Source organism: Desulfobulbus elongatus DSM 2908 (assembly GCF_000621145.1).
In the GTDB taxonomy this organism is placed as follows: Bacteria; Desulfobacterota; Desulfobulbia; order Desulfobulbales; family Desulfobulbaceae; genus Desulfobulbus; species Desulfobulbus elongatus.
In genome coordinates this window covers 57,672-106,584 of record NZ_JHZB01000016.1, presented here as the reverse complement: position 1 = coordinate 106,584, position 48,913 = coordinate 57,672, and the positions used below count along the sequence as shown (strand labels likewise).

General features: G+C 61.7%; 44 protein-coding genes (1 of these 44 running past the window's edge). 29 read left to right on the top strand and 15 right to left on the bottom strand.

The window, feature by feature from the left end; genetic code table 11:
- Window positions 1-886: 886 nt before the first annotated feature.
- The 6 genes from Q362_RS24255 to Q362_RS22245 all read right to left on the bottom strand — a co-directional run bounded on the left by Q362_RS24255 (window position 887) and on the right by Q362_RS22245 (window position 7,794).
- The gene (locus Q362_RS24255; protein WP_211248475.1) at window positions 887-1,807 is read right to left on the bottom strand and encodes a pentapeptide repeat-containing protein; all 921 of its coding nucleotides are present in this window, start codon (window positions 1,805-1,807) and stop codon (window positions 887-889) included.
- A 148-nt stretch (window positions 1,808-1,955) separates the two neighbouring features.
- Window positions 1,956-2,813: a motility protein A gene (locus tag Q362_RS0109660; RefSeq protein ID WP_028318524.1), complete on the bottom strand. Its 858-nt coding sequence runs from the start codon at window positions 2,811-2,813 to the stop codon at window positions 1,956-1,958.
- A gap of 15 nt (window positions 2,814-2,828) precedes the next feature.
- Window positions 2,829-3,920 (bottom strand): OmpA/MotB family protein, encoded by a 1,092-nt coding sequence (locus tag Q362_RS22250; protein ID WP_051554020.1) that lies wholly within the window; start codon window positions 3,918-3,920, stop codon window positions 2,829-2,831.
- A gap of 209 nt (window positions 3,921-4,129) precedes the next feature.
- The gene (locus Q362_RS0109650) at window positions 4,130-4,930 is read right to left on the bottom strand and encodes a 4Fe-4S dicluster domain-containing protein (protein ID WP_028318523.1); all 801 of its coding nucleotides are present in this window, start codon (window positions 4,928-4,930) and stop codon (window positions 4,130-4,132) included.
- A 56-nt stretch (window positions 4,931-4,986) separates the two neighbouring features.
- Window positions 4,987-7,197 carry a molybdopterin-containing oxidoreductase family protein gene (locus tag Q362_RS0109645; RefSeq protein WP_028318522.1) on the bottom strand — a complete coding sequence of 737 codons (2,211 nt, stop codon included), beginning with the start codon at window positions 7,195-7,197 and terminating at the stop codon, window positions 4,987-4,989.
- Window positions 7,198-7,794, bottom strand: coding sequence for a TorD/DmsD family molecular chaperone (locus tag Q362_RS22245; RefSeq protein ID WP_169737399.1), 597 nt, complete (start codon window positions 7,792-7,794; stop codon window positions 7,198-7,200).
- A gap of 342 nt (window positions 7,795-8,136) precedes the next feature.
- On the opposite strand from Q362_RS22245, the gene Q362_RS0109630 reads away from it, so the two are divergent.
- Window positions 8,137-9,225, top strand: a complete 1,089-nt coding sequence (locus Q362_RS0109630) for a hypothetical protein (protein ID WP_028318520.1) — start codon at window positions 8,137-8,139, stop codon at window positions 9,223-9,225.
- A gap of 189 nt (window positions 9,226-9,414) precedes the next feature.
- Window positions 9,415-9,795 carry a thioesterase family protein gene (locus Q362_RS0109625; RefSeq protein ID WP_028318519.1) on the top strand — a complete coding sequence of 127 codons (381 nt, stop codon included), beginning with the start codon at window positions 9,415-9,417 and terminating at the stop codon, window positions 9,793-9,795.
- Between the two features lie 100 nt (window positions 9,796-9,895).
- On the opposite strand, the gene Q362_RS20015 is transcribed toward Q362_RS0109625, so the two are convergent.
- On the bottom strand, window positions 9,896-10,426 hold the full coding sequence (locus tag Q362_RS20015; protein WP_245590192.1) for a TSCPD domain-containing protein: 531 nt from the start codon (window positions 10,424-10,426) through the stop codon (window positions 9,896-9,898).
- A 303-nt stretch (window positions 10,427-10,729) separates the two neighbouring features.
- On the opposite strand from Q362_RS20015, the gene ileS reads away from it, so the two are divergent.
- The 16 genes from ileS to Q362_RS0109540 all read left to right on the top strand — a co-directional run bounded on the left by ileS (window position 10,730) and on the right by Q362_RS0109540 (window position 24,882).
- Window positions 10,730-13,537 carry an isoleucine--tRNA ligase gene (gene ileS / locus Q362_RS0109615; RefSeq protein WP_028318518.1) on the top strand — a complete coding sequence of 936 codons (2,808 nt, stop codon included), beginning with the start codon at window positions 10,730-10,732 and terminating at the stop codon, window positions 13,535-13,537.
- A 10-nt stretch (window positions 13,538-13,547) separates the two neighbouring features.
- The gene (gene lspA / locus Q362_RS0109610) at window positions 13,548-14,015 is read left to right on the top strand and encodes a signal peptidase II (RefSeq protein ID WP_028318517.1); all 468 of its coding nucleotides are present in this window, start codon (window positions 13,548-13,550) and stop codon (window positions 14,013-14,015) included.
- Window positions 14,016-14,053: 38 nt separating this feature from the next.
- Entirely contained in the window at window positions 14,054-15,001 is a 948-nt protein-coding gene (locus tag Q362_RS0109605) for an ACP S-malonyltransferase (RefSeq protein WP_028318516.1), read from the top strand.
- A 149-nt stretch (window positions 15,002-15,150) separates the two neighbouring features.
- A complete protein-coding gene (gene ffh / locus Q362_RS0109600) occupies window positions 15,151-16,500 on the top strand; it encodes a signal recognition particle protein (protein ID WP_028318515.1) in 1,350 nt (449 codons plus the stop codon).
- A gap of 72 nt (window positions 16,501-16,572) precedes the next feature.
- Window positions 16,573-16,830: a 30S ribosomal protein S16 gene (rpsP, locus tag Q362_RS0109595; protein ID WP_028318514.1), complete on the top strand. Its 258-nt coding sequence runs from the start codon at window positions 16,573-16,575 to the stop codon at window positions 16,828-16,830.
- Complete coding sequence (locus Q362_RS0109590) at window positions 16,831-17,061, top strand: KH domain-containing protein (protein ID WP_028318513.1); 231 nt, start codon at window positions 16,831-16,833, stop codon at window positions 17,059-17,061.
- A 5-nt stretch (window positions 17,062-17,066) separates the two neighbouring features.
- Window positions 17,067-17,597, top strand: coding sequence for a ribosome maturation factor RimM (gene rimM, locus Q362_RS0109585; RefSeq protein ID WP_028318512.1), 531 nt, complete (start codon window positions 17,067-17,069; stop codon window positions 17,595-17,597).
- A 17-nt stretch (window positions 17,598-17,614) separates the two neighbouring features.
- Entirely contained in the window at window positions 17,615-18,394 is a 780-nt protein-coding gene (gene trmD, locus Q362_RS0109580) for a tRNA (guanosine(37)-N1)-methyltransferase TrmD (RefSeq protein WP_028318511.1), read from the top strand.
- Window positions 18,384-18,953 carry an RNA methyltransferase gene (locus Q362_RS0109575; RefSeq protein WP_028318510.1) on the top strand — a complete coding sequence of 190 codons (570 nt, stop codon included), beginning with the start codon at window positions 18,384-18,386 and terminating at the stop codon, window positions 18,951-18,953. Before trmD ends, Q362_RS0109575 begins: the two co-directional genes overlap by 11 nt.
- Window positions 18,954-19,076: 123 nt before the next feature.
- Window positions 19,077-19,424: a 50S ribosomal protein L19 gene (gene rplS / locus Q362_RS0109570; protein ID WP_028318509.1), complete on the top strand. Its 348-nt coding sequence runs from the start codon at window positions 19,077-19,079 to the stop codon at window positions 19,422-19,424.
- Between the two features lie 201 nt (window positions 19,425-19,625).
- Complete coding sequence (locus tag Q362_RS0109565; protein ID WP_245590191.1) at window positions 19,626-20,294, top strand: ribonuclease HII; 669 nt, start codon at window positions 19,626-19,628, stop codon at window positions 20,292-20,294.
- 25 nt (window positions 20,295-20,319) lie between these two features.
- Window positions 20,320-20,703, top strand: coding sequence for a YraN family protein (locus tag Q362_RS0109560; RefSeq protein WP_245590190.1), 384 nt, complete (start codon window positions 20,320-20,322; stop codon window positions 20,701-20,703).
- A 9-nt stretch (window positions 20,704-20,712) separates the two neighbouring features.
- Entirely contained in the window at window positions 20,713-21,732 is a 1,020-nt protein-coding gene (gene pdxA / locus Q362_RS0109555) for a 4-hydroxythreonine-4-phosphate dehydrogenase PdxA (protein ID WP_028318506.1), read from the top strand.
- Window positions 21,729-22,337 (top strand): dTMP kinase, encoded by a 609-nt coding sequence (gene tmk, locus Q362_RS0109550; RefSeq protein ID WP_028318505.1) that lies wholly within the window; start codon window positions 21,729-21,731, stop codon window positions 22,335-22,337. Before pdxA ends, tmk begins: the two co-directional genes overlap by 4 nt.
- A gap of 11 nt (window positions 22,338-22,348) precedes the next feature.
- Window positions 22,349-24,073, top strand: a complete 1,725-nt coding sequence (locus Q362_RS0109545; RefSeq protein WP_169737398.1) for a tetratricopeptide repeat protein — start codon at window positions 22,349-22,351, stop codon at window positions 24,071-24,073.
- A complete protein-coding gene (locus Q362_RS0109540) occupies window positions 24,073-24,882 on the top strand; it encodes a hypothetical protein (RefSeq protein ID WP_028318503.1) in 810 nt (269 codons plus the stop codon). The genes Q362_RS0109545 and Q362_RS0109540 overlap by 1 nt, the downstream gene beginning before the upstream one ends.
- 4 nt (window positions 24,883-24,886) lie before the next feature.
- Here Q362_RS0109540 and Q362_RS0109535 read toward each other — a convergent pair whose 3' ends face one another.
- Window positions 24,887-26,221 (bottom strand): AMIN domain-containing protein, encoded by a 1,335-nt coding sequence (locus tag Q362_RS0109535; RefSeq protein WP_169737397.1) that lies wholly within the window; start codon window positions 26,219-26,221, stop codon window positions 24,887-24,889.
- Between the two features lie 253 nt (window positions 26,222-26,474).
- On the opposite strand from Q362_RS0109535, the gene Q362_RS0109530 reads away from it, so the two are divergent.
- From Q362_RS0109530 to Q362_RS0109515, 4 genes are all read left to right on the top strand, one after another.
- The gene (locus tag Q362_RS0109530; RefSeq protein ID WP_028318501.1) at window positions 26,475-29,015 is read left to right on the top strand and encodes a TIGR03960 family B12-binding radical SAM protein; all 2,541 of its coding nucleotides are present in this window, start codon (window positions 26,475-26,477) and stop codon (window positions 29,013-29,015) included.
- A 150-nt stretch (window positions 29,016-29,165) separates the two neighbouring features.
- A complete protein-coding gene (locus Q362_RS0109525) occupies window positions 29,166-30,509 on the top strand; it encodes a TrpB-like pyridoxal phosphate-dependent enzyme (protein ID WP_028318500.1) in 1,344 nt (447 codons plus the stop codon).
- Window positions 30,510-30,516: 7 nt separating this feature from the next.
- Window positions 30,517-31,809, top strand: a complete 1,293-nt coding sequence (locus tag Q362_RS20010; protein ID WP_169737396.1) for a D-alanyl-D-alanine carboxypeptidase/D-alanyl-D-alanine-endopeptidase — start codon at window positions 30,517-30,519, stop codon at window positions 31,807-31,809.
- A gap of 102 nt (window positions 31,810-31,911) precedes the next feature.
- Window positions 31,912-32,853, top strand: coding sequence for a DnaJ C-terminal domain-containing protein (locus Q362_RS0109515; RefSeq protein ID WP_028318499.1), 942 nt, complete (start codon window positions 31,912-31,914; stop codon window positions 32,851-32,853).
- Between the two features lie 73 nt (window positions 32,854-32,926).
- Here the strand turns inward: Q362_RS0109515 and Q362_RS0109510 are convergent, their stop codons facing one another.
- The 5 genes from Q362_RS0109510 to Q362_RS0109490 form a co-directional block, all read right to left on the bottom strand.
- Complete coding sequence (locus Q362_RS0109510; protein ID WP_028318498.1) at window positions 32,927-33,262, bottom strand: hypothetical protein; 336 nt, start codon at window positions 33,260-33,262, stop codon at window positions 32,927-32,929.
- Window positions 33,263-33,278: 16 nt separating this feature from the next.
- Window positions 33,279-34,457, bottom strand: a complete 1,179-nt coding sequence (locus Q362_RS0109505; protein ID WP_028318497.1) for an aminotransferase-like domain-containing protein — start codon at window positions 34,455-34,457, stop codon at window positions 33,279-33,281.
- A gap of 90 nt (window positions 34,458-34,547) precedes the next feature.
- The gene (locus Q362_RS0109500; RefSeq protein WP_028318496.1) at window positions 34,548-34,952 is read right to left on the bottom strand and encodes a hotdog fold thioesterase; all 405 of its coding nucleotides are present in this window, start codon (window positions 34,950-34,952) and stop codon (window positions 34,548-34,550) included.
- Window positions 34,953-35,004: 52 nt separating this feature from the next.
- Window positions 35,005-35,532 (bottom strand): 3-isopropylmalate dehydratase small subunit, encoded by a 528-nt coding sequence (locus tag Q362_RS0109495; RefSeq protein WP_028318495.1) that lies wholly within the window; start codon window positions 35,530-35,532, stop codon window positions 35,005-35,007.
- Window positions 35,533-35,564: 32 nt separating this feature from the next.
- Window positions 35,565-36,851: a 3-isopropylmalate dehydratase large subunit gene (locus Q362_RS0109490; RefSeq protein WP_028318494.1), complete on the bottom strand. Its 1,287-nt coding sequence runs from the start codon at window positions 36,849-36,851 to the stop codon at window positions 35,565-35,567.
- A 265-nt stretch (window positions 36,852-37,116) separates the two neighbouring features.
- On the opposite strand from Q362_RS0109490, the gene Q362_RS0109485 reads away from it, so the two are divergent.
- The 7 genes from Q362_RS0109485 (at window position 37,117) to Q362_RS0109455 (ending at window position 47,164) form a co-directional block, all read left to right on the top strand.
- Window positions 37,117-38,925 carry an extracellular solute-binding protein gene (locus Q362_RS0109485; RefSeq protein WP_028318493.1) on the top strand — a complete coding sequence of 603 codons (1,809 nt, stop codon included), beginning with the start codon at window positions 37,117-37,119 and terminating at the stop codon, window positions 38,923-38,925.
- A gap of 106 nt (window positions 38,926-39,031) precedes the next feature.
- Window positions 39,032-40,003, top strand: a complete 972-nt coding sequence (locus Q362_RS0109480) for a hypothetical protein (protein ID WP_157470009.1) — start codon at window positions 39,032-39,034, stop codon at window positions 40,001-40,003.
- 1,024 nt (window positions 40,004-41,027) lie between these two features.
- Window positions 41,028-42,185 (top strand): ADP-forming succinate--CoA ligase subunit beta, encoded by a 1,158-nt coding sequence (gene sucC, locus Q362_RS0109475; protein ID WP_028318491.1) that lies wholly within the window; start codon window positions 41,028-41,030, stop codon window positions 42,183-42,185.
- A gap of 163 nt (window positions 42,186-42,348) precedes the next feature.
- Window positions 42,349-43,224 carry a succinate--CoA ligase subunit alpha gene (sucD, locus tag Q362_RS0109470; RefSeq protein ID WP_028318490.1) on the top strand — a complete coding sequence of 292 codons (876 nt, stop codon included), beginning with the start codon at window positions 42,349-42,351 and terminating at the stop codon, window positions 43,222-43,224.
- A gap of 95 nt (window positions 43,225-43,319) precedes the next feature.
- Window positions 43,320-44,870: an acyl-CoA carboxylase subunit beta gene (locus Q362_RS0109465; RefSeq protein WP_028318489.1), complete on the top strand. Its 1,551-nt coding sequence runs from the start codon at window positions 43,320-43,322 to the stop codon at window positions 44,868-44,870.
- 61 nt (window positions 44,871-44,931) lie between these two features.
- A complete protein-coding gene (locus tag Q362_RS0109460; protein WP_028318488.1) occupies window positions 44,932-45,126 on the top strand; it encodes a hypothetical protein in 195 nt (64 codons plus the stop codon).
- Window positions 45,127-45,184: 58 nt separating this feature from the next.
- On the top strand, window positions 45,185-47,164 hold the full coding sequence (locus Q362_RS0109455) for a pyruvate carboxylase subunit B (protein WP_028318487.1): 1,980 nt from the start codon (window positions 45,185-45,187) through the stop codon (window positions 47,162-47,164).
- 116 nt (window positions 47,165-47,280) lie between these two features.
- On the opposite strand, the gene Q362_RS0109450 is transcribed toward Q362_RS0109455, so the two are convergent.
- Complete coding sequence (locus tag Q362_RS0109450; protein WP_028318486.1) at window positions 47,281-48,198, bottom strand: HpcH/HpaI aldolase/citrate lyase family protein; 918 nt, start codon at window positions 48,196-48,198, stop codon at window positions 47,281-47,283.
- Window positions 48,199-48,443: 245 nt separating this feature from the next.
- Window positions 48,444-48,913, bottom strand: the final stretch of a protein-coding gene (locus tag Q362_RS0109445; protein WP_028318485.1) for a sensor domain-containing diguanylate cyclase. 1,117 nt of this gene lie beyond the right edge of the window; 470 of the gene's 1,587 nt are visible here — the last part of the coding sequence; its start codon lies beyond the right edge, outside the window — the gene reads right to left on this strand; the stop codon is at window positions 48,444-48,446.

Sequence of the window (48,913 nt, the reverse complement as noted above, 5' to 3'; positions counted from 1 at the left end):
AGGATAAACCGCTTCATAATTTCACCTGCCAAGTGAGTTTTTAGGACAGGCGGATATTGCAATATTTTTACTGAAATTTCAATATGTTGATTTTAACTTTGCGTTGATTTTGTAGATGTTTTTTCACTGAACTAGGGCGGTACCCTGAAGAATCTGTTTTAAATCCTTTGCCCCTATCGCTTCCGCAAATTCCAAAACTTCATTGCTCATTTGAGAACCTTATTTTGCAAATTTGATTGTTCCCATGTTCCAGCATGGGAACCAAGCCGTGTAAAGTGTGGGCACGGCTGTGTTATGCCCACCAGCAACTCGAATTTCTCTCTGATATTCTCCAAACTTGCACGAATTTCCATCTTCTGTCTCCCTGCGGGAGGGGCATTCTTTTCTTTGCGTGCCCAAAGAAAAGAATCAAAAGAAAGGGCAGCCCGACCGCTGAGACGACCCCGTTCGGCGAGGTCCGGAACCGGCGGGGCGAAAACTCGCTGCGCTCGGACAGTTCGCCCCTTCGCTCCGGTTCCGCACCCCGCCGTCCGGCTCAGCGGTAAGGGCACCCACCGTCCCCGAACAATCCTCTTTGCACACAAAAGAACGCTGGGCGGGGCGAGCGGCTTCTGCTGTTTCGCTCGTCGGCCGAATTTTGATCGTTCCCACGCTCCAGCGTGGGAACGAAACCCTGGACGCTCCCGCGTCCAATTTCGTTCAACACCCTGGATGAATAGAAAAAAGGACTGATTATCCGAGATAATTCTGTGCGCATGAAGAGTGCTCATTGTTCTGGCTGAGGCTGTGGCATACGCTTTTTTCGTTCATTTCAGACGCAGGAGCGTCTCAATGCGTTCCCAACCTGTTGACCTAACAGTCTAAAAGACTAATCAGCTAAAAACCCCTACTTCAACCCCTTAGCCCCGTCCTTGAGCACTTCGGTCAAATCTGCCCCTTCCAGCTTGGCACCCGTGAGGTCGGCCTTGATCAGGTTGGCGCCCTTGAGCTTGGCTCCGCGCAAATCGGCTCCGCGCAGGTCGGCGCCGGGCAGGTTGGCATAGGTCAGCACCGCTTCGCGCAGATCGGCCTTCTGCAGGTCGGCGCGGCGCAAGTTGGCCATGCTCAGGTTGGCACCATGCAGATCGGCCCCGTCTAGTTTGGCGTTGATCAAATCCGTCCGCCCGAGATCGGCCCCGGCGAGCTTGCAGCCCGGACAATCCCGGGCCATGTATTCGATGGTGACGCCAGTGTCCTTGCCGGTGTTGTCGGTGTGCGGACGATCTTCGATCAGGGCTGGTGGCTTTGCCTGCCGCGTCGGGGCATCGGGGGCCAGGTCCGGGCTCTGGCCGTTTTGCTCGTCCCGGACCTGCCGCCGCAGGCTCTTTTTTTTCCGCTCGCCGGTAGCGGCAAGCCCCTTGCTGTCGCCGGATTCCTGCTCGGCCGTATAGTGGAGCACCCCGTTGGCGGTGGCCAGCCGCACCTTGTCCCGGTCGCCGACGTGATAAACCGTGAAGCAGCGCAGATCGCCATACCACCATTTGTTCATGCGGAAACAGAGTTCGTCCTTGTCACTGACATCCCAACTGCCCCTGTCTTTTTCGGTGCCGGTGCCCCTGCCGAACACCTTGCCCGAGGGATCGAAGTAGAGCCGCACGTCCTCGTCAAAGGCGTGGAGGTACAGGGTGTTGCCCTGAACCAACTGCAGCACGTCGCGGCCGGCCACCTGCTCAGCACCCTGTTCCCTGACCAGCGAAGCCACCGTGGCGGGCCCGCAGCCCCAAAGCAGGGCGCAGCACAAAAGTCCAGGGAAAAGCAATAATCGCATGGAGGGCCTCTTTGTATCTTTTTTTAACGATAACAAAAAGTTACTTGAAAAGCGCTGGGGCGGTACGGCGATGGGGGCGAGCCGTATACTACACCACCCATCGCTTTTTGCATCTCTGTTTTGCGGGAATGGTTCTTAAAGAAAAGGGTCAGGAGACCGCCGGTCCGGGACGGTCATCGAGGTCGTCGAAATCGGTGCGATCGTCGAGCCGGATGTGAAACCGTTCCTGGATGCGGGAGAGCGGCACCAGATCGGCCTGGCGGTCCGAAGGGGTGAGGAAGGAGAGGAGCTTGGTGCGGAGCACGGTGGGGTTCATCTCGCCCTGGATGGCGAGAATGCCCTCCATGATGATCTTCTGGAGGAGCAGTTCCTGGTTGGTGCGCTCGCGCAGGTTGGCGGCAAAGGGGATGAAGAAGAAATTGGCGAAGATCAGGCCGTAAAGGATGGAGGTCAGGGCCAGGGGCACGGTCTTGAGGATGATGCCGGTGTCGTCGATGCCCGCCAGCATCGGAATGAGTCCGGCCACCGAGCCGACGATGCCGAAGGCCGGGCAGAAGTCGGCGATGGTCCGCAGTACCCGCTCGCTGTCCTCGCGCCGCAGCTTGAAGAAATACATCTCGGTGTTGAGGATGTCGCGGATCTGCTGCGGCTCGTAGTTGTCCACCAGGCAGCCCAGCCCCCGGCGGAGAAAAAGGATCGAGGTCTGGTCCTCGTCCTTTTGCAGGGAAAGGATGCCCTCCATCCGGGATTTGATCGCTAGGTTGATGAGGATGTCGACAATCTCGGCCTCGGATTTCAAGCGACTGCCATAGGAGGACCGGACGACCCGCAGCACGATGCGCAGCCGCTCCAGCTGAAAACTGAGCAGGGCGGCGGTGGCGCTGCCGCCGGCCACGATCATCAGGCTGGCGATGTTGAAGTAGAAGCTCAGATTGCCCTTGAAGAGGAAACCGCCCAGAAAAAGGAGGCCGCAAAGGGTGAGGCCGATGAGGTTGCGTCGTTGCATGGCGGAAGGACCAGGTTATTGAAGATTGGTGGGCGTGGCCGCTTCGACCTGCGGCAATTCCTTGGACAGGACGATCTCCACCCGCCGGTTGGCCTTGCGGTTTTCCTCGCTGGTGTTGGGCTGGATCGGCCTGAACGAGCTGTAGCCGGACACGCTGAACTGGGTGGCCGGCAGCCCGGTTTCCTCGATGAGGAAGCGGGCCACCCGACCGGCCCGTGCCAGCGACAGTTCCCAGTTGGAGGGAAAACGGGAGGTCTTCACCGGCCGGTCGTCGGTATGGCCGATCACGTTGATCATGTAGGGCGTTTTTTTGATGATCCCGGAGAGTTTTTTCAGCGAATCGATGGCGCTGCGGGTCAGTTCCGTCTGGCCGGAGTCGAAGAGCAGGTCACCGGTGAGGATGATGCGCATGGTCTTGTCGGGAATCAGTTCCACCGAGGCGAACCGCTCCAGTTGTTCGCTCTCCAGGGCGTGCTTGGACAGGTCGTAGATCTTGGTGATCACCTCTTCCCGCTGTTGCAGGTCGGTGGGTGGCGTCGGTGCCGTGGGTGCGGCCGTTGCTTCGACAGGGGAGGGAGACGGCTGTGGCTGCTGTCGGCCGACTTCCGGAATCGGGTCCAGCGGCTCGGGGGGCGGAGGGACCTCCGTCGCCTGGTGGCGGATGAGGACGTCCGCACCCGGCAATGCATCCTTCGGCAGCGCGGTTTCCTGCAATTTGTCCCCGGTTTTGAGGGAGATGTCCTGGGAAATGGGGTGGAAGATCAGCGAGGATGCGGTCGAGCCGGCATTGACCGGGATGGTTTCGTCGGCGACCTTGTTCGGCGCGCCGTGGGCGCGGATTTCCTGGTGGGTGTGCAGATGGGCGAAGAGGGTGAGAAAGAGGATGAACATGGTCATCATCAGATCCGACCAGGCGATGGACCAGTGGACCGGCCGGGGCGGGGTCCGCGAGCGGTAGAAGGAATCCTCGATCACGAAGACCGGTTGGGAGGACTGCCGCCATTCCGGCAGGAGGGCCGGCGGCAGGGGTGCGGGCCCAGGGGGCGCCGGCACGGCCGTTTTCTGCGCTTCGTCCGGTACGGGGGCGGTGCGGGGTGTCTCTTCCATACTCGTCTTTCGGCTGCCTTGAACCGGAACAAAAGGGAATTGCACGGTTTTTTTGGACGTGACCGCCGTATTGTAGCAGACTGCCGAAAAAAAGCCAGCGTTTGCCGTGCCTCTTCTTCCCGCCCGGCCAAGCGCTTTTTCAAAAAAAATCCCCTGCCGTCCATAAAGACGGCAGGGGAACGGAGGCCTTGCTGGAAGAAGGGTGAATCCTACTTTTCTTCTTCCTGGAGGGATTTGACCAGCAGCGTGCCGGCCAGGCCCAGGAGTCCGATCTCCTTGACCTGATTTTTGGCGGTGAGCGACATCCGGGTCAGGAGGCCGCGACGCAACGAAACCGTGGGCATCTCCTGCGGCGCCGCCTTCATCAGCAGTTCCATGTCGCCCTTCTTGCTGCCGTAGTACATGCCGTTGGGGCCGATCTGGACCGCCTTGGAGGTCAGGCCCACCGCGCCTTTCTTCACATACTGCGCCACTTCCGACTTGGGATCGTCGAGATCGCCGAAGATGCGGGCTCGGGCCAGGCAGGTCTGCACGCAGGCCGGTTCCAGCCCCTCGGCCACGCGCGGCATGCAGTAGGTGCACTTGTCCACCTTGCCGAGGCTGCCGTCGTCCTTGAGATCTTCGTCGACATAGCGGGCGCCGTAGGGGCAGGCATCGCGGCAGGCGCCGCAGCCGATGCACCGTTCGCGGTCGACCTGCACGGTGCCGTTGAACGGATCCTTCCAGGTGGCGGCCACTTCCATGGTCACGGTCTTGCCAGTCTTCTTGTCCTTGAAGGTGACGCTGACCTTCTCCGCCGGGCAGACCGGCACGCAGGACGGGGTTTTGCAGTGGTTGCACAGGCCGGGATAGTAGGTGGCGGCCATGCCGGTGGAGGTGATGGCCGGGCCCAGGCGATGCACCCAGTTGCGGTTGTATTGAGCGGGCACTTCCCACTCGGCCTTGCAGGCGATGACGCAGGCATGGCAGCCCACGCACCTGTCGACATCGATGATCATGCCATATTGCATAGGGACTCTCCTTCAGAGGTAAATCGTGTCTGACGAATGCGGGATGCGGCCCACGGTCAGCTGACTTTCACGAATTTGACGAAGTTGTTGCGCATGCCGTGGGCGCCGGTTTCCGGATCGACCGCCAGTTTGGTGATCAGGCTCTGGTCGTCGATGCCCTTGTCGTGGCCGATGGTCAGTTCCGGGTTCATCGAACCGAAGCCGTGGTACATGTAGACGCAATCCTGGCGGATGCCCGGCGTGACCTTGACCGTGGTGGTGGTGCGCGACGTGACGCCGTCCTGGTTGACCAGGGACACGGTGTCCCCTTCCTTGAGACCGAGCCTGGCGGCCAGTTTGTCGTTGACCCACACCGGGTTGTCGCTGTTCTCCGCCATCAGCCAGGCGTTGTTCTGGCTGCGGTTGAAGGTGTGGACCGGCGACCGGCCGTAGAGCAGGCGGTAATAGCCCTCGGGGGGACGCTCCACCGGGATGTAGGTGGGAATGCCGGGATAACCGTGGTCTTCCATCTCCTCGTTGTGAAAATGCACGGTCAGATCCATCTCGCCGTACGGATTCTTGCCGGGTTGGATGTGGATGCCGTCCTCGGCCTTGATCTTGTCGATGGACAACTGGACACCGGCCAGCACCTTGTTGACGCCTTCCTCCTGGGTCTGAATCGGGATCTTGTCGCCGTAGCCCATGCGCTTGGCGATCTCGTTGGTGATGTAGACGCTGTCCTTGCGTTCGAAACCGGGCGCCACCAGGGGCATGCGCGGGGCGATGTACTGGCGGTGCTCCTCGGCGAGATCCCACTGGGTGCCGGTCTTGACCAGGTCGTAGCGTTCCAGGTACGAGCAGTCGGGCAGGAGGATGTCGGCATACATGGTGATGTCGGTGGGCATGACATCGACGCACATGACGAAGTCCATCTGCTCCAGCATCTTGATCGTCTTTTCCTGGTTGGGGATGGTCTGGATCGGGTTCTGGCCCCAGATGACGCAACCCTTGATCGGATACGGCTTGCCGGTGATGGCGGTGTCGCGGATCAGGTCGGTGGGGGTGCCGGGGGGCGAGTAGTGATAGAGATCGGCCATCTCCCGCAGGCTCTCGTCATGGCTCTCGCCCTTGGGCCAGGAATACTTGCCCAATCCTTTCGGGCCGATGGGCTGGACGAAGCCGCCCTTGACCCCGAAGGCGCCGAGCAGGCCGGTGAGACAGGCCAGGGCGCGCTGGCGTTGGAAATCGTTGCCGTTCCAGGACACGTGCCGGCCGGGATGGATGGAGACGTTGGGCATGTTGGCGGCCAGCAGCTCGGCCACTTCCTTGATCTGGGCGGCGGGCACGTCGCATTCCTGGGCGGCCTTCTCCAGGGTCCACTGCTTGATGCCCTCGGCCATCTTGTCGAAGCCTTCGCCGTATTCCTCGACGAAATCGACGTTGAACTTCTTGTTCTGGATCAAATAATTCATGATCGCCAGCAAAAAGGCGGTGTCGGTCCCGGGGCGGATCTGCACCCAGATGTGCGATTTGGCCGCGGAAGCCGAATAGCGGGGATCGACCACGACCAGCTTGGCACCGTTTTCAAGCCCCTTGAGATACTGCTTGACGTGGGAAACATGGATGTTCTCACCGAAATGGCAGCCGATGAGGAAGATGACCTTGGCGTTGGCCATGTCGACATTCTCGTTGGGCGCCAGTTCGATGGTGGCCAGGTAGGCGGTGTCGCGGATGCCGCGGCACTGGAAGAACGAGGCCTCGGAGACGTTGTGGGTGCCCATGGTTTTTTCGAAGAACCCCATGGGATAGGTGGCGGTGGAACCGTGTGGAAACATGGCGATGCCCTTGGCGCCGTGTTGGTCGACAATGGCCTTCAGCTTGCTGCCGCAGGTGTCGAGGGCTTCTTTCCAGGAGATGCGCTGCCATTTGGGCGCGCCGCGCTTGCCCACGTTCTTCAGCGGGTATTTGAGGCGGTCCGGATCGTAGAGCAGCTTGACGCCGGCATTGCCGCGGGCGCAGATGGACACGCCGTTGTCGATGGATTTCGGGTTGCCTTCGAGCTTGACCAGCCGGCCATCGCGGATCTTGCCGACCAGTTGGCACCGCCAGAAACACATCTCGCACACCCCGCCGACCGCGGTTTGGGTATCCTTGAAGCTCCCTGGAGTGACCAGGGGGGTTTTGACAACTCCTGATTCCGCTTTTGCCGTCACTTTGGACAGCGGCACGGAAGCAGCGGCAATCGAGGCGGCCTTGAGGAAGGTCCGCCTGGTAAGGTTCATTGCCATTTACTGTTCCTCCTTGGTGAAGAAATCGATTAACTGTATCGACACCCGATAAAACGGATGTCGAGCTTCCTGCATGCTTTTTTCCTGAAATCGGACAAACCACGGCCGAAAGAGGGTTTGGAGAAAACGTTCTTCGTCGTCAAACCTGGCTTCACCGGCCAATGCAGCCAAAAATTCGAGTTCAAATCGGATATGATCCGCGGGTTCGGTCTCGTCGGTCAGATCGAACCCCCGCTCACGGTAGAAAGCCCTGGTCCGCTCGGTGGTCCGGCCGTACAGGGTGCCGTCGCCGTCGAGATAGATCGAGGCATAGGGGGGAATCGTGGTCCCGGGTGCGGCGGTGATGAACAGCCCGGTATACGCGGTGCGCAGATCGTCGAGCGGGTCGGGGGTCCACTCCCGCCATGCCCGCACTGCCGCAAGCTCGGACGGCCAATCGAGGGAGGCGAGCAGCGATTCAAAGGCATCGAAAAACGGTTCGGTGCAAAAGGCGGGGTCGGGATAGCGCATGGTCAGCGCCAGAAAGGAATAGAGAGAGCTGAGGGTGGCGGCTTCGGTCGCTGAGGCGTCGTCCTGGTCGCGGGATAAGCTGTGCACGGACATGGAACAATGTGGGGCCGGCAAATCGGGACGGACGATCAACGCGACCTTGGCTGGTGGTCAGGGAAATTGGTTGGGGAGGCTCCGCCGCGAAAGGCAACTGCACGCGAAAAGCCGCTTTTTCGCGGCTGACCTGCTTGACTCTCTCATGCCTCAATCTGCACACTGTAGCATACAATTTTTTTTTGTACAAGATCGTACAAGATGCCTGTACTTCCTGCTAAAGATTTCATCGCGGGCGGCCGATACGACGAAAAGGGAGAGGTGCCTGCTCACGGATGAGGGTCGGCGCCGCGTGTATCCCGTCACCATCGTCAATGAGAACCAGGGAAGGGAATCATGAAGATCGCACAATCAGCCATTCAGCTCGCCAGTTCACGAACCGCCGTCGAATATTCCGAACGCCAGGAGTCGCTCACCGTGTGGCGGCCCGGCAGGGAATCCGTCCGTGCCGAACGCCGGGACGGCTCGGACGATACCCTCAAACAGCAGGCCGAGCAGCTCGCCCAGGAGGCGGCCAAGGTGTCGCTGTCCGAAGCGGCCAAGCAGCAGCGGACCGCCGTGGTGCCGGCATCGTCCGGAACCGATGGCACGGGCGACCCGGACGAAATGATGACCGACCTGAACCTGCGCATCCTCAGAGCCCTGTTCGAACGGCTCACCGGCCGGAAATTCAGGTTGACCGAGGCGCCGCCGGCAGGGCAGGCCAGCCAGGAACAGGTACCGGTCCGGGAGGAACAAATCGGCCAGCTTGCCCCGGGCTGGGGCGTGCAGTACGAACGCCATGAAACCTACCACGAATCCGAGACCACCAGTTTCACGGCCCAGGGGGTGGTGGTGACCGCCGACGGCCAGCAGATCGAGATCGGCATCGAGCTGACCATGAGCCGGAGCTTCACCTCGACGCTGGACGAGAGCTTCCGGATTGGTGAGGCGGCGCTCAAGGATCCGCTGGTGATCAATTTTGACGGCACCGCCGCCCAGCTGACCCAGGAAACCTTCAGCTTCGACATTGATGCCGACGGGGTCGACAACCAGATCGCCTTTGTCGGTCCCGGTTCCGGCTTTCTGGCCCTGGATGCCAACAATGACGGCGTGATCAACAACGGCAACGAGCTGTTCGGCGCCAAAAGCGGCGACGGGTTCGGCGAGTTGGCCGCCTACGACAGCGACGGCAACGGCTGGATCGACGAGAACGATGCCATCTTCTCCCGCCTGCGGATCTGGGTGAAAAATGCCGCGGGCGAGGACAAATTGCTGACCCTGGCCGAACAGGGAGTCGGCGCCATCTCTCTTGGCCGGGTTGAGACCCCGTTCAGCGTCAAGGACAGCGACAACGCGCTGCAAGGGCAGGTCAGGGCCACCGGCCTGTTTCTGTTCGAGAAAGGTGGCGCGGGTACCATGCAGCAACTGGATCTGGTCGCCTGAACCGGGTTCCGCTCCCCATAGACGGCCGAAGACCGCCCCAAACCGGGCGGCTTGTCCCTTGACGGGCCGACTTTTCGCTGTTATAAGCCTAAATTCACGAATATTTATCGATTTTTCCTCCGAGGCCACAGTGGCCCGGTCGGGACGATCGAAGGGCAACGGCCGGGCGCAGCGGCAAGGAGAACGGGCATGGAGATCCAGATCCCCACGGGAGTCAGGGGCAAGGAAGAACAGATGGTTACCGCTGAGACGACCGCCGCCCGCTACGGCAGCGGCTTGGTCGAGGTGTTCGCGACCCCGGCCATGGTCGCCCTGATGGAGAAGACCTGCCTCACCTCGGTGCTCCCCTATCTACCCGAAGGGTTCGGTACGGTAGGCATCAAGGTGGATATCACTCACAGCAAGGCCACGCCGGTCGGCAGGCGGGTCACCTGCGAGTCGACCCTGGTCGAGGTCGACCGCCGCCGGCTGGTGTTCGAGGTGGCGGCCCATGACGAAAAGGGCGAGATCGGCCGGGGCCGGCACGAGCGCTTCGTCATCGATACCAAAAAGTTCATGGAGAAAGTGTAGGACACGGAGCGGTTGTCCGTCTGCCCGGTTCTCGGGGAGCAGACACCCGCGCAGGCGCCGCGACGTGCGCCGTGCCCGTCTTGGCCGTTTCTAGCGGAATCTACTCTGTCTTGTAACGGTTGAGCACGCCGTAGAGCATGTCGGGCAGGTCGTTTTTCTGGCGGGAGCTGCGCTGGATCTGCTTGAGGCACTTGTCGAAGGTGAGCGGTTCGCCGAGGAAGATGTGCCGGAGCAGGAGCGAAATCAGCCGGGTGATGGTGGTCAGGTTGGCGATGCGGGCCTGGAGTTCGTGGTCGCGGTCAAAGGCGGTCGAGGCGAAGATTTCCACCGGCTTGCCGTTGACCTCGCTCACCGAAAGGTACCATTTGTTGCGATCGCGGTCGATGGTCCGGTAGCGTTTGCCGTCAAGCACCTCCGGCAGTTCGGCCTCGCTTTCGATGGTCCGCGGGATCGCCTCGGGGAAGATCGGTTCGTTCTGATAGCGCAGCCAGAGTTGCCGCACCGCCTCGGGTTGTTCCTGCACGGCGCGGGCAAGGGCTTCGCAGGAGGGGCACAGTTCCTCGGCTGCGCCGGCTGGGGTTTCGTGCTGGTTGCAGATCACACAGAAAGAGGGGGTATGCTCGGCATTCACGGTGCAACTCCAGGTGGTTGAGGATCGATTCGGGCGGGGCCGCCGCTCCTGCCGGCCCGACGCCATATCCGGACAATACACCGACGGCAGAAAAAGACAAGCAGGGATGTCGGCCCGATTTGCCCCTCCTGAAAAGCGGGCCGCGCCGTCCCGAAATCCCCTGAAAACCTCCACTCCTCTTCCGGGCAGGCGCCGGCCCGGCCGCCTTTTCCCTTGCACTCTCAAGCGGGATTGGTACAATCTTTCACTTTGCAAACAATCCGGCTTCCCGGCCATTTTTCTTTTGCCCGATCAGGAACAACCATGGATTACAGGGAAACACTGAACCTGCCGCAGACCAAATTCAAGATGAAGGCCAACCTCACCCAGCGCGAGCCCATGGTACTCAAGCGCTGGGACAAGGAAAACCTGTACGGGCAGATTCAGGAAGCAGCCGCCGGCCGGCCGCTGTTCGTGCTCCACGACGGCCCGCCCTATGCCAACGGCAACATCCATATCGGCCATGCCCTGAACAAGATTTTGAAGGACATCATTCTCCGCTCCAGGCGGATGGCTGGATTCAACGCCCCCTACATCCCCGGCTGGGACTGCCACGGCCTGCCCATCGAGCACAATGTCGACTTGGAGCTGGGCGAGAAAAAACAGACCATCTCCACCCTGGGCAAACGCTCCGCCTGCCGCAGGTACGCCGAGAAATGGATCAAGAGCCAGCGCGAGCAGTTCAAGCGGCTGGGGGTCCTCGGCGACTGGGACAATCCCTACCTGACCATGAACTACCCTTACGAGGCGACCATCGCCAGGGAGTTCAACACGTTTCTCCTTTCCGGTGCGGTGGTCCGCTCGAAGAAACCGGTCTACTGGTGCGCCACCTGCGGCACGGCCCTGGCCGAGGCCGAGGTCGACTACGCCGATCACACCTCGCCCTCGGTCTACGTCAAGTTTCCGGTGATCGACGATCTCGGTTCAGTGGCGCCGGAGTTGGCCGGCCGCACGGTGTCGGTGCTCATCTGGACCACCACCCCCTGGACCCTGCCGGCCAACCTAGCCATCGCCTTCCATCCCAACTTCGAGTACGCGGCGGTGGCCGTCGGCGACGAGACCTGGATTCTGGCCAAGGAACTGGTGGCTTCCTGCATGGAGCAGTTCGGCATCGAACAGTACAGTATCATCGCCACCTTCTCCGCCGCGGCCCTGGAGGGTAAGCGCTGCCGCCATCCCTTCATGGAGCGCGATTCCCTGATGGTGCTGGCCGATTACGTCACCGCCGATGCGGGCACCGGCTGCGTCCACACCGCTCCCGGCCATGGCGCCGACGACTACCTCACCGGCCTGCGTTATGGCCTCGACATCCTGTCGCCGGTGGATGACGCCGGCTGTTACACCGCCGAAGCCGGCCGCTATCAGGGCGAGCGGGTTCCCCAGGTCAACCGGCGGATCATCGCCGACATGGCCGCCGAGGGTTCCCTGGTCAAGGAATCGTCGATCCGGCATAGTTACCCCCACTGCTGGCGCTGCAAGGAGCCGGTGATGTACCGCGCCACGGCCCAGTGGTTTATCGCCATGGACAATCTCGACCTGCGCGCCAGGGCCCTGGCCGCGATCGGCGAGGTCGCCTGGACCCCGGCCTGGGGCCAGCAGCGGATTTACGGCATGGTCGAGGCCCGGCCCGACTGGTGCCTGTCGCGCCAGCGTTCCTGGGGCGTGCCGGTGACCGTGCTCACCTGCACCGCCTGCGGCGAGATTCTGAAGAATCAGGCGGTCTGCGACCGGATCGACGAGTTGTTCCTGAAGGAAGGGGCCGATGCCTGGTTCAAGCACGAGGCCGTTGATTTCATTCCCGAGGGCGTGGCCTGCAACTGCGGCGGCCGCGAGTTCGCCAAGGAGTCGGACATCCTCGACGTCTGGTTCGATTCCGGGGTGAGCCACGCGGCGGTGGTCGAAGCGCGGCCCGAACTGCGGGCGCCGGCGGACCTTTATCTTGAGGGCAGCGACCAACACCGCGGCTGGTTCCAGTCCGCCCTGCTCACCGCCGTAGGCACCAGGGGCAGCGCCCCTTACCGTGGCGTGCTCACCCACGGCTACGTGGTCGACGGCCAGGGCAAGAAGATGTCCAAATCGGTGGGCAACGTGGTGGCACCCCAGGAGGTGATCGACAAGTACGGCGCCGAGGTGCTGCGATTGTGGGTGGCCAGCGAAAACTACCAGGACGACGTCAAGGTTTCGGACGAAATCTTAAAGCACGTCTCCGACGCCTACCGCAAGATGCGCAACACCCTGCGTTTTCTCTTGAGCAACCTCTACGACTTCAACCCGGCCACGGACAGTGTCGCCTCGGCGGACCTTCAGGAGATCGACCGCTGGGCCCTGGCCCGGTTCGCCGAACTGAGCGAGCGCGTCGTCCGGTCGTACGAGCGCTACGAGTTCCACGCCGTCTACCACGGCCTGCACAATTTCTGCGGCACCACCATCTCCAGCCTCTACATGGACGTGCTCAAGGACCGGCTCTACTGCTCGCTGCCCAACGGTCCGGAGCGCCGCGCCGCGCAGACGGTCATCCACCGGATTCTCGACGGACTGTTGCGGCTGATGGCGCCGATTCTCTGCTTCACCGCCGCCGAGGCCTGGGAGCATCTGCACCAACTGGCGGAGGACGCCCCGCTGGCGCGTTCCATCTTCTTCGCCGATTTCGCCGGGACCGACGACATCGGGCAAGATGCGGTCTTTGACGAGCGCTGGAACCGTCTGCTCGCCCTGCGCGGCGCCATTACCAAGGTGCTGGAAGGGGCGCGCCAGGACAAGACCATCGGGCTGGCCCTCGATGCCGAGGTGGTTGTGCGGGCAAACGGCGAGTGGGCGGGATTTGTGGCCGACAGCCTGGAGCGTCTGCGCGAGCTGTGCATCGTCTCCGGCCTGCGTCTGGCGGGCGAGGCAGACGGCGACCTGACCTTTGTCGAGGCGGAAGGATTGGCCGGCATCGGGATTGCGGTCGGGTCGGCGCCCGGAGCCAAATGCGAGCGTTGCTGGACCATCTCGCCCACGGTCGGCGAGGATGCGGCACATCCGGCGCTCTGCGCCCGTTGCGCTGCCGTGGTCCATCAATTGGCGGGCTGAGGCCGGGCCAATGGTGTTCTTTTTTGCCATCATTCTGGCGGTGGTGGGTATCGATCAGGCGAGCAAGGCCTGGATTCTACTCCATTTTGCCCTGTATGAGAGCAGGGAGGTCATTCCCGGCCTGTTCAACCTGACCCACCTGACCAACAACGGCGCCGCTTTCGGCATGCTCGCCGGCCAGCCGGCGGTGTGGCGGCAGGTTTTCTTCATTGCCGCCGCCTCCGTCGCCCTGGTGTTCATCTGGATAGCCCAGCGCAGCTTCGGTCGGCGCAGCCGGGTGTATGCCGCGGCCCTGGCCCTGATCGCGGGCGGGGCCATCGGCAACCTGATCGACCGGATCCGGTGGGGATTCGTGGTCGATTTTCTGGATTTTTACCTCGGCCAGTCGCACTGGCCGGCCTTCAACGTCGCCGACTCCGCGATCACCGTCGGCGTCACTCTGTTCATCGTGTACAATCTTGTGTTCGACCGGCAGTGAGCCGGCGAACAGACCATAATTGATCGTTTCGTATTTCCATGAAAAAGACAGCCATTCTCTTTCCGGGACAGGGGTCCCAATATATCGGCATGGGGCAGGCCTTCGTCGAGCGGGATCCGGAGGCCGTGGCCCTGATGGCTCTGGCCGAGCGCATCTCCGGTTTTCCGATCCGCAGCCTGTGCTTTCAGGGGCCTCTGGAGGACCTCACCCGGGTGCTCTATCTCCAGCCGGCCCTCACCGCGATCAACCTGATCTGCTGGCAGCAGTTGCTCAAAATGCTGCCCGGCTTCACGCCCGCCTTTTTCGCCGGCCACAGCCTCGGCGAGTATTCCGCCCTCCATGGGGCCGGGGTGCTTTCCCTGGAGGATACCCTGGCCCTGGTCACCAGGCGCGGCCAGTTGATGGAGCGGGAAGGGGCGGCGCATCCCGGCGGCATGCGCGCCGTGGTCGGCCTGGGCATCGACCGGGTCGAGGCGATCCTGGCCGGGTATGGCGGCCCCGGCGTGGCGGTGGTGGCCAACCACAATACCGCCTCCCAGATCGTCCTTTCGGGCGACGTCACCGGGCTCGATGCCGTGGGCGCGATCTGTGCGGCCCAGGGGGGCAAGGTCATCCCGCTCAACGTCAGCGTCGCCAACCACAGCCCGCTGGTGGCCGGCGCGGTGGACGATTTTGCCGCCTACATGGCGAACGTCGCCTTCCAGCCGCCCGAGGTGCCGGTGCTGTTCAACGTCACCGGTCAGGAGGAGCGCGATCCCGGCCGGATGAAGGCGATCATGGCCAAACAGATCGCCTCCCGGGTCCGCTGGCTGCCGATCGTCGAGCGGATGATCGCCGAGGGCGTCGAGGTGATGGTCGAGTTGGGTCCCAAGAACGTCCTCACCGGGATGATGCGGAAAATAGTGCCGAAAGACGCCGCCATCAGCTGCGTCCAGGCCGACACCCCCGAGGGGCTGGCCAGGGTGGCCGAGATGGTGGCCGGCTGATAACCGCCCGGACCACCATGGTTTCCTTCTTGCTTGACAAGCGAGGGTATGTCGGGTATGTATCCCAATTTTCCGTGCAGAGAGCCGGCAGGGCGGCCCGCCGAGGCTGCTGAACGGTCATCCGCCACGCCATTATCCCGTGTAGAGCCATGTTTGAGAATCTAACCGACCGTCTCGAAAGCGCGTTCAAGAAACTGCGCGGCCACGGCAGGCTGACTGAAGAGAACATTCAGGAGGCCATGGGCGAGGTGCGCACGGCGCTGCTCGAGGCGGATGTCAATTTCGGCGTTGTCAGGGAATTCATCGCCGCGGTCACGGCCAAGGCCATCGGCAAGGAAGTGCTGACCAGCCTTTCGCCCGGCCAGCAGGTGGTCAAGGTGGTGCACGACCACCTGGTCGAACTGCTCGGCAGCGAGGCCCAGCCGCTCAAGCTCGATGGCCAGCAGCCGGTGACCATTATGCTCGCCGGTCTCCAGGGCTCGGGCAAGACCACCACCGCCGCCAAGCTGGCGCGGCAGCTCAAGGAAAAAGGCCGCGCGCCCTTGCTGGTTCCGGCCGACGTCTACCGGCCCGCGGCCATCGAGCAGTTGCATGTCCTGGGCGGCCAGGTCGGCGTGCCGGTTTTCGGGTCCACCACCGAGCAGAAGCCGGTGGATATCGCCCGCCAGGCCTTTGTCGAGGCCAGCGCCGGCCCTTACGACACGGTGATCATCGACACCGCCGGCCGGCTCCACGTCGACGATGCCCTCATGGCCGAGTTGCGCGAGATCAGCCGGGTGGTGCCACTGTCTGAGGTGCTGTTCGTCGCCGATGCCATGACCGGCCAGGACGCGGTCACCGTGGCCGAAAAGTTCAACAGCGAACTCGAGATCACCGGCGTCATCCTCACCAAGATGGAGGGCGATGCCCGCGGCGGCGCGGCCCTGTCGGTGAAGAAGGTCACCGGCAAGCCGATCAAGTTCGTCGGCGTCGGCGAGTCGGTCGAGGCCCTAGAGGTCTTCCATCCCGACCGCGCCGCCTCCCGCATCCTCGGCATGGGCGACGTTCTGTCGCTGATCGAGAAGGCGGAGGCGGTTGTCGACCAGAAGAACGCCGAGCAACTGGCCCGCAAGATCCAGAAGAATGCCTTCACCCTGGAGGATTTCCTCGATCAGATCCAGCAGATCAAGAAAATGGGCAGCCTGGAGCAGATCATGGGCATGATCCCGGGGATCAACAAGCTCAAGCAGATCAAGGACGCGCCCAAGCCCGACCAGAAAGAACTGATCAAGACCGAGGCCATCATCCGCTCCATGACCCTGAAGGAGCGCCGCAACCACAGAATCATCGACGCCAGCCGGCGGCTGCGGATCGCCAAGGGGTCGGGGACGGCGGTGGCCGACGTGAACCGGGTGCTGAAAAGTTACGCCATGATGCTGAAAATGATGAAAAACATGAAAGGCAAGGGCATCATGGGCGGCGGCAAGCGCCGCAAGCTCCCCAAGGGGCTCATGCGGTAATACATACTCTTTATACGTCTTCAAAACGTCCGGCGGTCCGTGCCGCCGGGACGATATCCACCGGAGGATACCATGGCAGTTCGTATTCGTTTGACCAGAAAGGGCAGGAAGAAACAACCGTTTTACCGCATCGTCGTCGCCGACAGCGAGGCGCCGCGCGACGGCAAGTTCCTCGACATCGTCGGCACCTACGACCCGATGCAGAACCCGGCTGCCATCACCATCGACAATGAGAAGCTGGCCGACTGGATGAAGAAGGGCGCCAAGCCGACGGAAACCGTGGAGAGCCTGATCCGAAAGGTCGGCACCGGTGCGGCTGCCGCAGCATAAATGAAGGAACTGATGGCGTTTATCGCCGGTCGGCTGGTGGAGCATCCCGATCGGATCGAGGTGAACCTGCAGGAAGAGGGCGACACCGTCACCGTCGAATTGCGGGTGGCCCAGGAGGACCTGGGCAAGGTGATCGGCAAACAGGGGCGGACCGCCAGGGCGATGCGGGCGGTGCTGGCCGCCTCCATGGCCGGGGACGGCAAGCGCGCCCGGCTGGAAATCGTCGAGTAGCGGCCGTGCCGACCGGCGGGCGGAGTGGCGCGTTCATCCTGCTCGGCACGGTGGTCAGGCCGCACGGGATCCGGGGCGAATTGAAGATTCGTCCGCATACGGAGCAGCCGGCCAATCTCTGCCGGTACCGGCGAATGTATCTTGCCGCCGATGCGGACGGCGAGGTCATCGAATGTACGGATGTCCGGGCCCGGGTCAGCGGGCGACTGATCATCCTCAAGGTACCCGGATGCACGGACCGCAACCGGGCCGAGCAACTGGTGGGCTGGCATCTGTGGCTGGCGGCCTCGGACCTGCCGCCGGCCGGGCCCGACGAAGTGTATCTGCATACCCTGATGAACAAACGGGCCCGAACCGTGGACGGCCGGGTGCTCGGCACCATCAGGGAACTGCTCGGCGGCGGCCAGGAGCGGCTGGTCATCCGGGAGGGCGAGAATGAATACCTTGTGCCGGCGGTGCGGGCCTTCATTGCCGCCGTTGATGACGACGAGGTCGTGCTCGACCTGCCGCCCGGTCTGCTGGAAATGAACCGCTGAAGACGGGCGGACGGTTTGTGCTTTTTTCGATCCTGACCATTTTTCCCGATTTCTTTTCCTCCCCCCTGCAGGAAGGGATCGTGCGCCGGGCCCTGGGCGAGGGGAAGATTGAGGTCGGCATCCACAATATCCGGGATTACGCCCTGGACAGGCATCGCATGACCGACGACCGCCCCTTTGGCGGCGGCGAAGGCATGGTGATGAAACCGGAACCGCTGGCCGCCTGTGTGCGGGCGGCCGTTCGGCCCGACTGCTCCCGCCGGGTGATCCTGTTGTCACCCAAGGGCGAGCGGTTCAGCCAGGCGCAGGCGGAGCGGCTGGCGGGATACGAGCAGTTGCTTCTGATCTGTGGCCGCTACGAGGGCGTGGACGAGCGTTTCCGGGAGCGGTACGTCGATGAGGAGCTGTCCATCGGCGACTATATCCTGACCGGCGGCGAACTGGCCGCCCTGGTGGTGATCGACGCGGTCTGCCGCCTGCTGCCCGGCGTGCTCGGCTGCGAGGATTCGGCCGCCAACGACAGCTTCAGTCGCGGCCTGCTCAAGCATGCGCAGTACACGCGGCCGCGGGTGTTCGAGGAAATGGCGGTGCCCGAGGTGCTGCTCTCCGGCGATCATGCCGCCATCGATCGCCACCGGCTGGTCGAATCGGTCCGGCTGACCCTGGCGCGGCGGCCGGAATTGCTGGCTTCGGTGCGGTTTTCGCCGGTAGAAGAAAAAATATTGCGGCGCGAAGGGCTTTACGACCGGATAGAAGCCGTTGTCAAAGCGGAGCGGGTGCAGGGCGATGCGGGTTGATGTGGCGTTGGTGCACTATCCGGTGGTCAACCGTCATGGCGATACCATCGGCTCGGCGGTGACCAACCTCGACCTGCACGACATTGCCCGCGCCGGCAAAACCTACGGGGCCGGCACCTACTGGGTGATCACCCCGTTTGCGGAACAGCGGGAGTTGGCCGCACAGATCGTCGGCCACTGGACCCGGGGCTACGGCGGCAGCGTCAATCCGGACCGGGGCGATGCCCTGGCGCTCGTCACCGTGTGCGCCAGTTACGCCGAGGTCCTGGCCGGGGCCACGGAGAAATTCGGCGAGCGGCCGCTGGTGCTCGCCACCTGCGCCAAGGAGCAGGCCAACACCTTGGGATATGCCGAGGTGCGGGGCAGAATTCGCCGGGGAACGCCGGTGCTGCTGCTGTTCGGCACCGCCTGGGGCCTGAGCCCCGAGTTGCTCGCAACGGTGGATGGCGTGCTGCCGCCCTTGCGTGGCGCCACCGGCTTCAACCATCTGGCGGTCCGGTCGGCGGCGGCGATCATCCTCGATCGGCTGCTCGGCGAGCACGATGACGAATTGATGTAGACGATGACAACCTCGCACGTACGGTGCGGTAAGCGATAAGCAACAAGCAGGACACGGGGTGTGTGGAGGCATCCTTCGGCGGGCGCGACGTGTGCGTCCGACCGTAAAGCAACGAATATGGCGATGAATCTGTTGGACAAGATCGATCTGGAGCAAATGCGTTTCGATATTCCCGAGTTCCGCCCCGGCGATACCGTCAAGGTGCATATCCGGATCATCGAGGGCAACAAGGAGCGGGTCCAGGTGTTTCAGGGCGTGGTGATCAAGCGCAAGCGCGGTACCATGAACGCCACCTTCACGGTCCGGAAAATCTCCCACGGCGTCGGCGTGGAGAAGACCTTTGCCCTGCATTCGCCGCGGATCGAAAAGATCGAAACGGTGACCCTTGGCCGGGTGCGCCGTTCCCGTCTTTACTACCTGCGGGAGCGTCGCGGCAAGGCCGCCCGTATCCGCGAACGGGGCATCATCTGAAGGGTGCCTTCCCGTCCCGGTCAGGCCGGAGGGCGGGAGTTATCGATTGGCCGGGACTCTGTGGCGGCGACCGGGTCGGCTGCCGCCACAGAGCCCCGGTTCTCTGGCTGCGCCTTTTCCTTTTTCCTTCCCGCAGTGGCAATGCATGGCAATGGGCGTATGAACCCATGCGTTTCTTCTCTTTTCCCCAAGGTGTCCCCCGTGCCGGACGACACCTTTTCCGTTGAGCGTCAACTTTTCGGCCAAGGCGCGAGCCTGGTCGCCGGTCTCGACGAGGCCGGCCGCGGGCCGCTGGCCGGCCCGGTGGTGGCCGCCTGCGTGGTTCTGCCCCGGGACGGCGACCATCGGGTTTTCCGCGATTCCAAGCAACTGACCGCATCCCAGCGCGATCACCTGTTTGCGCTCCTTCGGCAAAACGGCGCCGTCATCGGCATCGGTATGGCCGGTCCGCGGGAGATAGAGGCGGTCAACATCCTCCAGGCCTCCCTGTTGGCGATGCGGCGGGCGCTCGCCGAATGCACCGCCGCCAATGGCGGCCGGGAACCGGACTTTTTGCTTGTCGACGGCCGCAACCGGGTGCCGGTCGCAGTCCCGCAGCTGACCCTGATCAAGGGCGAGTCGAAAAGCGCCTCCATCGCCGCCGCCTCGATCATTGCCAAGGTGACCAGGGACCGGCTGATGGCCGAGGCCCATGCGCGCTACCCGCACTACGGTTTCGACCGCCACCAGGGCTATCCGACCAAGGCGCACCGGCAGGCGATTGCCAGCCATGGCCCCTGCCCGCTGCATCGCCGCACGTTTCGGGGCGTGGCCGAATTCTTTTCGGAAGAGACCGGGGCGCCGTCGCCGGTGCCGCGCGGCCGGTGGTGAAAGCCTGACAGGGGAGAGGACGGTGGTGCTGCGCAAGAAAAAGGCGACCCTGCCCACGGGCCGCCTGGGCGAATCCCTGGCTGCCGAGTTCCTGACCAGGCGGCGCTACGTCATCGTTGCCAAGAACTACCGCAAACCCTACGGCGAGGTCGACATCATCGCCCGGGACGGCGACACCCTGGTCTTCGTGGAGGTCAAGACCCGGCAATCCCTGGAATTCGGTTCGGCCTTCGAGGCGGTGGACGGCCGCAAGCAGCGGCAGCTCTGCCGCATCGCCCAGGAATACCTCCAGAGCCACGGTTTGCTGGAAGCGCCCGCCCGGTTCGACGTGATCGCGGTCCGGCTGGATAATGACAACCGGCCGGTCGCCATCGATCACATTAAAAACGCTTTTGATTTTGCTCTTTAGGAGCGTGCCATGGACAACGCAGCAAGGAAAGACCGGGTCCCGGTGGCCGTCACCATGGGCTGTCCGGCGGGAATCGGTCCGGAAATCATCTGCCGGTTGTTCGGCCGGGACGATGGCCCCGCCTCGGGCCAGGCCATCGTGGTGGGGGATGCGGCGGTGCTGCGGCAGGCCGCCGACCGGCTCGGTTTGACCGTGTCCATCGAACCCTGGCGCCCCGGACAGCTTGCCGGCAAGGGGACCATTCCGGTGCTGCAGGCCGGACCACCCCGGACCGCCCCGGTTCACTGGGGCCAACCCGATGCGGCCACCGGCAGGGTCATGGGCCAATGCATCGAGGAGGCGGTTCGCCTGGTCGGCACAGGAGCGTGCAGTGCCATCGTCACCTGCCCGATCAGCAAGAAGAGCCTGCAGGCAGCGGGCTATCCCTATCTGGGGCACACGGAAATGCTGGCTGCCCTCACCGGCACCCCGCAGGTGCGGATGATGATGGCCGGGCCGAGGCTCAAGGTGGTGCTGGTCACCATCCATGTGCCGCTGCGCCGGGTGCCCGAGCTGCTGACGTCGGCGGAGATCGCCGACTGTATCGCCATGACCCGAACCGCCCTGCAACGCGATTTCGCCGTGGCCAGGCCCCGCATCGCGGTGGCCGGGCTGAACCCCCACGGCGGCGAGCATGGCCTGTTCGGCGACGAGGAAGCGCAGATCATCGCCCCGGCCCTGGCCGGCTTTGCCGCCGATGAGGTCAGCGGCCCCTGGCCGCCGGACACGGTGTTTCACCAGGCCGCCTCCGGCCGATACGACGCGGTGGTCGCCCTCTATCACGACCAGGGGCTGATCCCCTTCAAGCTCCTCCATTTCCAGGACGGCGTCAACGTCACCCTCGGCCTGCCGCTGGTCCGCACCTCGGTTGACCACGGCACCGCCTACGACATCGCCGGCAGGAATCTGGCCGATCCCTCGAGCCTGGCCGCGGCCCTGATCCTGGCGCAGACCATTGTCGCCAACCGGCGCCGGGGAGGTGCGGCATGAAGCCGGGTTTGCTGATCGCTTTCGAGGGCATCGACGGCACCGGCAAATCGACCCAGTTGCCCCTCTTGGCCGCCTATCTGCGCGACCGGGGATTGGCTGTGGTCGAAACCAGGGAACCGACGGACGGTCCCTATGGCCAGCAGATCCGCGCCCTGTACCGGAACCGGAAGCAGGCTTCGCCGGCGCAGGAACTGGAGCTGTTTCTCCTCGACCGCCGCCAGCACGTGGATGAGTGCATCCGGCCCGCCCTGGGCCGGGGCGCGATCGTGCTCACCGACCGCTACTACTTTTCCACCGCCGCCTACCAGGGTGCGGCGGGGTGCGATCCGGCCCGTATCTTCGCCTGCCATGAGTTCGCACCGGAGCCGGACCTGGTGCTCCTGCTCACCTTGCCGGTGGCGGAGGGTATCGCCCGGATCTGCGATCTGCGCGGCGAAACCCTCAACGATTTCGAGCAACGGGACCAGTTGGAAAAAGTGGCCGCACTCTTTGCATCCTTTCCCCACAGTTGTATAGTACGCATCCATGCCGCCCGGCCGGTGGCGGAGGTGCAGGCCTCCATCCGCGCGGCGGTCCAGCAACTGCTTGTGCGCAAAGGTGTGTGATGCTCCGGTTCATGCTTGCTTTCCCTCTTCGGCTGCTTGCCCTTCTGGGCTGCGTGGCCCTCCTGGCCGGCGGCTGCCAGCCCAAGGCCGAAACGGCTGCGCTGCAGGCCGCCCCCGGTGGCGGCAAGGCCGATCACGCCTGTTCCTACGCCTATTTCCTCTGGGGCCGGCATGCCGAATTGCTGCTCCGTTTCGAGGAAGCCCTGGAGTTCTACCAGAAGGCCCTGATCTGCGACGATCAGGCCGAGTTCGTCAGTGAAAAGGTCCCGATTCTGCTGCTGCGGCTGGAGCGGACCGACGAAGCCGCCCTCTGGCTGCACGACTATCTGGCCGCGCACCCGGACCGGACCGGCATGCGCATGCTTTACGCCAAGGTGCTGCTCAACCAGAAGAAGAACACCGAGGCCATGGCCCAATACCGGTTGATCAGCGAGCAGAACCCCGACGATCCTGCCATTCTGATGCTGCTGGCCGAAATGTACATGGGCGCCGGCCAGGCGGCCGCGGCCAGGCCGCTGCTGGAGCGGGTGCTGGCCCAGGACCCGTCTTCCTACCCCGGCCATATCCTCATGGCCCGTCTCTGCCAGATGGAGGAGCGGATCGACGAGGCGGTGGAGCACTACCTCAAGGCGCTGGAGCGGAACTGGTCCAGTGAATTGCATCTGGAACTGGGTGAGCTGTACATCAAGAACGGGCGATACGACGAGGCGGCCACCCTTTTTGAAACCGTGGTCGAGCGCGACGAACAGAACGAGGCGGCCCGGGTGGCCCTGATCCATGTCTATCTGCTCCAGAAAAAGGTCAATCAGGCCCTGGCCGAATTGAACCGGCTGAAAACCTATGCCGAACAGCCCCAGCGCGTCGACCTGACCATCGCCCGCCTGTATGCCAGGCAGGGCCAATTCGACAAGGCCATCGCCATCACCAATAAAATCCTGGACAAGGAGAACCTGTCCGAGGCCAGGTATTTTCTTGCCGTGCTGCTGGCGCAGCAACAGAAATACGGGCGGGCGCTGAAGCAGTTGCAGTTGCTTGACCGCAAGGACCCCGAATATGCGAACGGTCTGCTGCTCCAGGTGCGTATTCTCAGGGAGCAGAACAAACTGGACGAAGCCCGGCAACTCCTGGAAAGCCATCTGGACGCGGGAGAGGTACGCACCGCCGAGATGTATGTCATGCTCGCCGCCCTCCATCAGATCGAAGGCCGCGACGATCTCAGCAAAAAGGTGCTGCTGCAGGGACTGGAAGTGTTCCCCAACGACGAAGACCTGCTCTACGAATACGGTCTGTTGCTGGAGGACAACGGCGAACACGGCGCGGCGCTGGCGGTCATGCAGAAAATCATCACCCTCAAACCCGACAACGCCGCCGCCCTGAATTTTGTCGGGTTCAGTTGGGCCGACAAGAAAATCAATCTCGATCAGGCTCTGGAATACATTCAGCGGGCCATCGAACTCAAACCCGACAACGGTTACATCCGCGACAGCCTGGGCTGGGTCTATTACCGGCTCGGCAAGCTCGATCAGGCCATCAAGGAACTGGAGACGGCGGTGCGGCTCTCTCCCGAGGACGCGGCCATTCTGGAGCACCTCGGCGACGTCTATCTGGAGAAGGGGCGGGTGCGGGATGCGGTGCAGACGTACAAAAAGGCGGTGAAGTTCGCCACTGAAGACGAAAAGGGCAAAAAAAGGATTCAGGAAAAGATCCGTATTCTGGAACGGCAGGGTATCCGCTGATGCGCGTGGATCGGTCCCTGTGCCTGCAGCTCCTGATTCTGTGGTGCGTGGCGATTCTCGCCGGCTGCGCCGGCAAGCAGCCCAAGACGCTGCCGCTCAGTCCCGCCGAGGAGCGGGAAGCCGGAACCCTGTGGGCGGACTTCCTCGCCGGCACGCGACCGCAGGCCCTTGACGCCGATGTCCGCCTGCTGTGGGATGTGCCGGGCAGCAAGGGCGCAGTGAGCGCCACCCTGCTGGTGCAGCGGCCGGCACTGCTCCGGGTGGCGGCCAGCGACCCCCTGGGACGGACGCTCATCCTGGCGGTCGCCGATGCCTCTGCCTTCACCATGATCGACAACCGGGCCGGCCATGTCTATCAGGGCACGATCCATTCCCGGTTCTGGCGGTCGTATGTGCCGGCGGCGGTGGCGCCCGAAGATCTGCTGCCGCTGTTGGGCGGGTTTCTCGCCGAGGGGGAAGGGGAGGCGGCTGCGCCGACCCGGGACGAGGCGGGTCGGGGATTCTGGTACCAGTGGCGCGATGGCCGCAGGCAGGGCCATTATGTCCTGCTGGACAGGGAGAGCGGCACCATGGCCCAGCACCTGCTGTTCGATGCCCGAGGGGATCAGGTGCTGGCCCTGGAGTATGCCGAGTACCGGAAGGAGGGCGGCAGCGGTCGTGCCTGGCCGGTCCGTCTCCGTATCACCGGCGAGGCGGTGACCGGCACCCTGACCGTCCAGGTCGAACAGATCTTTTCCCACTCTCCCCAGGAGGAGGCGGCTTTTCGTGTGGAGTCGCCGCCCCATTTCACGGTGGAACGCGTCCCCTGACCGTCTATTTCTTCACCGTGTTGACGATGAGCACAAAGAGATTGTCCTCCTTGAAGAACACCTGCTGCAGGTCGTAACTGCGGTTGGGCTCCAGGTCGATCACCACCCGGACCCTCTCCGGCTTCTTGGTGGCCGAAGTGCGGATCACCTTGACGAATTTGCCGTCGGTTTTGATCGGATTCTTGGTCTTTCCGATCAGCTTGGTGTTGTTGAACTCGCAGATGACCCGGGGAATGCCCTCTTCGACCCCGCGCACGGCCGGGGGATGGAAGCCGTTCAGTTTGAACAGGACCATCTCGCCCTTGGGCGAAGAGGCGTCGAATTTGACGTATTCAAGCTGCGGCCGTTCGGAGGTTGCGGCGAGAGCGGCGGGCTTGGTCACCTCGGGCTTGGCTGTCGCGGATTTGTCCGTGCCGGCGGGCGCGGCGGCCTGTGAGGCGGTGGCGGTCCCGGGTCGCTGTTTCTCCCCGCCAGCGGTCTCGCTCTTCTTTCCCTCGTCCTTGCCAGCGGGTGGCGCTACGGTTTCCCCGGCCGGTTCTTCCGGCTTTGCCGCCGCCATCGGTGCCATCGCTTGCTCCTCCGGCTCGGCGGCGGCGTCCGCCATCGGCTTGACCGGAGCCGGGGGCGCGGCCGCCTCGGCCTTTGCCGTTTTTTCGGGCGCTCCTGCCGGGACTTCCTTGGCGGGCGCGGTGGCCTGTTCGGCTGGCTGCGGTGGTTCCGGTTGTGGCGGTCTGGTTGCGCTCTTCTCCTCGTGGCCGGGAGACGCCGGCTGCTGCGGCGCAGGAGGCTGCTCCGCCTGAGCGGAAGCGGTTTCCGGCTCGCCCGGTGCGCCCGGGGACGCCGCCGTTTCCGGTGCAGACACCGTTGCGGATGCATCTTCCCGTTGCTGCGGGGCGGCTGTCTTTCCTGTCCTGGTGAACTGAATCACGAGGGATGAGCTGTTCTCGTCGAATTTTTGGGTATAAGTCAGTCCCTTGAAGGTGGCGACATCGAAGACGATGCGGGTTTTCGGCGCATCGACGGTGTGCATGCCGACGCGTACCCGCTTGACGATCGCGCCCTTGGTGGTGGTGATGCCCTGCACGTCCCTGCCGTGGGTCATGTCGGCGAAATCGAAGATGAGCCTGGGGTTTTCGTCTTTCAAAGTGAAGATTTTTGGACTATAGGAGCCGTTGAGTTGCAGGACCACCTGTTCGCTGGTGGGCGAGAGGACGGTGTGCTTGAGCTTTTGCAGTTGCGGCGCAACCGGCGCGTCCTCGGCACCGGCGGAACCGCAGGTCAGTACCAGTGTCAGGGCCAACAGAGAGCGCGAGACAAGGGCAAGGAATGATTTTTTCATTTTTTTGTCCATTGTACGTTGAGGGAAAAGGACGGGAGTCGGTTTCCTGAAAAACCTTTCTGTTTTTAAGCAAAAATCGCGCCGATATTTGCGGTTTGCCGGGAGGCCCGGTCCACACATATTCCGGTCGCGTGTCGGCGGCCGTTTTTTTTCGGGGGCTCCGGGCCCGACGCCTGTTTTTTGTCAGAAAAGAGCGTCGGTTCGGATGGCCCGTTTTTTTTATTTCTCTTTTTTTCACGTGTCTTCTTGTGTCATGGCCGTTCCTTGTTCCCTTGATCTCGACCGGATTCTACCCCTGGTGCGCAAGCCGGGTCAATATGTTGGCGGTGAACTCCACTCGGCCGACAGCCGGTTTGACGCCGGCGATCTCAATTTCTGCCTCATCTTTCCCGACCTGTACGAAATCGGCATGTCCCACCAGGGGTTGCAGATTCTTTACCATCTCCTCAATAACCTGGAGAAAACAACAGCGCATCGGGCCTATGTCCCCGATGTCGACATGGAGCGGGAGCTGCGTGGCCAAAAGATGCCGCTGTTTTCCCTGGAAGCGAAGGTGCCGCTGGCGGCCTACGATGTGCTGGGCATCACCCTGCCCTATGAACTCTGCTTCACCAATATCCTGACCGTGCTCGATCTGGCGGGAGTGCCTTTCCGGGCCGTCGACCGGACGGAAGCTCATCCCCTGGTGCTGGGCGGCGGCTCCTGCGCACTCAATCCAGAGCCGGTGGCCGAGTTTTTCGACGCCATCGTCCTGGGAGACGGCGAGGAGATCATCCTGGAGATCGCCGCACTGCTGGCATCGGCCAAAAGGGAGCGCTGGCAACGGACCGCAGTGTTGGAGCGCTTGGCCCGGATGCCGGGCGTCTACATCCCCGCCCTGTTTGCGCCGCGATATGTGCAGGGCCGCCTGGTTGCCGTCGATGCGCTCCATCCGGACATCCCCTTCGTGCGCCGGCGGGTGCTGCCGCAACTGCATGCCCCATCCGTCCTGCATCATCCCCTGGTGCCGGTGGTCAATCCGGTACACGACCGGCTCGGCGTGGAAATCGCGCGCGGCTGCACCCGCGGCTGCCGTTTCTGCCAGGCCGGCATAACTTACCGGCCGGTGCGGGAACGGAGCCTGGAGGACATCATGCAACTGGCCAACGAGGGCATCGCCAGTTCGGGTTTCGAGGAATTGGCCCTGCTCTCGCTCTCCACCGGCGATTTTTCCTGCCTGGGCGAACTGATGGCCGCTCTGATGGATCGGTTTGCCGACGGTTTCGTGTCGGTGTCCATGCCGTCCATGCGAGTCGGAACTTTGACGCCGGAGATCATGGAGCAGATCAAGCGCGTCAGGAAAACCGGCTTCACCATTGCCCCGGAGGCGGGGACCGACCGGTTGCGCCAGGTCATCAACAAGGGCATCACCGAAGAGGATCTGCTGGCCACCTGCCGGGACGCCTTTGCCCTGGGCTGGAAGCTGATCAAGCTCTACTTCATGGTGGGATTGCCGACCGAGACCGAGGCCGATGCCCTCGGCATCGTCCAGGTGGCCAAGAAGGCCCGCGCCCAGGGCGGGCAGGGCAAGGGCCGGCCGGTGCAGGTCAACCTGGGCGTGGCCACCTTCGTGCCCAAGCCGCACACCCCGTTCCAGTGGGAGGCGCAGATCGGCCTGGACGAATCGAGGGCCAGGATCAACCGCTTGAAGCAGATGCTGCCCCGTCAGGGCTACAAGCTCAAATGGCACGATCCGGAGCAGTCCTTCCTGGAAGGCGTCTTTTCCAGGGGCGACCGGCGGCTGTCCCGGCTGATCGAGACCGCCTGGACCATGGGCGCCCGCCTGGACAGCTGGTCCGAGCGGTTCGATCTGGAACTGTGGTGTCGGGCCGCGGCTGCATGCGGACTTGTCCTGGAGGAGTACCTCCGGCAGCGGCAGGTGGAGGAAGTGCTGCCCTGGGACCATCTCCACAGTGGGGTCGAGCGGTCCTTCCTCGAAGCAGAGCGGGCCAAGGCCTTTGCGCAGGAGTACACTCCGGACTGCCGCGTGCACGGTTGTCAGGGCTGCGGCCTCTGCGACTTCAAAACCGTGCGGCCGGTCGTCCAGGCGCGGCCGACCGCACCGCCGGCTTCCCCTGCGCGGCCAGCCAAGCAAGAACCGGCACAGCCGCCGCAGGCGCATGCCTACCGGGTCCATTATTCCCGCCTGGGCGACAGCCGTTTTTACGGGCATCTGGAACTGCTGCAACTGGTGTTCCGCACCCTGCAGCGGGCCGGCCTGCCGCTCCTGTTTTCCGGCGGCTTCAATCCCTCTCCCCGGGTTTCGTTCAGTCAGGCCCTGCCGGTGGGCGTCGAGAGCCTGGCGGAGTCCTTCGACATGGATCTGGCCAGGCCGCTGACCTCCCTGGAGGAGACCGTGGCCCTGCTCAACAGCCACCTGCCCGCAACCATCCGGGTGCGGGCGGTCGGGCCGGCGCCGCGCGCCGTGGCCATGGGCAGCATCACCAGCTACCTTCTGTCCGCAACAGGGTATCCCGAGGCATTGCAGCAGAACATGGCCGATTTTCTCGGTCGGGAATCCTTTGTCATCGACCGGTTCCGTAAGAACCGGCACAAGGAACTCGACCTGAGGCCCCTGGTGACCCGCCTGGAATTCGACCGGGGGCAGATCTTTCTCGATCTGTTCGGCCAGCAGGGGCAACCCGGCACCAATCCTCGGGAAATTCTGGAAAAGGTGCTCGGTTTTCCCGAACGGGAGGCCCTGCTGGTGCGGATCCTGAAGACCGGAGTCCGGGAAACGCCATCCCCGTCTTGAGAATTTTGCCCGAGTACTGTAGATAAAGCCGATTCATTGCACCCGGCGCGCGATGTGCCGGCCCGCGACCGCCATGACGCTGGCGGGCAGACCGTGGCGAGGAGGAAATTCCCGGTTTGCCGGCAGCTTTCCGATGAACAAGGAGAAAACATGAAAAAAATCGTTCTGCGCGAAGATGAGATGCCGACCAGTTGGTATAACGTGGTGCCCGATATTCCAGGCGGGCTCCAGCCACCGCTTGACCCGGAGACCCTGCAGCCCATGGGACCGGAAAAGCTGGCCGCCGTTTTTCCCATGGCCCTGCTGGAGCAGGAGATGAGCCAGGAACGGTTTGTCGAGATTCCGCAGGAAGTCCAAGAGATTTACAAGATCTGGCGGCCCTCGCCCCTGGTGCGGGCCACCAAGCTGGAGGAGGCCCTGGGCACCAAGGCGAAGATCTTCTTCAAGAACGAGGGCGTCTCGCCGGTGGGCAGCCACAAGCCCAACTCCGCCGTGCCCCAGGCCTACTACAACAAGCGGGAAGGCATCAAGCGGCTGGCTACCGAGACCGGCGCCGGCCAGTGGGGTTCGGCCCTGTCGCTGGCCACCTCCAAGTTCGGTCTGGAGTGCAAGGTGTACATGGTGCGGGTCTCCTACGACCAGAAGCCCTACCGCAAGTTCATCATGCAGACCTTCGGCGCCCAGGTGTCGGCCAGCCCCAGCCCGGACACCAACACCGGCCGCGCCATCCTGGCCAGGGACCCCGACACCCCCGGCTCGCTGGGCATCGCCATCTCCGAGGCCCTGGAGGATGCCGCCACCCACGACGACACCAACTACGCCCTGGGCTCGGTGCTCAACCACGTGGTCCTGCACCAGTCGGTCATCGGCCTGGAAGCTAAGAAGCAGATGGAGATCGCCGGCGAGTATCCGGACGTGATCATCGGCTGCTGCGGCGGCGGCTCCAACTTTGCCGGCCTGATCGCCCCCTTTGTCCCCGATTATCTCGACGGGAAGAAGATCGAGTTCATCGGCTACGAGCCGGCCTCCTGCCCGTCGATGACCGGCGGCAAGCTGGCCTACGATTCCGGCGACGTGGCCATGATGACTCCGCTGCTCTACATGTACACCCTGGGCCACGATTTCGTGCCGCCCGGCATCCATGCCGGCGGCCTGCGCTATCACGGCATGGCGCCGGTCATCTCGGCCCTGGTGCGCGACGGCATCATCACCCCCAAGGCGGTCCACCAGATGGAATGCTTCGAGGCCGGCATCCTCTTTGCCAAGACCGAGGGAATCATCCCGGCTCCGGAAACCACTCACGCCATCCGCGGGGCCATCATCGAGGCCATGAAGGACCCGAACGAGCCCAAGACCATTCTGTTCAACTTCTCCGGCCATGGCCTGATCGACATGGCGGCCTACGACAACTACTTAAACGGCAAACTCAGCGATTACAGCTATCCGCAGGAGCAGATAGATGCCTCGCTGGCCCGTTTGCCCAAGATCGGTTGAGGCGACAGTGGCGCAAGCAGGGCGACGGCGGGCGGCAAGTCCGTTGCTTCTCGTTGCCGTGCTGGTGCCGCTCTTGGTTGTCTGCGGGCGGCAGGCCGGTCTTGCTGCCGCCTGCCGCACCATCATCGACCTGGCCCCGAACGGCGCCTACGGTGTCGCCGATGGCGACGGCCGGATCGTCGATGCCTGCAATCCCGACCAACCCCTGATTCCGGCCAGCGTGCTCAAGATCGCCACGGTCTCGGCGGCCCTGGCCATCCTCGGGCCGGATTACCGTTTCCGCACCGAGTTCTTCCTCGACGATCGCGACAACCTGTTTGTCAGGGGATTCGGCGATCCCACCCTCGTTTCCGAGGAAATCGCCGCGCTGTCCGGCGAGCTGCGGCAGAAGGGCGTGCGGCGGATAGAGACGCTGTTCATCGACACCACTGCCTTTGCCCTGGAGCATCAGGTGCCCGGTCGGGAAGATAGCGACAATCCCTACGATGCCCCGGTGGGGCCGCTGTCGGTCAACTTCAATGCGGTGCCTTTCATCAAGGAGAAGACGGGCCGGATTGCCTCGGGTGAATCCCAGACGCCCGTTCTGCCGATCATGCGGGAGCTGGGCCAGGGGCGGCCTGCCGGTTCGTGGCGGATGAACATTTGCGCGAAAGGGTGCGACGCCGAGGCCCGCATGGCCCGCTACGCCGGCGAACTCTTGCGGGCGGTGCTGGCACGGCAGGGCGTGGCTGTGGCCGCTTTTGGCGGCATTCGGCCGGTGCCGGCCACGGCCCGCCTCGTCCATATCCACGAGAGCAGCCAGACCCTGGCCGGGATCAGCCGCGCAACCCTGCACCACTCCTCGAATTTCATGGCCAATCTCCTGTTTCTCGCCTGTGGCGCCAAAGAGTTCGGCTATCCGGCCACCTGGGCCAAGGCCCGCGAGGCGGTGCACCGACAACTGGCGCGGCAGCTGGGCAACGAGGCCGCTACGGCCATCGTCCAGGTCGAGGGGGCCGGCCTGTCGCGGGACAATCGGGTAACGGTCCGCGCCATGCTCCGACTGCTGGCCTGTTTCCGGCCCCACATCGACCTGCTCAACGAGGAGCGCGGTGTGGCGGTCAAGACCGGCACCCTCACCGGGGTCGCCAATCTGGCCGGCTATCTGCCCGACGGCCGGGCCTTTGTCATCCTGCTCAACCAACCGGCCCACAATCGGGCGGCCATCCTTGCGCGGCTTGTGCGCCTGCACGGAACCCGCCCGCCGGATGCCGGCGGACAAACCGCCCGCCACCTGCTGCGGCCGGTGGCGGAAAAATGAATTCCGCCGGCCGGGCGGATAGACAATATCCGCTTTGCGCTTATAATACCTCCCACCGGTACCCGTCTTTCCAGCAACCTCTTACACTTCAGTCACCGCACCATGGAGTATTACCAGATTCTCGGTGTCGCCAAGACCGCCACCGCCGACGAGATCAAGAAAGCCTACCGCAAACTGGCCCTGAAATATCACCCGGACAAGAATCCAGGCGACAAGAAGGCCGAGGAGAAGTTCAAGGAGATCAGCGAGGCCTACGCGGTCCTGTCCGATCCGGAAAAGCGGCAGCAGTATGACACCTTCGGTTCGACCGGTTTCCGGCAGCGCTATTCCCAGGAAGATATTTTCCGTAATTTCGATCTCAACGACATCCTGCGCCAGTTCGGTTTCGGTGGCGGCTTCCGCAGCGGCACCACCTTCAACGCCAGCGGCTTCCGCAGCGGCGGTAGTTCCCCATTTGACAATATTTTCAGTCAGGCGGGCATGCGGGGCGGCTGCGGTGGCGGCTGCGGCCCGCAGCCGGTGAAGGGCGGCGATCTGACCTACGAGATGAGCGTTACCCTGGAAGAGGTGCTCCATGGCACGGAAAAGACCATCAGCCTGCGCCAGAACGGGCAGACGCAGAACGTGTCGGTGAAAATCCCCAAGGGCATCGAGGACGGCAAGCGGCTGCGTTTGAGCGGTAAAGGCGCGCCTTCATCCTCGGGCGGCCCGGCCGGCGATCTGTACCTGAGGGTGCAGGTCGAACCGCACCCGGTCTTCCAGCGGGTGGAGGACGATCTGGTGGTCGAGCACCGCATTCCCTTCAGCGAGGCGTGCCTGGGCACCACCCTGGAGGTGACTACGCTGGACGGCAAGAAGTTCAACGTCAAGGTGCCGCCAGGGGTGCAGCAGGAGGCCAAGCTCCGGATCAAGGGACACGGCCTGCCTGCGGGCCCCATCGGTCACCGGGGAGATTTGCTGGTCAGGATCGCGGTCCGCATTCCCAGGACCCTGACCCCCGAACAGGAAGAGGCGGTCAAGGCCCTGGCGGCGGTGGCACTGTAAAGACGGTCAAGCACGGCGCGGTGCTGCTCACCGGACGTGCCCAAGAGGGAAAGAGGGGCCGGCAGCCCCGCTTTCAGCACCCTTCCAGCTTTTTCTTCTCCTGCACCGGCTGCGAGATCGCTTTTTCGGCTTCCTGGGCGGCTTCTTTGCCTATCTGCTGGGCGTCCTCAACCTTGGCTTCGGCAGCCTGCTTCGCTTCCTCGACCTTGGCGCCGACAGCCTCGGCAGCCTTCTTGGCCTCGTCCAGCGGTTTCTCGACAGCCTTGGCGGCATCCTTTCCCAGCTGCTCCTGGGTCGTCACCGTTTTCTTCTCCTCCTTCTTCCCCTGGTCGCCCGAACAGCCACCGAGCACGAACAGGCACAGGGCCAGGCCCAACAGAACGCGGATGCTTGTTTTTGCTGAATGCATTGGTTTCCTCCTTTCGTTAGAGAAGTTTTTTGATGGAATCGCCCAACCGCCTGATTCCCTCGACAATGGTCGGTTCGTCGGAACAGGAGAAGTTGAGCCGTAAAGTGTTGGTATCCTTGCGGTCGACGTAGAAGGGCGTGCCCGGCACAAAGGCGACCTTTTGGGCGATGGCCGCTTCGAACAGGCGCAACGACGACATCCCCTCCGGCAGGGTCACCCACAGGAACATGCCGCCGTCGGGATTGGTGGAGTGCACCCCGGTCGGAAAAAACTCCCTGATCGCGCCAACCATCGCCTCTTTCTGCTTGCCGTACTGGCGGACGATGGTGGCGATATGGGCGTCGATATCGTTGTCGCGCAGGAACCGGTGGAGGACGCGCTGGGCGAAGTAATCGGTGTGCAGGTCGGCGGCCTGCTTGGCGACGATCACTTTTTCCATGATGTGCGGCTGGGCCACCAGCCAGCCCAGACGCAGGGCCGGTGCCACGGTCTTGGAAAAGGAGCCGAGCAGGACGGTGTTGTCCGGCAGCAGTTTCTTGAAGGAGATCCTGCGGCTGCCGGAAAAACGCAGATCGCCGTAGGGATCGTCCTGGATGACCAGGCAGGAGTGCCCCTGGATCAGGTGGGCCACGGATCGCCGATTCTCATCGGTATAACTGATGCCGCTCGGGTTCTGGAAATTGGTGACCGTGTACAGGAGTTTCGGATGGCGCTCCTGCAGGACCCGGGCAAGGGTGGCGGTGTCCATGCCGCCCTCGCGCACCGGCACCGGGTGAAAACGGGGCCGGTAGAGGGAAAAGGCCTGGATGGCACCGAGATAGCCCGGTTCCTCGATGATCAGGTCATCGCCCTCGTTGAGGAAGGTCTTGCCCAGCAGATCGAGCCCCTGCTGCGAGCCGGTGGTGATGAGGATGTCTTCCACCGGAATGTCGAGCCCTTCCTGCTGCCGGTATCGGTCGGCGATGAACCGGCGCAGGCCGAGATAGCCCTCGGAGTTGGCATACTGGAGGATCTCGCTGCCGGCCTCGTCAAAGACGTCGTTGGCCGCCTTCTGCAACCCCTTGACCGGGAAGAACTGGCGGTTGGGCAGACCGCCGGCGAAGGAGATGATCGAATGGTCGATGGTGACCTTGAGGATTTCCCGGATAAAGGACTTGGGAACATCGGTGATGCGGTCGGAAAAGGCGTTTTCCATGGGATCTCCTGCCGGGAAGAACGGTCGCTTGCATGGAATGGACGAAAATGAACGGGCGGCGGGCGCTGTGCGGTGAGCGGGAGGTTCCGCCTACACGAAAAATTCTTTTTTACGGTACACCGTGGCCTGGCTCTTGGCGATCAGTTTCTGGCTGCTCCGTTCGGTGACCATGATGTCGTACAGGGCGGTGGTACCACCGAGTTGCACCTCCTTGGCCTCGGCCACCAAGTGATCGCCCACGCCGGTGGGCCGGAGAAAGCTGATGGCCACGTTGAGGGCCAGGGCGGTCTGGCCGTGGGAGTTGCTGGCCCCGGCAAAGGCGATGTCGCCCAGAGCGAACACCAGACCGCCGTGGGTCATGAAATGGAAGTTGAGCATCGATTCGGTCACCGTCAGCGAGACCCGGCTGTAGCCCGGTTCGATAACCTCAATGGTGGCGCCGAGCCAGTTGGCGAAGGGGTCCTGACGGATATGAGCGGCGATTGCGGGATTCATCTGTGTTGTTGGCGGGCGGGCGCGCTGTCGCACCCGCAGCAATCAGAACGACTCAATAATTGGCATCCGCGAACGCCAGCCAGCCGCCGGCGCCGATCAGCTTTTTGTCGAAGGGATTGAGGCTGAAGGAGCAGGTCAGGGTGGTGTCGCCGCTGGAGGCGGTCAGCTTTTCCCTCTCCAGGTCCACCGCCACCGTCACCCGGCCCTTGAGGACAAAAAGGCGGTCGAGGTCTTCCTTGCTCAGTTCCACGGCCAGGATGCCGCAGTTGAACATGTTCTGGCGGAAGATCCGGGCAAAGCTCTCGCCGACGACCACGTTGATGTCGTTGACCTCCAACGCCCAGACCGCGTGCTCGCGGGAGGATCCGCAGCCGAAGTTGGAGCGGGTGACCAGCACCCTGGCCTCCTGCATCTCCGGGGAGTGCGGATCGAATTTCTGCCCTTCCAGGTACAGGTCCTCCAGCAGATGCGGCGCCAGGGCCTTCTTGGTGATTTCGGTCAGATATTTGGCCGGAATGATTTCATCGGTGTTGATGTCGTTTCTATCGATGAAGGCCGCGGGGCCGCCAAACTGTTTCATAGGTCGAGTCCTCTTTCGGGTTCGGGTCGCATTCAGGCCAGAAAACGGCGGGGATCGGTGATGGCGCCGGTGATGGCCGCCGCCGCCGCGCTGGCCGGACTCATCAGGTGGACCATGCCGCCCTTGCCCATGCGGCCATTGAAATTGCGGTTGGTGGTCGAGGCGCAGACCTCGCCGTCGGCCAGAACGCCGTTGCTCATCCCCAGACAGGCGCCGCAGGTGGGATTCGACACGCAGAAGCCGCTGTCCATAAAGATTTTAATCAGTCCTTCCTTAAGGGCCTGGGAGTAAATGGCCGGGGTGGCCGGCGCCAGGATGCCGCGGACCGAGTCGGCGATGGTTTTGCCGCGAAGGATGGCGGCGGCCTCGCGGAGGTCCTCGATGCGGCCGTTGGTGCAGGAGCCGATGTAGATCTGATCGATCCGGGTTCCCTCCATCTCGGTGATGTCCTTGACGTTGTCCGGTCTGTAGCCGAAGGTGACCTGCGGCGCCAGGTTGGCGACATCGACGGTCAGCACCCGCTCGTAGCGGGCGTCGGCGTCGGAACGCCAGGTGGCGAACGACTCGGCGGCCGCTTCCGGGCTCGCGTACTCGTCCTTGATGAACGGCCACAGATATTGGGCGGTGACCAAGTCGGGCTGGCAGACGCCGGAGGTGGCGCCGGCCTCGACCGCCATGTTGCACAAGGTCATGCGCGAGGCCATGTTCATGGCGTCGACCACCGGGCCGCAGAACTCGATCACCATGTCGGTGCCGCCGTTGACGGTGAGCTGCTTGATGACGTTTAAGATGATGTCCTTGGCCACCACGCCCCTGGGCAGGGTGCCGACCACCTCCACCTTGAGCGACTTGGGCGCGCGGAAGGCGCAGACGCCCTTGAGGATGCCCACTTCCAGGTCGGTGGTGCCGACGCCGGCGGCAAAGGCGCCGAAGGCACCGTGGGTACAGGTGTGGGAATCGCCCATGATGACGGTGTTGCCGGGGCGGATGAAGCCTTTTTCCGGAAAGAGGGCGTGGCAGACGCCGTTGCGGCCGATGTCGAAAAAGTCCTTGATGTTGTGGCGCCGGGCCCAGTCGCGCATGATCTTGGCCTGGGTGGCGGTCTTGGAGTCCTTGGGCGGGGTGACGTGATCGATGACCGCCTTGATCCGTTTGGGATCGCACACCCGGTCCATGCCCTTTTCCATGAGGTCCATGATGGCGATGGGCGTGGTGATTTCGTGGCACATGATCACGTCGATGTCGAGCACCATGTTGCCCGGTGTGGGGGTGTCTCTGAGATGGGCGGCGAAGATCTTTTCGGTGATGGTCTGTCCCATTGTGCAACTCCGGTTCGGAAAAACAGGATATGGAAAAACAAAAGCAAGCCGGCCGGCGGCTTTTCCGATAAGTTTGGTGAAACCGAATCATTACACCCGGTAACTTGGTTCGTCAATTTATTTCCGGGCCGCCGCGGTCGGTGCGGCCGGGTCGGAACATCTGTACAGATGGGAGCCGATTGCGTATACTGCTGCCGTTGACCGGCGGCCGTCCGTCCGGCGGCTTGGTGCCTTTCCGAATCCCGAACCTGAAGAGAGCGAGAACATGACCCGTCGTATGTCTCTGGCGCAATGCGCCGTCCTGTTGTGCTTCCTGCTCGCCGTCCTGCCGGCAGTCTGCCGGGCCGCCCACGGGGTGAGCATCGACGGCAAGCTGAAATATCCGAAGGGATTCGAACGGTTCGACTACACCTCGCCCCTGGCCAAGAGCGGCGGTACCCTGGTGCTGCACGATCTCGGCGGTTTCGAGAAAATGAACCCCTTCACCCTCAAGGGGGAGGCGCCCTATGGTCTGACGTCCTATGTCTTCGAGACCCTGGCCGTGCCCAGCCTGGATGAGCCGTTCGCCCAATACGGCCTGATCGCCGAAGACATTATTCTGGCCGCGGACAAAAAATCGGTCACCCTGACGCTCAATGCCAAGGCCTGTTTTTCCGACGGTTCGCCGGTCATGGCCGAGGATGTCAAATTTTCCCTCGACACCCTCAAAAGCGACCAGGCCCATCCTTTCTACCAGATGTACTTCCACGACATCGAGGCGGCGGAGGTCGTCGGTCCCCGCACGGTTCGGTTTCGTTTTGTCCGGCCGAACCGGGAACTGCACATGATCTCCACCCAATTGCCGGTCCTGAGCAAGCGGTTCTATGCGGAACATTCTTTCAACCCCGCCGACGGCACGGGGGCCATGGCCGTGCCCGTGGGCAGCGGCCCCTATGTGGTGGCTGAGGTGCTGCCCGGCAAATCGATCACCTACAGGAAGAACCCGGAATACTGGGCCAAGGATCTGGCGGTGCGCCGGGGCATGTTCAATTTCGACACCATTGTGGTGAAATATTTCAAGGACCCGGTGGTCAGTCTCGAGGCCTTCAAGGCCGGCGAGTTCGACTGGATCTTCGTCAACATTTCCAAGCAGTGGAACCGGGACCTGACCGGCCGCCGCTTCGACAGCGGCGAGCTGGTCAAGCAGGTCTTCTCGCACATGAACAACGCCGGCATGCAGGCCTTCGTCTTCAACACCCGCCAGCCATTGTTCGCCGATCGGCTGGTGCGCCGGGCCCTCGGACTGGCCTTTGATTTCGAGTGGACCAACAAGACGCTCTTTTTCTCGCAGTACAATCGCAGCAACTCCTATTTCTCCAATTCGGACTACGCGGCAAAAGGGCTGCCCGGGGAGGATGAACTGAAGCTGCTCGAACCCTTCCGCGACCAACTGCCGGCCGAGGTCTTCACCCAACCGCTCGTCCCGCCCTCCACCGACCCGCCCGGCAGCCTGCGGACCAACATGCAGGAGGCGAAGGCGCTGCTGGAACGGGCCGGCTGGACCGTCAAACAGGGGGCACTGGTCAACGGCAAGGGCGAGCGGTTCCGCTTCGAGATTCTCCTCGCCGATGCGAGTTTCGAGCGGGTGACCGCCCCGTATGCGGTCAATCTCGGCAAACTGGGTGTCGAGGTCACCTACCGGACCATCGATCCGGCCTTGTATGCCGACAGGGTCAAGAATTTCGATTACGACATGATGGTGACCACCTTCGCCCAATCGCAGTCGCCGGGTAACGAGCAGCGCGACTATTGGACGAGCGCGGCGGCTGGCCGCAAAGGCTCGAGAAATCTGGCCGGGATCGCGAATCCCGCGGTGGATGCGCTGGTCGACGCCATCATCTACGCCGAAACCCAGGAACAACTGACCACTGCCTGCCGCGCCCTGGACAGAGTGCTGTGGCATGGCTATTATGTGGTGCCGAACTGGTATCTGGCCAATCACCGCCTGGCCTATGCCGCCAAGCTCAAGCATCCCGAGAAGCCGCCCCTCTTCTACAGCGCCGACCAGTGGCGCGACACTTGGTGGCTCGAGTGACGGATGCCGCCTTGGCATCAAAGTTGTTCCTGTTGTTTTTTTCGTTTTTTTCCTAAAATAAGCCGCAACGCCTTTTTCGGTTTTTTTGATTTCCTCAGCAGGGAGCATGGCAACATCCGCAGAGAAAAGCAGTAAGGAACATCAGTGGATCTACCTCACGGGCAAGGAGATCTATCAATTTTACAGCCGGATCAAGGGTCGGCTGCAGGGAATGCACGTGTACGCGCTGGTGGGCAAGAGCGGTACCGGCAAGAGTTTCCGTGCCAAGCTGTTGGCCGAAAAGCTCGGTGTTCCCTACATCGTCGATGACGGATTGTTGATTCACGACACCACCATCCTGGCGGGAAAATCGGCCAAGCAGGAGAAGAATTACATCAGCGCCATCAAGACCGCTCTTTTTGCGGACGACGACCACCGTCAGAGCGTGGTACGGATGATCCAGGAAAAGAAAATCAAGAAGATCCTCTTGCTGGGGACCTCGGAAAAAATGGTGATCAAGGTGGCCGAACTGCTTGAATTGCCGCCGATCAGCCAGGTGATCAAGATCGAGGAGATTGCCAGCCAGAAAGACATCGAAAATGCGATCAAATCGCGATTCGAGGAGGGAAAACACGTCATCCCGGTGCCGACCATCGAGGTGAAGCGGGATTACGCCCAAATCCTTTCCGATTCGATCCGGATTTTTTTCAAGGGCGGCAAGGACAAGGACGGGGTGAAAAAATCCCGCTTTTTCGAGAAGTCGGTGGTGCAGCCCGAATACCACGACCACGGGGCCGAGGGAACGGTCACTATCTCCGAGGCCGCCCTCACCCAGATGATCCTCCACTGTATCGACGAGTACGACGGGGATATCCTGGTGCGGAAGATCAAGGTCAAGATGGGGCGTTCCGGCTACGGTATCGACCTGTTCATCGACGTGCCGTTCGGCAAGACCCTGACCGGAGAGTTACACGAACTGCGCTGCTATATTCTCCGCAATATCCAGAAATACACCGGCATCGTCATCGATCGCCTGGAAATAGCCATCGACAATATCACCCAGCGGAAAAAAGAGCCGAAAAAGAAAACGAACACGTAGGGGGAACAGCTTTTCTTCAACCGTCCGTTTTTTCTTGCATGCCCCTTTTTCCCTCGGGGTGACGGCTGGCTCCACCAATAATAATTTCTTAACATTCGGCAGTTATCCCTTTCGGCCGAGGGTCCGGCCGGTTTCACCCACCTGTAGGGCACAGACAACGTTCTCGTAGCCCAATTTCTCGTCATTCCACGATTTTCATGCGGGCCGAGAAGACTTGCCCGACCTGCGGCATGTGCTGCCGCACCGGTGTATTTATCACTTGACTCCGGACGAAGTGTCTTGTTATAAGTCCTGAGTTTTGAGTGGTTTTTTCGGAAGTGGCTGTAGAGAATGTTGTTGTCGGAATGGTTTTAGGGCGTTTTTTCAGGGCCTCTAGAGCGTATCTGAGGCAGATGTTGAAGCCGTGGGTACGAAATTGCCCTTCATAAACTCGCCTCGCCTGACCAGCCGGAAAATGTCTTTCCCCTTCGCATAGGTCACTTTTGAACATCACTTCGAACACACCTGCCGTTTTTGGACGGGCAGGGAAGAGGGCTCTTTTTCGGTAACGGCAAAACGGCGGTGATTCGCATGGCCGGGTTTTTCCTGTTGGCGCATGGTTGACGGCAGGAGGAGCGAGGAACGGTGAGTGCACGCCGGGGATTGATGCGCCCCGCATCTTCAGTATCCCGCGTTGTTTCGGAGAAAGATAGCTCTCTGTGCGTCTTCTTGAATATGTAACCGGGTGTGCTGGATTATTACGTAACGCCATCATTTTTATAAAAAAATTGTGGTGTGACGGCAGGGGACACTGTTGCGGAAGGTCGTGGGCAAGCGTCCGGGGGCTCTGGAGCGCATGGCGGTATCCATCAGGACCGTCATGTGAATTTCTCTCTGCTCTGCGCACGATTGGTTTGGATCAGGGTTGCCTGACGGGGACACCATGCCGTAGTAAATTGGTAGTGAACAGGGACTTGAATTAACATTTTACTTCTCTGGAGGATCTCGTGCCACCGCGCGGGGTTCGCCGCAAAAGGATGCGTCTATGAAAATTCATGAGTATCAGGCCAAGGAACTATTCCGAAAATACAATGTACCTACCCCCAAGGGGAAACTTGCCTACACCTCGGACGAGGTAGCGAAAATTGCCGAGGAGTTCGGCTATCCGGTCGTCGTCAAGGCCCAGGTGCATGCGGGTGGCCGCGGCAAGGGCGGTGGCGTCAAGCTGGCCAAGACCAAGGCCGATGTAAAACCGGTTGCCGATTCCATCATCGGCATGACCCTGATCACCAAGCAGACCGGCGCTCAGGGCAAAAAGGTTCGCAAGGTATTGGTTGAGGAAGGGCTGAACATCAAAAAGGAGCTGTACCTTTCCATTATTCCCGATCGCGAGACCGCCACGGTCGCCATTGTCTGCAGCCAGGACGGCGGCATGGATATCGAAGAAGTGGCCGCCAAGACCCCCGAGCGGATCGTCACCGTCAACGTGAGCCCGGTTTCAGGTTTTCAGCCGTTCCACGCCCGCAAAATCTGCTTCGGTCTCGAGATCGAAAAAGATCTGCAGAAACAGATGTCGACGTTGGTGAAGAACCTCTACGACCTGTTCGTCGCCTACGACTGCTCCATGGTTGAGATCAACCCGCTGATCATCACCGCCGAAGGCAATATTCTCGCCCTGGACGCCAAGATGGACATCGACGGCAACGCGCTGTTCCGTCACCCCGACGTCAAGGAAATGCGCGATATCGACGAGGAAGATCCGGTCGAGGCAGAAGCTGCCCAGTTCGGCCTGAACTACATCAACCTTGACGGGAATGTTGGCAACATCGTCAACGGCGCCGGTCTGGCCATGGCCACCATGGATATCGTCAAATTGGCCGGTGCTGCTCCCGCCAACTTTCTGGATGTCGGTGGCGGCGCCAATGCCGAGGCCATCGAGAACGGTTTCCGTCTGATTATGAAGGACCCGGCCGTCAAAGGCATTCTGATCAATGTGTTCGGCGGCATCCTCCGGTGTGACATCCTGGCCAAGGGTGTTGTTCAGGCCGCAACCAAGCTGAAACTGCAGGTGCCCGTTGTTGTCCGCATGGAAGGCACCAATGTCGAGGAAGGACGCAGAATTCTTGCCGAGTCCGGTCTTGACCTGATCAATGCCAAAGACCTGGCCGATGCAGCCGAGAAGGTAGCGAAGATCGTCGCGTAAATCTGTTGTGTCTCACGCCGGCGAGGGATGGGCGACCTGCCGCCGAAGTGGCAAAAAGGGCGCAGAGCCTGTTGCCACGAAACAATGCCGACGAAAATGACCGCAACCGGACGATTCAGCTTGCACAAGGCACAAAAAACAATAACCCATAGAGGATTTCATAATGAGCGTTTTTGTTAACAAAAATACACGGTTAGTTGTACAAGGCATCACCGGCCAGGAAGGCCAGTTTCATACCCGTTCCTGTATTGCCTACGGCACCAACGTGGTCGCCGGCGTGACCCCCGGCAAGGGTGGTCAGAAGATGGACGATGTGCCGATCTTCAACGGTGTGAAGGAAGCCCGGGAAAAAACCGGTTGCAACGCTTCCATGATCCTGGTGCCGCCGCCGTTCGCCGCCGACGCGATCATGGAAGCCGCCGACGCCGGCATCGAGTTGGTTGTCTGCATCACCGAAGGTGTCCCGGTTCTTGATATGATGCGAGTCAAGAATTACCTGGCGACCCGGACCACCCGTCTCATCGGCCCGAACTGCCCCGGTATCATCACCCCCGGCGAGTGCAAGATCGGCATCATGCCCGGACCGATGCACAAACCCGGCGGACCCTGGGGCGTCGTCTCCCGCTCTGGAACACTCACCTATGAGGCCGTTCATCAGCTGACCCAGGCCGGTTTCGGTCAGACCACCTGCATCGGCATCGGCGGCGATCCCATCAACGGTACCAACTTCATCGATTGCCTGGAGGCGTTCGCTGCGGACCCGGATACCAAAGCCATCGTCATGATCGGCGAGATCGGCGGTAACGCGGAAGAGAACGCCTGCGAGTGGATCAAGGCCAACACCAAGAAACCGGTGGTCGGCTTCATCGCCGGCCTGACCGCTCCTCCCGGCCGCCGTATGGGCCATGCCGGTGCCATCGTCAGCGGCGGAAAGGGGACTGCCGAAGCCAAGATCGAGGCCATGAAGGCGAGTGGCGTGCATCATTGCGCCAATCTCGGCAAGTTGGGTGAGCTCTGCAAGCAGGTCTATAAAGGTTGATTTAATCTCAGCGGTGCCGGATGTGCTCCATCCGGCACCGCTTCGGCTCATAATCGGCACGGAATTTTGACTGAATTCTGCAGCAAGGAGACAGCATGAGTACAAAGGAAAAATTAGAGCAGTTAAAGCAAAAGAGGGCCAAAGCCTTGCTGGGCGGCGGTCAGGATAAAATCGACAAGATCCACTCCCAAGGCAAATACACCGCCCGCGAGCGTATCGCCCTTCTCCTCGACCCCGGCACCTTCGAAGAATACGATGCCTTCAAGCTCCATCGCTGCTACAACTTCGGCATGGAAAAAATCAAGTTTTTCGGCGACGGTGTTGTCACCGGTTGCGGCAAGCTCGCCGGTCGGCCGGTATATATCTACGCCCAGGATTTTTCTGTCCTGGCCGGCTCCCTCTCCGGAACCCTGGCCGAGAAGATCTGCAAGATCATGGATCTGGGCATGAAGAACGGCATTCCGGTCATCGGCCTCAACGACTCGGGCGGCGCCCGTATCCAGGAAGGTATCGAGGCCCTGGCTGGGTATACCGAGATTTTCACCCGCAACGTCCTCGCTTCCGGCGTTGTCCCGCAGATTTCCGGTGTTTTCGGACCCTGCGCCGGTGGCGCCGTGTACTCCCCTGCCTTGACCGACTTTATTATCCAGGTCAAGATCCAGTCCTACATGTTCCTGACCGGTCCCAAGGTCGTTAAAACCGTGTTAAATGAGGACGTCACCACCGAAGCCCTGGGCGGTGCGGCCATGCATACCACCAAGTCCGGCGTCACCGACTATGCTGCCGAGAACGAGGACGACGCCATTCAGTACATCAAGGATCTGATGAGCTATCTGCCGCAGAACAATCTGGAGAATCCGCCGGATGCCCCCTGCGACGATCCGATCACCCGTCGGTCCGAACTGCTCAACGACATCATTCCGGACAACCCGAATGCTGCCTACGACATCAAAAAAGTAATCGCTGAGACGGTCGACAACGGCATCTTCTTTGAAATCAAGAAGAATTTCGCTCCGAACATCGTCGTCGGTTTTGCCCGTTATGGTGGCAAGGCCGTTGGCATCGTTGCCAACCAGCCGTCCTACTACGCCGGCGTTCTCGACATCGATTCCTCGATCAAGGGTGCCCGCTTCATCCGCTTCTGTGACTGCTTCAACATCCCGATTATCACCTTCGTCGACGTCCCCGGCTTCCTGCCCGGTACCACACAGGAGTTCGGCGGCGTCATCCGCAACGGTGCCAAGATGCTCTTCGCCTATGCCGAGTCGACCGTGCCGAAAGTCACCGTCATCACCCGCAAGGCCTACGGCGGCGCCTACTGCGCTATGTCGTCCAAGCACCTGCGGACCGACATTAACTATTCCTGGCCGACCGGTGAAATCGCCGTTATGGGATCCAAGGGCGCGGTCGAAGTCCTGCACGCCAAGGGTGCCAAGGCGGCCGATGATCCCAAGGCCTTCTTGGTCGAGAAGGAGAACGAGTACAACGAGAACTTCTCCAACCCCTACTGTGCTGCCGAACGCGGCTATATCGACGATGTTATCGAGCCGGCCGAAACCCGGTACCGGATCATCAATGCGCTTGAGTCGATCTCAGGGAAACGTGACACCATCCCGATGAAAAAACACGGCAATATCCCGCTGTAAGCACTCTCAAGGAATGGTTCGGCAGATATGTGCCGCGCCAACAGACTCAGAGGATGACAGAATGGCAAAAATGAACAAAAAAATGGCTGCGGCCCTTGCAGCCGTTAATGCCTATCTGATGCAGGAGGAGGAAGCGGCCTATCAGGCACAGTTGGCCGCCGCCAAGCCTGCACCGACCGGGCCGAGTTTATGGGCGATTGCCGGCCGTCAGGACATTATGAATTTCCGCAGGCTGATTCAAATGAAAGCCTTCTGATGGCTTTTACACACATTGACGTTCAACGAAAACGTATAATAACAGGGAGACACTGAAAATGAGCGACCAAGTGAAAATGACCGCCATGAACTATGCAATTGACCGGCCGAAAGCTGAGAACCCGGTCAAGGTAATGGACCTCACCTTCCGTGATGGTCACCAATCTCTGTTCGCCACCCGCGGCCGGACCGAGGACATGATCCCGGTTGCGGAGATGATGGACGAGGTTGGTTTCTGGGCACTTGAGACCTGGGGCGGCGCCACCTTCGATACCATGCATCGTTTCCTCAACGAGGATCCATGGGAGCGCCTCCGTACCCTGAAACGCTATATCAAAAAGACCCCCTTCTCGATGCTGCTCCGCGCTCAGAACCTGGTTGGCTATCGGAACTACGCCGATGACACCGCGACTGCGTTCGTGGAACGGGCTGCAGAGAACGGTATGGACATTTTCCGTACCTTTGACGCCCTCAACGACTATCGCAACTTTGAAACCGTCGTCAAGCAGATCAAGAAGAGCGGCAAGCACTTCCAGGGCTGCATCTGCTATACCCTGACCGAACCGCGCTTGGGCGGCGAGGTGTACAATATCGACTACTATGTCAACAAGGCCAAGGATTTGGTCGCCATGGGCGCCGACTCCATCTGCATCAAGGATATGGCCGGTCTGATCGCTCCGTACGATGCCTATGCCATCGTCAAGGCCATCAAGGCGGTGACCGACACCCCGGTGCATCTGCACAGCCACTTCACCTCCGGTATGGCTTCCATGAGCCACCTGAAGGCCATCGAGGCCGGTGTTGACATCGTTGACACCTGTATGACCCCGTATGCTTTCCGGACCGCGCATCCGGCGATCGAGCCGCTGGTCATGGCTCTGCTCGGCACCAACCGTGACACCGGTTTCGACATCAAGAAACTGGCCGCCATCAACGAGATCCTCGAGAAGGAAGTCATGCCGAAGTACAAGCACCTGCTCGATGACTCCAAGATCTCGACCATCGACATCAACGTGCTCCTGCATCAGACCCCGGGCGGCATGCTTTCCAACCTGGTCAACCAGTTGCGCGAGATGGATGCGCTCGACAAGATCGATCAGGTCTACAAAGAGCTGCCCCGTGTACGTAAAGAACTCGGCCAGATTCCGCTGGTCACCCCGACCAGCCAGATCGTCGGTATCCAGACCGTCAACAACGTGCTCTTCGACACACCGGAAGAGCGCTACAAGATGATCACCGCTCAGGTCAAGGATCTGTGCTACGGTCTCTATGGCAAAACCGCGGTGCCGATCGATGCCGAACTGCAGAAGAAGGCTCTGAAAGGTTACCCGCGTGGCGAAACCCCGATCACCTGCCGCCCGGCCGAGGTTATCGAGCCCGAACTGGAGAAAGCCAAGAAAGAGATTGGCGATCTCGCCAAGGACATGGATGATCTGGTGCTCTACGCCATCTACCCGGTTACCGGCAAGAAGTTCCTCGAGTGGAAGTACGGCGTCACCCCGGCACCGGTCGAGGTGCAACCGCTGACCCTCGACGAAGTCAAGAAGCGCGACGAGTTGATCGCCAAGGCCAAGGCCGGCAAGCTCATCGAGCCCAAGGCCGCCGCTCCGGAGAAGTCCGGAAATCTTCGTACCTTCAACGTCTTTGTTGATGGCGAATATTTCAACGTCGAGGTCGATCCGACCGGTGATTTCCAGCCGATGGTTGCCGCTGCTCCGCGGCCTGCAGCTCCTGCCGCCGCCGCACCGAAGGCCGCTGCCGCTCCGGCTGCTGCACCTGCTGCCGCACCGAAGGCCGCCGCCGCTGCTCCGGCAGCAGTTGAAGGTGGGACCCCGCTGCTGGCCCCCATGCCTGGTATGGTCGTCAAGAACTTGGTCAATGTCGGTGATGCAGTCAAAGCCGGTGACCCCATCGTCGTGCTCGAGGCCATGAAGATGGAGAACAACCTGGGTGCTCCGTGCGATGGTACCGTCAAACAACTATGTTTCGGTACCGGTGACTCGGTCACCAAAGATACTGTTCTGGCCGTCATCGGCTGATCCGACGGTCTCAGCGTAAGAAAGAGAAAAGGGAGCCGCCTTGACGGGCGCGCTCCCTTTTTTTGTGCGTGAATCGTTCCCTTGGAAAGAGCGGGTAGCGGCTCGATACCGCTTGTCTATACCAGACGTAGATATTTCGCCTGCTCCCACAGCTTGGTCGCCAATCGCACCGTCGCCTGGTCGACCATTCTCCCCTCCACCGCGATCGCTCCCTTTCCTTCCGATTTGGCTTGGGCATTGGCCTCGATGACCTTGGCGGCCAGGGCGATCTCCTCCGCCGAGGGCGTGAAGACGTCGTTGATGACGTCGATCTGGGATGGATGGATGGCCCATTTACCATCGCAGCCCAAGGCACAGGCCATGACGGCTGACCGTCGTAATCCTTCAGGATCTTTGAAGTTCCCGTACGGGGCGTCGATGGCCATCAGGCCATGTGCTTTGGCATGCATCACCATGTTGCTGATGGCGAAATGCCAGCGATGTCCCGGATACAGTTCTTCTTCTTTTTCGCCATGGCCGGAAATCGACACCAAGCGGGCGCCAATGGACGCCGAGTAATCGGCGATGCCGAAAACCAGGGTTTTGACCCGGCTGCTGGCCGTGACGATCTCCGTCGCCCGCAAAAGTCCTTCAGCGGTCTCAATCGATGCCTCGATGCCGATGGGCGCCGCCGCTGTTTTCCGGTTCAATTCAATGCCGTCGAGCAGGCGGTCGGCGAAGTAAATGTCACTCGGATGGTTGACCTTGGGGATGACGATGGCGTCGATGATGTGGCCGGCCTGTTCTGCAACTTCCAGCAGATCCCGGTAGGCAAAAGGGGTATCCAGGGCATTGATCCGGACGGTGACGGTTTTCCGGGACCAGTCGAGGTTCAGGAGTGACTCGATGACTTGTGCGCGGGCATTGGCCTTTTCCTCCACCGGCACACTATCTTCCAGATCGAGCATGATCACATCGGCCGGGCTGTCACTCGCCTTGCCATGCATTTTTTTCATATGTCCCGGAACGGATAAATTGGATCGACGTGGTTTCATACAACCTCCTTTGACCTCGGGGGCGATTTAGGATGTGCGGTGCACGGGGAAAAGGAAAGAACTTCAAAGAAAACGACGAACAAACGTATCAGAAAACGGACAGAATGTTGACTGTTTCTTTCGTTTTTTTCGTGGAAAGGAAGCCGCTTGGCGACGTGGCAGAGAATGGCGGACGCGCCAAACGGTTCAGTGCTTCCATACTGCCGGTTCTTCGTGGCAGAAGGAGCTCCAAGGGGCGGGGATGTTCAGAAGGCGAACCATTTTTTCTTTTTCTTGGGGTTTCCCAAGGCGACCCTGTTGCGACCGGAATGTTTTGCCTCGTACAGGGCTTCATCCGCCATGCCGATGAAGTCGTTCTTGTCGAATTCATCGCTGGCCGGAAAGGCGGAGGCCGCTCCGATGCTGATGGTCACCCGGTAGGCATTGGTTCCGTCGTCAAAAACATAGTCTTCTGTCGTTTTCCGCAGCTTTTCCGCCACCAGCAGAGCCTCTTCCGGTCCAGTCTCGGGCAGGACAAAGGCAAATTCCTCGCCGCCGTACCGGGCGATCAGATCATACTCCCGAATGACCTCCCTGCTGATGCGGCAGAATTCCTTGAGAATGAAATCACCGGTTTGATGGCCGTACGTGTCGTTGAATTTCTTGAAATGATCGATATCGGCCAGGAGTAGGGCAAGGGAGCGGTTGTTGCGGATGGAGCGATTGACTTCCGAAT

Bases quoted from the DNA above. Each gene is read 5' to 3' on its own strand.
- tmk (WP_028318505.1), top strand. From the start codon at position 21,729: ATGAAGCCGGGTTTGCTGATCGCTTTCGAGGGCATCGACGGCACCGGC.
- Q362_RS0109465 (WP_028318489.1), top strand. From the start codon at position 43,320: ATGAGTACAAAGGAAAAATTAGAGCAGTTAAAGCAAAAGAGGGCCAAA.
- Q362_RS0109590 (WP_028318513.1), top strand. From the start codon at position 16,831: ATGAAGGAACTGATGGCGTTTATCGCCGGTCGGCTGGTGGAGCATCCC.
- sucC (WP_028318491.1), top strand. From the start codon at position 41,028: ATGAAAATTCATGAGTATCAGGCCAAGGAACTATTCCGAAAATACAAT.
- Q362_RS0109490 (WP_028318494.1), bottom strand. From the start codon at position 36,851: ATGGGACAGACCATCACCGAAAAGATCTTCGCCGCCCATCTCAGAGAC.
- Q362_RS0109460 (WP_028318488.1), top strand. From the start codon at position 44,932: ATGGCAAAAATGAACAAAAAAATGGCTGCGGCCCTTGCAGCCGTTAAT.
- Q362_RS22250 (WP_051554020.1), bottom strand. From the start codon at position 3,920: ATGGAAGAGACACCCCGCACCGCCCCCGTACCGGACGAAGCGCAGAAA.
- Q362_RS0109545 (WP_169737398.1), top strand. From the start codon at position 22,349: ATGCTTGCTTTCCCTCTTCGGCTGCTTGCCCTTCTGGGCTGCGTGGCC.
- Q362_RS0109535 (WP_169737397.1), bottom strand. From the start codon at position 26,221: ATGAAAAAATCATTCCTTGCCCTTGTCTCGCGCTCTCTGTTGGCCCTG.
- ffh (WP_028318515.1), top strand. From the start codon at position 15,151: ATGTTTGAGAATCTAACCGACCGTCTCGAAAGCGCGTTCAAGAAACTG.
- Q362_RS0109625 (WP_028318519.1), top strand. From the start codon at position 9,415: ATGGAGATCCAGATCCCCACGGGAGTCAGGGGCAAGGAAGAACAGATG.
- Q362_RS0109660 (WP_028318524.1), bottom strand. From the start codon at position 2,813: ATGCAACGACGCAACCTCATCGGCCTCACCCTTTGCGGCCTCCTTTTT.
- Q362_RS0109630 (WP_028318520.1), top strand. From the start codon at position 8,137: ATGAAGATCGCACAATCAGCCATTCAGCTCGCCAGTTCACGAACCGCC.
- Q362_RS0109540 (WP_028318503.1), top strand. From the start codon at position 24,073: ATGCGCGTGGATCGGTCCCTGTGCCTGCAGCTCCTGATTCTGTGGTGC.
- Q362_RS0109510 (WP_028318498.1), bottom strand. From the start codon at position 33,262: ATGCATTCAGCAAAAACAAGCATCCGCGTTCTGTTGGGCCTGGCCCTG.
- Q362_RS0109450 (WP_028318486.1), bottom strand. From the start codon at position 48,198: ATGAAACCACGTCGATCCAATTTATCCGTTCCGGGACATATGAAAAAA.
- rplS (WP_028318509.1), top strand. From the start codon at position 19,077: ATGAATCTGTTGGACAAGATCGATCTGGAGCAAATGCGTTTCGATATT.
- Q362_RS0109455 (WP_028318487.1), top strand. From the start codon at position 45,185: ATGAGCGACCAAGTGAAAATGACCGCCATGAACTATGCAATTGACCGG.
- Q362_RS0109605 (WP_028318516.1), top strand. From the start codon at position 14,054: ATGAAAAAGACAGCCATTCTCTTTCCGGGACAGGGGTCCCAATATATC.
- rpsP (WP_028318514.1), top strand. From the start codon at position 16,573: ATGGCAGTTCGTATTCGTTTGACCAGAAAGGGCAGGAAGAAACAACCG.
- Q362_RS0109495 (WP_028318495.1), bottom strand. From the start codon at position 35,532: ATGAAACAGTTTGGCGGCCCCGCGGCCTTCATCGATAGAAACGACATC.
- pdxA (WP_028318506.1), top strand. From the start codon at position 20,713: ATGGACAACGCAGCAAGGAAAGACCGGGTCCCGGTGGCCGTCACCATG.
- Q362_RS0109500 (WP_028318496.1), bottom strand. From the start codon at position 34,952: ATGAATCCCGCAATCGCCGCTCATATCCGTCAGGACCCCTTCGCCAAC.
- sucD (WP_028318490.1), top strand. From the start codon at position 42,349: ATGAGCGTTTTTGTTAACAAAAATACACGGTTAGTTGTACAAGGCATC.
- Q362_RS0109480 (WP_157470009.1), top strand. From the start codon at position 39,032: ATGGCAACATCCGCAGAGAAAAGCAGTAAGGAACATCAGTGGATCTAC.
- Q362_RS24255 (WP_211248475.1), bottom strand. From the start codon at position 1,807: ATGCGATTATTGCTTTTCCCTGGACTTTTGTGCTGCGCCCTGCTTTGG.
- Q362_RS0109530 (WP_028318501.1), top strand. From the start codon at position 26,475: ATGGCCGTTCCTTGTTCCCTTGATCTCGACCGGATTCTACCCCTGGTG.
- ileS (WP_028318518.1), top strand. From the start codon at position 10,730: ATGGATTACAGGGAAACACTGAACCTGCCGCAGACCAAATTCAAGATG.
- Q362_RS0109525 (WP_028318500.1), top strand. From the start codon at position 29,166: ATGAAAAAAATCGTTCTGCGCGAAGATGAGATGCCGACCAGTTGGTAT.
- Q362_RS0109575 (WP_028318510.1), top strand. From the start codon at position 18,384: ATGCGGGTTGATGTGGCGTTGGTGCACTATCCGGTGGTCAACCGTCAT.
- Q362_RS0109515 (WP_028318499.1), top strand. From the start codon at position 31,912: ATGGAGTATTACCAGATTCTCGGTGTCGCCAAGACCGCCACCGCCGAC.
- lspA (WP_028318517.1), top strand. From the start codon at position 13,548: ATGGTGTTCTTTTTTGCCATCATTCTGGCGGTGGTGGGTATCGATCAG.
- Q362_RS0109645 (WP_028318522.1), bottom strand. From the start codon at position 7,197: ATGGCAATGAACCTTACCAGGCGGACCTTCCTCAAGGCCGCCTCGATT.
- Q362_RS0109650 (WP_028318523.1), bottom strand. From the start codon at position 4,930: ATGCAATATGGCATGATCATCGATGTCGACAGGTGCGTGGGCTGCCAT.
- Q362_RS0109505 (WP_028318497.1), bottom strand. From the start codon at position 34,457: ATGGAAAACGCCTTTTCCGACCGCATCACCGATGTTCCCAAGTCCTTT.
- Q362_RS0109485 (WP_028318493.1), top strand. From the start codon at position 37,117: ATGACCCGTCGTATGTCTCTGGCGCAATGCGCCGTCCTGTTGTGCTTC.